Annotated in this window: 58 protein-coding genes (2 of these 58 running past the window's edge); 26 read left to right on the top strand and 32 right to left on the bottom strand. The window is 59.2% G+C overall.

Annotated elements, in window-relative coordinates:
* A protein-coding gene (phoB, locus tag NKJ21_RS19660) for a phosphate response regulator transcription factor PhoB (protein ID WP_002890343.1) crosses the window boundary here: on the bottom strand, nt 1–615 show its 5' portion. 75 nt of this gene lie to the left of the window's left edge; 615 of the gene's 690 nt are visible here — the first part of the coding sequence; it begins with the start codon at nt 613–615; its stop codon lies off the left edge, out of view.
* A gap of 182 nt (nt 616–797) precedes the next feature.
* Here phoB and sbcD point away from each other — a divergent pair, with 182 nt between their 5' ends.
* Both sbcD and sbcC read left to right on the top strand, forming a co-directional pair.
* Nucleotides 798–2,003, top strand: a complete 1,206-nt coding sequence (sbcD, locus tag NKJ21_RS19655; RefSeq protein ID WP_012542712.1) for an exonuclease subunit SbcD — start codon at nt 798–800, stop codon at nt 2,001–2,003.
* Complete coding sequence (gene sbcC, locus NKJ21_RS19650; protein WP_109909832.1) at nt 2,000–5,137, top strand: exonuclease subunit SbcC; 3,138 nt, start codon at nt 2,000–2,002, stop codon at nt 5,135–5,137. The genes sbcD and sbcC overlap by 4 nt, the downstream gene beginning before the upstream one ends.
* A 206-nt stretch (nt 5,138–5,343) precedes the next feature.
* On the opposite strand, the gene mak is transcribed toward sbcC, so the two are convergent.
* Nucleotides 5,344–6,258 (bottom strand): fructokinase, encoded by a 915-nt coding sequence (mak, locus tag NKJ21_RS19645; RefSeq protein ID WP_023339643.1) that lies wholly within the window; start codon nt 6,256–6,258, stop codon nt 5,344–5,346.
* A gap of 91 nt (nt 6,259–6,349) precedes the next feature.
* Between mak and rdgC the strand changes: the two genes are divergently transcribed.
* Nucleotides 6,350–7,261, top strand: a complete 912-nt coding sequence (gene rdgC / locus NKJ21_RS19640) for a recombination-associated protein RdgC (RefSeq protein ID WP_002890285.1) — start codon at nt 6,350–6,352, stop codon at nt 7,259–7,261.
* 71 nt (nt 7,262–7,332) lie between these two features.
* Here rdgC and ppnP read toward each other — a convergent pair whose 3' ends face one another.
* The 4 genes from ppnP to aroL all read right to left on the bottom strand — a co-directional run bounded on the left by ppnP (nt 7,333) and on the right by aroL (nt 9,421).
* Nucleotides 7,333–7,617 (bottom strand): pyrimidine/purine nucleoside phosphorylase, encoded by a 285-nt coding sequence (gene ppnP, locus NKJ21_RS19635; protein ID WP_002890284.1) that lies wholly within the window; start codon nt 7,615–7,617, stop codon nt 7,333–7,335.
* A 77-nt stretch (nt 7,618–7,694) separates the two neighbouring features.
* A complete protein-coding gene (locus NKJ21_RS19630; RefSeq protein ID WP_008805351.1) occupies nt 7,695–8,375 on the bottom strand; it encodes an AroM family protein in 681 nt (226 codons plus the stop codon).
* 249 nt (nt 8,376–8,624) lie between these two features.
* Nucleotides 8,625–8,816 (bottom strand): YaiA family protein, encoded by a 192-nt coding sequence (locus NKJ21_RS19625; RefSeq protein ID WP_008805350.1) that lies wholly within the window; start codon nt 8,814–8,816, stop codon nt 8,625–8,627.
* Between the two features lie 71 nt (nt 8,817–8,887).
* Nucleotides 8,888–9,421 carry a shikimate kinase AroL gene (gene aroL / locus NKJ21_RS19620; protein WP_008805349.1) on the bottom strand — a complete coding sequence of 178 codons (534 nt, stop codon included), beginning with the start codon at nt 9,419–9,421 and terminating at the stop codon, nt 8,888–8,890.
* A 327-nt stretch (nt 9,422–9,748) separates the two neighbouring features.
* On the opposite strand from aroL, the gene NKJ21_RS19615 reads away from it, so the two are divergent.
* Nucleotides 9,749–10,444 (top strand): DUF2076 domain-containing protein, encoded by a 696-nt coding sequence (locus NKJ21_RS19615; RefSeq protein ID WP_109909833.1) that lies wholly within the window; start codon nt 9,749–9,751, stop codon nt 10,442–10,444.
* On the opposite strand, the gene NKJ21_RS19610 is transcribed toward NKJ21_RS19615, so the two are convergent.
* Complete coding sequence (locus NKJ21_RS19610; protein ID WP_012542717.1) at nt 10,441–10,899, bottom strand: YaiI/YqxD family protein; 459 nt, start codon at nt 10,897–10,899, stop codon at nt 10,441–10,443. The two genes, NKJ21_RS19615 and NKJ21_RS19610, sit on opposite strands and share 4 nt — an antisense overlap.
* Nucleotides 10,900–11,015: 116 nt before the next feature.
* Between NKJ21_RS19610 and proC the strand changes: the two genes are divergently transcribed.
* The gene (gene proC, locus NKJ21_RS19605; RefSeq protein ID WP_008805346.1) at nt 11,016–11,825 is read left to right on the top strand and encodes a pyrroline-5-carboxylate reductase; all 810 of its coding nucleotides are present in this window, start codon (nt 11,016–11,018) and stop codon (nt 11,823–11,825) included.
* Nucleotides 11,826–11,895: 70 nt separating this feature from the next.
* On the opposite strand, the gene NKJ21_RS19600 is transcribed toward proC, so the two are convergent.
* From NKJ21_RS19600 to NKJ21_RS19580, 5 genes are all read right to left on the bottom strand, one after another.
* Nucleotides 11,896–12,213 (bottom strand): PsiF family protein, encoded by a 318-nt coding sequence (locus tag NKJ21_RS19600; protein WP_008805345.1) that lies wholly within the window; start codon nt 12,211–12,213, stop codon nt 11,896–11,898.
* Nucleotides 12,214–12,304: 91 nt separating this feature from the next.
* Nucleotides 12,305–13,735 carry an alkaline phosphatase gene (phoA, locus tag NKJ21_RS19595; RefSeq protein WP_008805344.1) on the bottom strand — a complete coding sequence of 477 codons (1,431 nt, stop codon included), beginning with the start codon at nt 13,733–13,735 and terminating at the stop codon, nt 12,305–12,307.
* Between the two features lie 90 nt (nt 13,736–13,825).
* The gene (gene iraP, locus NKJ21_RS19590) at nt 13,826–14,086 is read right to left on the bottom strand and encodes an anti-adapter protein IraP (protein WP_008805343.1); all 261 of its coding nucleotides are present in this window, start codon (nt 14,084–14,086) and stop codon (nt 13,826–13,828) included.
* Between the two features lie 300 nt (nt 14,087–14,386).
* Nucleotides 14,387–15,586 (bottom strand): multidrug efflux MFS transporter, encoded by a 1,200-nt coding sequence (locus NKJ21_RS19585; RefSeq protein ID WP_008805342.1) that lies wholly within the window; start codon nt 15,584–15,586, stop codon nt 14,387–14,389.
* 169 nt (nt 15,587–15,755) lie between these two features.
* On the bottom strand, nt 15,756–16,439 hold the full coding sequence (locus NKJ21_RS19580) for an extensin family protein (RefSeq protein ID WP_023297115.1): 684 nt from the start codon (nt 16,437–16,439) through the stop codon (nt 15,756–15,758).
* 99 nt (nt 16,440–16,538) lie between these two features.
* Between NKJ21_RS19580 and ddlA the strand changes: the two genes are divergently transcribed.
* The gene (gene ddlA, locus NKJ21_RS19575) at nt 16,539–17,636 is read left to right on the top strand and encodes a D-alanine--D-alanine ligase (RefSeq protein WP_012542722.1); all 1,098 of its coding nucleotides are present in this window, start codon (nt 16,539–16,541) and stop codon (nt 17,634–17,636) included.
* A gap of 31 nt (nt 17,637–17,667) precedes the next feature.
* Here the strand turns inward: ddlA and NKJ21_RS19570 are convergent, their stop codons facing one another.
* A complete protein-coding gene (locus NKJ21_RS19570; protein ID WP_012968852.1) occupies nt 17,668–17,871 on the bottom strand; it encodes a DUF2754 family protein in 204 nt (67 codons plus the stop codon).
* A gap of 253 nt (nt 17,872–18,124) precedes the next feature.
* Here NKJ21_RS19570 and NKJ21_RS19565 point away from each other — a divergent pair, with 253 nt between their 5' ends.
* A complete protein-coding gene (locus NKJ21_RS19565) occupies nt 18,125–18,427 on the top strand; it encodes a YaiY family protein (protein WP_012542723.1) in 303 nt (100 codons plus the stop codon).
* Here NKJ21_RS19565 and NKJ21_RS19560 read toward each other — a convergent pair.
* From NKJ21_RS19560 to NKJ21_RS19550, 3 genes are all read right to left on the bottom strand, one after another.
* Complete coding sequence (locus NKJ21_RS19560) at nt 18,424–19,530, bottom strand: DUF1615 domain-containing protein (RefSeq protein WP_012968854.1); 1,107 nt, start codon at nt 19,528–19,530, stop codon at nt 18,424–18,426. The two genes, NKJ21_RS19565 and NKJ21_RS19560, sit on opposite strands and share 4 nt — an antisense overlap.
* Before the next feature lie 18 nt (nt 19,531–19,548).
* Nucleotides 19,549–20,769, bottom strand: coding sequence for a peptide antibiotic transporter SbmA (sbmA, locus tag NKJ21_RS19555; RefSeq protein ID WP_008805336.1), 1,221 nt, complete (start codon nt 20,767–20,769; stop codon nt 19,549–19,551).
* A 117-nt stretch (nt 20,770–20,886) separates the two neighbouring features.
* A complete protein-coding gene (locus NKJ21_RS19550) occupies nt 20,887–21,399 on the bottom strand; it encodes an isochorismatase family protein (protein WP_162493340.1) in 513 nt (170 codons plus the stop codon).
* Between the two features lie 219 nt (nt 21,400–21,618).
* Between NKJ21_RS19550 and ampH the strand changes: the two genes are divergently transcribed.
* The 4 genes from ampH (at nt 21,619) to NKJ21_RS19530 (ending at nt 26,503) form a co-directional block, all read left to right on the top strand.
* Entirely contained in the window at nt 21,619–22,779 is a 1,161-nt protein-coding gene (gene ampH / locus NKJ21_RS19545; protein WP_008805334.1) for a D-alanyl-D-alanine-carboxypeptidase/endopeptidase AmpH, read from the top strand.
* Nucleotides 22,780–22,884: 105 nt separating this feature from the next.
* Nucleotides 22,885–23,859, top strand: coding sequence for a porphobilinogen synthase (hemB, locus tag NKJ21_RS19540; RefSeq protein ID WP_002890201.1), 975 nt, complete (start codon nt 22,885–22,887; stop codon nt 23,857–23,859).
* Nucleotides 23,860–24,114: 255 nt separating this feature from the next.
* Nucleotides 24,115–24,606, top strand: a complete 492-nt coding sequence (locus NKJ21_RS19535; RefSeq protein WP_023339639.1) for a transposase — start codon at nt 24,115–24,117, stop codon at nt 24,604–24,606.
* A gap of 178 nt (nt 24,607–24,784) precedes the next feature.
* Nucleotides 24,785–26,503, top strand: coding sequence for a lysophospholipid acyltransferase family protein (locus tag NKJ21_RS19530; RefSeq protein WP_254733166.1), 1,719 nt, complete (start codon nt 24,785–24,787; stop codon nt 26,501–26,503).
* A gap of 174 nt (nt 26,504–26,677) precedes the next feature.
* On the opposite strand, the gene tauD is transcribed toward NKJ21_RS19530, so the two are convergent.
* The 7 genes from tauD to NKJ21_RS19495 form a co-directional block, all read right to left on the bottom strand.
* Nucleotides 26,678–27,529, bottom strand: coding sequence for a taurine dioxygenase (gene tauD, locus NKJ21_RS19525; protein ID WP_004147277.1), 852 nt, complete (start codon nt 27,527–27,529; stop codon nt 26,678–26,680).
* Entirely contained in the window at nt 27,526–28,353 is an 828-nt protein-coding gene (tauC, locus tag NKJ21_RS19520; protein WP_008805332.1) for a taurine ABC transporter permease TauC, read from the bottom strand. The genes tauD and tauC overlap by 4 nt, the downstream gene beginning before the upstream one ends.
* Nucleotides 28,350–29,117 (bottom strand): taurine ABC transporter ATP-binding subunit, encoded by a 768-nt coding sequence (tauB, locus tag NKJ21_RS19515; protein ID WP_254733164.1) that lies wholly within the window; start codon nt 29,115–29,117, stop codon nt 28,350–28,352. Before tauB ends, tauC begins: the two co-directional genes overlap by 4 nt.
* Before the next feature lie 11 nt (nt 29,118–29,128).
* Nucleotides 29,129–30,091 (bottom strand): taurine ABC transporter substrate-binding protein, encoded by a 963-nt coding sequence (gene tauA, locus NKJ21_RS19510; RefSeq protein WP_008805331.1) that lies wholly within the window; start codon nt 30,089–30,091, stop codon nt 29,129–29,131.
* Nucleotides 30,092–30,315: 224 nt separating this feature from the next.
* A complete protein-coding gene (gene mmuM, locus NKJ21_RS19505) occupies nt 30,316–31,248 on the bottom strand; it encodes a homocysteine S-methyltransferase (RefSeq protein ID WP_008805330.1) in 933 nt (310 codons plus the stop codon).
* Complete coding sequence (mmuP, locus tag NKJ21_RS19500; protein WP_032739171.1) at nt 31,235–32,644, bottom strand: S-methylmethionine permease; 1,410 nt, start codon at nt 32,642–32,644, stop codon at nt 31,235–31,237. Before mmuP ends, mmuM begins: the two co-directional genes overlap by 14 nt.
* Before the next feature lie 82 nt (nt 32,645–32,726).
* Entirely contained in the window at nt 32,727–32,843 is a 117-nt protein-coding gene (locus NKJ21_RS19495; protein ID WP_012542728.1) for a hypothetical protein, read from the bottom strand.
* A 74-nt stretch (nt 32,844–32,917) separates the two neighbouring features.
* On the opposite strand from NKJ21_RS19495, the gene eat reads away from it, so the two are divergent.
* Genes eat through eutC form a run of 3 tightly spaced genes read left to right on the top strand, consistent with a single transcriptional unit; the run spans nt 32,918 to nt 36,468 of the window.
* Nucleotides 32,918–34,297, top strand: a complete 1,380-nt coding sequence (gene eat / locus NKJ21_RS19490; RefSeq protein WP_008805328.1) for an ethanolamine permease — start codon at nt 32,918–32,920, stop codon at nt 34,295–34,297.
* A 9-nt stretch (nt 34,298–34,306) separates the two neighbouring features.
* The gene (locus NKJ21_RS19485) at nt 34,307–35,695 is read left to right on the top strand and encodes an ethanolamine ammonia-lyase subunit EutB (RefSeq protein WP_060876164.1); all 1,389 of its coding nucleotides are present in this window, start codon (nt 34,307–34,309) and stop codon (nt 35,693–35,695) included.
* Nucleotides 35,692–36,468, top strand: a complete 777-nt coding sequence (eutC, locus tag NKJ21_RS19480; RefSeq protein ID WP_023297110.1) for an ethanolamine ammonia-lyase subunit EutC — start codon at nt 35,692–35,694, stop codon at nt 36,466–36,468. The genes NKJ21_RS19485 and eutC overlap by 4 nt, the downstream gene beginning before the upstream one ends.
* A gap of 439 nt (nt 36,469–36,907) precedes the next feature.
* Here eutC and NKJ21_RS19475 read toward each other — a convergent pair whose 3' ends face one another.
* Nucleotides 36,908–37,051: a hypothetical protein gene (locus NKJ21_RS19475; RefSeq protein WP_162994801.1), complete on the bottom strand. Its 144-nt coding sequence runs from the start codon at nt 37,049–37,051 to the stop codon at nt 36,908–36,910.
* On the opposite strand from NKJ21_RS19475, the gene NKJ21_RS19470 reads away from it, so the two are divergent.
* The 5 genes from NKJ21_RS19470 to NKJ21_RS19450 are packed head-to-tail and all read left to right on the top strand — an operon-like array spanning nt 37,044 to nt 41,575.
* Nucleotides 37,044–38,150 (top strand): ABC transporter substrate-binding protein, encoded by a 1,107-nt coding sequence (locus tag NKJ21_RS19470; RefSeq protein ID WP_004147267.1) that lies wholly within the window; start codon nt 37,044–37,046, stop codon nt 38,148–38,150. The genes NKJ21_RS19475 and NKJ21_RS19470 overlap by 8 nt on opposite strands.
* 19 nt (nt 38,151–38,169) lie before the next feature.
* Nucleotides 38,170–39,069 (top strand): branched-chain amino acid ABC transporter permease, encoded by a 900-nt coding sequence (locus NKJ21_RS19465; protein WP_002890128.1) that lies wholly within the window; start codon nt 38,170–38,172, stop codon nt 39,067–39,069.
* On the top strand, nt 39,069–40,118 hold the full coding sequence (locus NKJ21_RS19460) for a branched-chain amino acid ABC transporter permease (protein ID WP_008805324.1): 1,050 nt from the start codon (nt 39,069–39,071) through the stop codon (nt 40,116–40,118). The genes NKJ21_RS19465 and NKJ21_RS19460 overlap by 1 nt, the downstream gene beginning before the upstream one ends.
* Nucleotides 40,105–40,887, top strand: a complete 783-nt coding sequence (locus NKJ21_RS19455) for an ABC transporter ATP-binding protein (RefSeq protein WP_008805323.1) — start codon at nt 40,105–40,107, stop codon at nt 40,885–40,887. Before NKJ21_RS19460 ends, NKJ21_RS19455 begins: the two co-directional genes overlap by 14 nt.
* Nucleotides 40,880–41,575, top strand: a complete 696-nt coding sequence (locus NKJ21_RS19450) for an ABC transporter ATP-binding protein (RefSeq protein WP_004204908.1) — start codon at nt 40,880–40,882, stop codon at nt 41,573–41,575. Before NKJ21_RS19455 ends, NKJ21_RS19450 begins: the two co-directional genes overlap by 8 nt.
* A 116-nt stretch (nt 41,576–41,691) precedes the next feature.
* Here the strand turns inward: NKJ21_RS19450 and NKJ21_RS19445 are convergent, their stop codons facing one another.
* Together NKJ21_RS19445 and NKJ21_RS19440 are read right to left on the bottom strand one after the other, a co-directional pair.
* Nucleotides 41,692–41,868, bottom strand: coding sequence for a hypothetical protein (locus NKJ21_RS19445; protein ID WP_012542732.1), 177 nt, complete (start codon nt 41,866–41,868; stop codon nt 41,692–41,694).
* Between the two features lie 479 nt (nt 41,869–42,347).
* Nucleotides 42,348–42,620: a hypothetical protein gene (locus NKJ21_RS19440; RefSeq protein ID WP_135711414.1), complete on the bottom strand. Its 273-nt coding sequence runs from the start codon at nt 42,618–42,620 to the stop codon at nt 42,348–42,350.
* Between NKJ21_RS19440 and NKJ21_RS19435 the strand changes: the two genes are divergently transcribed.
* Genes NKJ21_RS19435 through NKJ21_RS19420 form a run of 4 tightly spaced genes read left to right on the top strand, consistent with a single transcriptional unit; the run spans nt 42,619 to nt 45,676 of the window.
* Entirely contained in the window at nt 42,619–43,428 is an 810-nt protein-coding gene (locus NKJ21_RS19435; RefSeq protein ID WP_002890106.1) for an ABC transporter substrate-binding protein, read from the top strand. The genes NKJ21_RS19440 and NKJ21_RS19435 overlap by 2 nt on opposite strands.
* A gap of 1 nt (nt 43,429) precedes the next feature.
* Nucleotides 43,430–44,248 (top strand): amino acid ABC transporter ATP-binding protein, encoded by an 819-nt coding sequence (locus tag NKJ21_RS19430; protein WP_008805322.1) that lies wholly within the window; start codon nt 43,430–43,432, stop codon nt 44,246–44,248.
* The gene (locus NKJ21_RS19425) at nt 44,245–44,997 is read left to right on the top strand and encodes an amino acid ABC transporter permease (protein WP_012968860.1); all 753 of its coding nucleotides are present in this window, start codon (nt 44,245–44,247) and stop codon (nt 44,995–44,997) included. The genes NKJ21_RS19430 and NKJ21_RS19425 overlap by 4 nt, the downstream gene beginning before the upstream one ends.
* Complete coding sequence (locus NKJ21_RS19420) at nt 44,987–45,676, top strand: amino acid ABC transporter permease (protein ID WP_008805320.1); 690 nt, start codon at nt 44,987–44,989, stop codon at nt 45,674–45,676. Before NKJ21_RS19425 ends, NKJ21_RS19420 begins: the two co-directional genes overlap by 11 nt.
* A 3-nt stretch (nt 45,677–45,679) precedes the next feature.
* Here the strand turns inward: NKJ21_RS19420 and NKJ21_RS19415 are convergent, their stop codons facing one another.
* The 6 genes from NKJ21_RS19415 to NKJ21_RS19390 form a co-directional block, all read right to left on the bottom strand.
* Nucleotides 45,680–46,390, bottom strand: a complete 711-nt coding sequence (locus tag NKJ21_RS19415) for a fimbria/pilus periplasmic chaperone (RefSeq protein ID WP_008805319.1) — start codon at nt 46,388–46,390, stop codon at nt 45,680–45,682.
* The gene (locus NKJ21_RS19410) at nt 46,359–48,002 is read right to left on the bottom strand and encodes a hypothetical protein (RefSeq protein ID WP_254733162.1); all 1,644 of its coding nucleotides are present in this window, start codon (nt 48,000–48,002) and stop codon (nt 46,359–46,361) included. Before NKJ21_RS19410 ends, NKJ21_RS19415 begins: the two co-directional genes overlap by 32 nt.
* Nucleotides 47,992–50,517 (bottom strand): fimbrial usher EcpC, encoded by a 2,526-nt coding sequence (gene ecpC, locus NKJ21_RS19405; protein WP_012542736.1) that lies wholly within the window; start codon nt 50,515–50,517, stop codon nt 47,992–47,994. The genes NKJ21_RS19410 and ecpC overlap by 11 nt, the downstream gene beginning before the upstream one ends.
* 25 nt (nt 50,518–50,542) lie before the next feature.
* On the bottom strand, nt 50,543–51,211 hold the full coding sequence (locus NKJ21_RS19400; protein ID WP_008805316.1) for a fimbrial chaperone EcpB: 669 nt from the start codon (nt 51,209–51,211) through the stop codon (nt 50,543–50,545).
* Nucleotides 51,212–51,268: 57 nt separating this feature from the next.
* Nucleotides 51,269–51,856 (bottom strand): common pilus major fimbrillin subunit EcpA, encoded by a 588-nt coding sequence (ecpA, locus tag NKJ21_RS19395; protein WP_023297107.1) that lies wholly within the window; start codon nt 51,854–51,856, stop codon nt 51,269–51,271.
* A gap of 74 nt (nt 51,857–51,930) precedes the next feature.
* Entirely contained in the window at nt 51,931–52,473 is a 543-nt protein-coding gene (locus tag NKJ21_RS19390) for a helix-turn-helix transcriptional regulator (protein ID WP_008805314.1), read from the bottom strand.
* A gap of 843 nt (nt 52,474–53,316) precedes the next feature.
* Here NKJ21_RS19390 and phnC point away from each other — a divergent pair.
* From phnC to phnE, 3 genes are all read left to right on the top strand, one after another.
* Complete coding sequence (gene phnC / locus NKJ21_RS19385) at nt 53,317–54,159, top strand: phosphonate ABC transporter ATP-binding protein (RefSeq protein ID WP_239270545.1); 843 nt, start codon at nt 53,317–53,319, stop codon at nt 54,157–54,159.
* A 22-nt stretch (nt 54,160–54,181) separates the two neighbouring features.
* On the top strand, nt 54,182–55,120 hold the full coding sequence (phnD, locus tag NKJ21_RS19380; protein WP_032691132.1) for a phosphonate ABC transporter substrate-binding protein: 939 nt from the start codon (nt 54,182–54,184) through the stop codon (nt 55,118–55,120).
* A 67-nt stretch (nt 55,121–55,187) separates the two neighbouring features.
* Nucleotides 55,188–55,248, top strand: partial view of a phosphonate ABC transporter, permease protein PhnE gene (phnE, locus tag NKJ21_RS19375; protein WP_012968864.1) — the 5' end (the start) only. The gene runs 812 nt beyond the window's last position; 61 of the gene's 873 nt are visible here — the first part of the coding sequence; its start codon is at nt 55,188–55,190; its stop codon lies off the right edge, out of view.

The following is a 55,248-nucleotide window of genomic DNA, read 5'->3' as shown; positions in this document are numbered from 1 at the left end:
CGCTTTGCGCAGGCGGCGAATATGGACGTCCACCGTGCGGTCTTCCACATAGACGTTGGTTCCCCAGACGTGGTTCAGCAACTGCTCGCGGCTGTACACTCGCTCAGGATGGGTCATAAAGAAGTGCAATAATTTAAATTCCGTCGGCCCCATGTCCAGCGGACTGTCGCCGGTCATCACCCGATGCGACGAAGGGTCGAGGCTCAGACCCTGCATTTCGATCACCTCTTCCACCGCCATCGGCGAAATACGGCGCATCACCGCTTTGATCCGCGCCACCAGCTCTTTCGGTGAGAAAGGCTTGGTAATATAGTCGTCCGCGCCGGTCTCCAGGCCGCGAACACGATCCTCTTCTTCTCCACGCGCGGTCAGCATCACAACCGGGATATCCCGCGTCATCGCCTCGCGCTTGAGCAACTTAATAAACTGCAGCCCCGAACCACCCGGCAGCATCCAGTCAAGGAGAATCAAATCAGGCCAGGGTTCATTGAGTTGATTCACCGCGCTGTCATAATCTTCCGCCTCGACGGGCTGAAAGCCATTTTGCTCCAGAACAAAGCAGACCATTTCGCGGATTGGAGCTTCATCTTCAACGACCAGAATTCTTCTCGCCATTATTTACCCTGTGTTTTTTAGCCATCAGTATAGAAGTGCGGCGTCATTATGCGTCACTTTTGTGACAGATTTATGAAAAAAATGACGGTCTGATGATCGGGTAATTTGAAGCATGACGCGGACTTACCCCGCGCCGACAAATGATATACTGCCGCCCATGCTTTTTTCGCTAGGGAAGATTTATGCGCCTCCTTCACACCTCCGACTGGCATTTGGGCCAGAATTTTTACAGCAAAAGCCGCGCGGCAGAACACGACGCTTTTCTTACCTGGCTGCTGGCCCGCGCGCAGGAGCATGAAGTCGACGCCATTATCGTGGCTGGCGATATTTTTGATACCGGCTCGCCGCCGAGCTATGCCCGCGAGCTGTATAACCGTTTTGTCGTCCAGTTGCAGCAGACCGGCTGTCGCCTGGTGGTGCTGGCGGGCAATCACGATTCAGTGGCGATGCTCAATGAGTCCCGCGATATTCTCGCCTTTTTGCACACCACCGTGGTGGCGAACGCCGGCTACGCGCCCATTGAGCTGCCGTTGCGCGACGGCACCCCTGGCGCCATCTTTTGCCCGGTGCCGTTTTTACGCCCTCGCGAGCTGGTTACCAGTCAGGCCGGCCACTCCGGTCGGGAAAAACAGCAACAGCTACTGCACGCCATCAGCGACTATTATCAGGAGCAGTATCAGCAGGCCTGCGCGCTGCGCGGCGATCGGCCGCTGCCCATCATTGCCAGCGGCCACCTGACCACCGTCGGCGCCAGCAAAAGCGATGCCGTCCGCGACATTTACATCGGCACGCTGGATGCCTTTCCGGCGCAACACTTCCCGCCTGCCGACTACATTGCGCTGGGCCATATTCATCGGGCGCAGGTGGTCGGTGGCTGCGAGCACATCCGCTACAGCGGCTCGCCGCTGCCGCTGAGCTTCGATGAAACCGGCAAAGCCAAATCGGTGCACCTGGTGAGTTTTAACGACGGGCGCCTCAGCGCCGTGGAAACCCTGGAGGTGCCCGTGACCCAGCCGCTGGCAGTGATCAAAGGCGATCTGGCCGCCATCACCGCCCAGCTGGAGCAGTGGCGCGGCGTCGAGCAGGACCCGCCGGTGTGGCTGGATATCGAAATTACCACCGAGGACTACCTGCACGATATTCAGCGTCATATTCAGGCGCTGACGGAGGATCTGCCGGTGGAAGTGTTGCTGGTACGACGCAGCCGCGAGCAGCGCGAGAAAATATTGCTCAACGCCCAGCGGGAGACCCTTAGCGAACTGAAGGTGGAAGAGGTGTTCGAGCGCCGGCTGGCGCTGACCGAGATTGACGATGACAAGCGCGCCCGGCTGCACGAGCTGTTCACCCATACGCTGCATACGCTCACCGCGGAGGACGAAAACGCATGAAAATCCTCAGTCTGCGTCTGAAAAACCTCAACTCCCTGAAGGGTGAATGGAAGATAGACTTTACCGCCGAGCCGTTCGTCAGCAACGGCCTGTTCGCCATTACCGGCGCCACCGGCGCCGGCAAAACCACCCTGCTCGATGCCATTTGCCTGGCGCTTTATCACGAGACGCCGCGCCTGAATAAAGTTTCCCAGTCGCAAAATGACCTGATGACCCGCGATACCGCCGAATGTCTGGCGGAAGTCGAGTTTGAAGTCAAAGGCACCGCCTACCGCGCTTTCTGGAGCCAGAACCGGGCACGCAACCAACCGGATGGCAATCTGCAGGCGCCCCGCGTCGAGCTGGCACGCTGCGCCGACGGCAAAATCCTCGCCGATAAGGTCTCGGACAAACTGGAGCAAACCGCGACGCTCACCGGGCTCGACTATGGCCGTTTCACCCGCTCGATGCTGCTTTCCCAGGGACAATTTGCCGCCTTCCTGAACGCGAAGCCGAGCGATCGCGCGGAGCTGCTGGAGGAGCTGACCGGCACGGAAATCTACGGCCAGATTTCGGCCATGGTCTACGAACAGCACAAAGCTGCTCGCCACGCGCTGGAGAAGTTCGAAGCCCAGGCGGCGGGCATCGTTCTGCTGACGGAAGCGCAGCAGCAGGCGCTGCAGGAAAGTTTGCAGGTACTCACTGACGAAGAAAAAACCCTGCTAACGCAGCAGCAAAACCAGCAACAGCAGCTTCAGTGGCTGACGCGCTGCGACGAGCTGGCGCAGCAGCACCAGCAGGCGGTTAGCCGGCAACAGCAGGCCCGCCAGGCGCTGACCGACGCCGCCCCGGCGCTGGCGAAGCTTGAGCTGGCCCAGCCGGCCGCCCAGCTGCGCCCCCTGTGGGAGCGTCAGCAGGAACAGGTGGCAGGTCTGGCGCAAACCCGGCAACGGATCAACGAAGTAAATGCTCGCTTACTTGCCTGCACCGCGCAGCGCGCGCGCATCCGCCGCAGCGCCCTGCACGCTCAGCAGCAGCGTCAGGCTGAACTGACGGACCTGGCGCAGTGGCTGGCGGCCCATGACCGATTCCGCTTATGGGGCCAGGAGATTGCCGGCTGGCGGGCGCAATTCTCGCAACTGACGCGCGATAAACAGCAGCTAACGGCTCAGACCACCCGCCTGGCCGCGCTGCGCCAGAAACTCAGCGCTCTGCCGGCCAGCTCCCTGTCATTGTCCGCAGAGGAAGTCGCGGCGGCGATGGCGCAGCAAACGCAATCGCGGCCGCTGCGCCAGCGGCTGCTCTCCCTGCATGAACAGCATCAGCAGTTGCACAAACGCCTGCGGCAGAGCGCCGAGAACATCCAGCAGGCGCAAACGGAGCAGGCAAAACTCAATGCCACCCTGACGCAACGTCGGGAGCAATATAAAGACAAAAACCAGCACTATCTCGACCTGAAGGCGCTCTGCCAACGGGAAGAAACGATTAAAGATCTGGAAGGTTACCGCGCCCGGCTTGAGGCGGGGAAGCCCTGCCCGCTGTGCGGATCCTGTGAACATCCGGCGATTGAGCAATACGCCTCCCTAACGGTCACGGATAATCAGCGCCGCCGCGACGCGCTGGAAAAAGAGGTCGCCGCGCTGAAAGAAGAAGGTCTGCTGGTCCTCGGGCAGGTCAACGCCCTGACGCAGCAGCTCCAGCGTGAGACCGAAGCGGCCCGGCGGCTCACAGAGGAAGAGCAAGCGCTCACTAAAGCGTGGCAGGAAACCTGCGCCGCTCTGCAGGTCACGCGGGATATTGCGCAAGAGATAAACGACTGGATGCAGGAGCAGGAGCGCTACGAGCAGCAGCTCTATCAGCTCAGCCAGCGTCAGATGTTACAGAGCCAGCTCAACGACCAGCAAGCGCTGGAGCGCCAGGCTCACCAGCAGCTGGAGACCACGCGCCAGGGGCTGGAGAACGCCCTGCAGACGCTGTCGCTCAGCCTGCCGGAAGAAGGCGCAGAAGCCGCCTGGCTGCACGCTCGCGAAAGCGAATTTGCCCGGTGGCAGGCGCAACAGACGCGGCATGGCGTGCTCCAGGAGCAGATCGCCGCCCTGAAACCGCTGCTCGATACGCTGCCGCCCGGCGATGAGGATGACGCGGAGGCTGAGCCGGTGATCCCGGACAACTGGCGCGAAATCCACGAGGAATGCTTGTCGCTGCACAGCCAGCTTGTCGCCCAGCAGCAACTGGAGACCGAAGAAACGGCGCGCGTACATCAGTCACAGACGCAATTCACGACAGCCCTGGCCGCCAGCCGCTTCAACGATCGGGAGGCGTTCCTCGCCGCGCTGCTGGATGACGAGACCGCCCAGCGGCTGACGCAGTTAAAACAGTCGCTTGAGCAGCAGCTTCAGCAAGCGACGGTGCTCTGCGAGCAGGCGACTCAGCAGCAACAGGCGCATCTGGCGCTGCGGCCGCAAGGATCAGACGCGGACGGCCCCACCCTGCAAACGCAGCTGCACGCCCTGGCCCAGCGGCTGCGGGACAACACGACCCGTCAGGGTGAGATCCGCCAGCAGCTCAGGCAGGATAATGAAAGCCGCCAGCAGCAGCAGGCGCTGGGGCAGCAGATTGCAGAGGCGGCGCAGCTGGCGGACGACTGGGGCTATCTGAATTCGCTGATCGGCTCCAGCACCGGCGACCGGTTCCGCAAATTCGCCCAGGGGCTGACGCTGGATAATCTGGTCTGGCTGGCAAACCAGCAGCTCAACCGCCTGCACGGCCGCTATCTGCTGCAACGCAAGGCCAGCGAGGCGCTGGAGCTGGAGGTGGTCGATACCTGGCAGGCCGACGCCGTGCGCGACACCCGCACTCTCTCCGGCGGCGAAAGTTTCCTCGTCAGCCTGGCGCTGGCCCTGGCGCTGTCAGACCTGGTGAGCCATAAGACACGGATTGACTCCCTGTTTCTCGATGAAGGCTTTGGCACCCTCGACAGCGAAACGCTGGATACGGCGCTGGACGCCCTGGATGCCCTTAACGCCAGCGGCAAAATTATCGGGGTGATCAGCCACGTGGAGGCAATGAAGGAACGTATTCCGGTGCAGATCAAAGTGAAGAAGATAAATGGCCTGGGCTACAGTCGGCTGGACAGAGTGTTTGCGGTGGAGTGAGGTCTGAATTATGGCGATGTCCCCTCACCCTAACCCTCTCCCGGAGGGAGAGGGAACCGTCCGGCGCCGGTCTGTAATTTCGCACGCTATTGCGATTCCCCTCTCCCTGCAGGATGAGGGGTTCCCGGCCACTGCCTCTACCACCCGCACCGTACCGCTTTTCTCCCTCTCCCTGCAGGGAGAGGGCCGGGGTGAGGGGGAGCGGTTCAGGTCCCCTGGAGCGGCCACAGCCAGGCCGCGCCGCGTACTCCGCTGGAGTCACCGTGCAACGCTTTGCGGATCGGCGTTTCACACTCGCCGCCGAAGACCCACTGCTTCACCAGGTCCGGTACCGTTTGATACAGACGCTCGACGTTGCTCATCCCGCCGCCCAGCACGATAACGTCCGGGTCGAGGATATTCACCACGTGGGCCAGCGATTTCGCCAGCCGCTGTTCATAGCGGCTCAGCGCCAGTTCGGCCTTTTCGTCACCTTCGCCCACCAGACGCATAATCTCGCTGCCAGTTAACCCCTTGCCGCTCAGCCGCTGGTAGTCGGTGGCAAAGCCGGTGCCGGAGATAAAGGTTTCGATACATCCCTGTTTACCGCAGTAGCAGGGCACTTCCGCACGATAGCGCAGCTCATCGTCGTTCATCCACGGCAGCGGGTTATGCCCCCACTCGCCGGCGTTACCGTTGCCGCCGATATGCGCCCGCCCGTTGAGCGCCACCCCGGCGCCGCAGCCGGTGCCGATAATCACCGCAAACACCGTTTGCGCCCCCGCCGCCGCGCCGTCCACCGCCTCCGACACCGCCAGACAGTTGGCGTCGTTGGCCAGCCGGACTTCACGCTCAAGGCGCAGGCTGAGATCCTTATCAAAGGGCTGGCCGTTGAGCCAGGTCGAGTTGGCGTTTTTCACCACCCCGGTATAGGGCGAAATTGTGCCAGGAATGCCCATCCCCACGGTACCCTGCTGCCCGGTCGCCTGCTCGGCCATCGCTACCAGGGTGGCGATAGTCTCGATGGTTTGCCGGTAGTCCTCACGCGGCGTGGGTAACCGGTGGCGAAACAGCTGCTCTCCCTGGTCGCTCAGGGCTATCACTTCGGTTTTTGTTCCACCTAAATCAATACCAATACGCACGCTCAGCTCCTCACCCCGATTAACAATGCAAGCATAGCGACAATTCGCTATCATGCCCGCCTGATTTAACGACAAAGCCGTGGAAATTATCATGCTGTGGTTCAAAAATTTAATGGTTTACCGTCTCAGCCGCGATATCGAATTGCGCGCCGAGGAGATGGAAAAACAGCTGGCCGAGCTGACATTTACCCCGTGTGGCAGCCAGGATATGGCGAAAACCGGTTGGGTGTCGCCGATGGGATCGCACAGCGACGCGCTGACGCATACGGCAAACGGCCAGATCATTATCTGCGCGCGTAAAGAAGAAAAGATCCTGCCGTCGCCGGTGATCAAGCAGGCGCTGGAGGCGAAGATCCAGAAGCTGGAAGCCGATCAGGGCCGCAAGCTGAAGAAGACCGAGAAAGATTCCCTGAAAGATGAAGTGTTGCACTCGCTGCTGCCGCGCGCCTTCAGCCGCTTCAGCCAGACGATGATGTGGATCGATACCGTTAACGGCCTGATCATGGTGGACTGCGCCAGCGCGAAGAAAGCGGAAGACACGCTGGCCCTGCTGCGTAAAACCCTCGGTTCACTGCCGGTGGTGCCGCTGACCCTGGAGAATCCGATTGAGCTGACGCTGACCGAGTGGGTCCGCTCCGGCACCGTGGCGCAGGGCTTCCAGCTGCTGGATGAAGCCGAGCTGAAAGCGATGCTGGAAGATGGCGGCGTGATCCGCGCCAAGAAACAGGATCTGGTAAGTGACGAAATCGCCGTGCACATTGAGGCCGGGAAGGTCGTCACCAAGCTGGCGCTGGACTGGCAGCAGCGTATTCAGTTTGTGATCTGCGACGATGCGTCAATTAAGCGCCTCAAGTTCTGCGATGAATTACGTGACCAAAACGAAGATATCGATCGGGAAGATTTCGCCCAGCGCTTTGACGCCGACTTTATCTTAATGACCGGCGAGCTGGCTGCCCTGATCCAAAGCCTGGTAGAAGGGCTCGGCGGCGAAGCGCAGCGCTAAGCGCCGCTTTCCTTCCTGCCAGGCAGGAAGGAAAAAACAACCCGGCGGCAGGCGCCGGGTGTCACTCTGGCTTACAGATAGCGGCACAGATAAGAGGTTGGCTCAGCCACCTGCAGATGAAATTCGCTGTTGCCTGGCACATTGAAAACTTCGCCGGCGGCGTAAACTTTCCACTCAGTCTCACCCGGCAGCAGGACATTCAGCGCCCCGCTGACCACCGTCATCTCTTCCGGCTGCGCCGTACCAAAGGTGTATTCCCCTTCCGCCATCACGCCAACGCTGGCGCGACCGGTACTGCTGCTGGTGAAGCCAATGGATTTCACTTTTCCGTCAAAGTATTCATTGCTTTGAAGCATAAACAAGCCCTTCTGATCGTCGGTTAAAGGCTCAATATAGGGGGCGCTCCTTGCCCCTGTCACGTGAAATTAACACATTAGACCAATAGTTCTGCCGCCAGTCGGGAAACCAGCACATTCGACAGCAAAACCGGGACGTCCAGGGCTTTTTGTAACACATCGCGGTGATGCTGATAGTAACCGAGACAGTCGAGGACCAGCACGTCGGCGCCCTGCTCCAGCAGCGTTTTGCCGGCGCTTAATAACTCACTGTCGCTGCCGGTAAAAGGGTTGGCCAGCGCGTAGTACGGCGACTTTTCCAGCGAGAGCCACTTTTGCCGCTGCATAGGCATGATCTCTTCCACCGGCACGATCACCCCCACCTGATGCCCATCGACGATCGACGCCACCAGCGGCGGGATGATCCGCTGCGGCTCAAGAAGGATCGCATGGTGGGTTGTAAAACCGCTTAACTGTTCGGAGCTAAGCAACAGGATCACATCATAGTTCTGCCGATCCAGCATCGCGATCACGCTGCGGATATCGCGTTCAATTTTCTGCCGCGATACCATCACCAGCTGGTTATCATTGAGCAAGGTCAGCAGGCCCTGCTCGCCGTCACCCACCGCGTACTCTTTGGTTACCTCAGCATGTGTCATATCGCCCAGCAAACTAATGTGGGTGATCTGTTCTTCCCTGATATGTTCGGTCAGGAGCGGCAACACTCCCGCCAGCGGCACAACGCCGATGGTCAAAATTGCCATCGTTGCACTACTCATATCATGTACCTTTTCACTACCACTGCTTCAAGACAGACTTACCACACACGGCATCCGCCCCCCTGGTGAGTAAAAATCAACCGTCGAGAAGCGTAGCAGTTCCGCGCCGCGGTTGAATGTAAAGATTGCCGGGCGACAGCGGCGTGCCTGAAAAATCCGTGTGTTAGATATTCATTAGTACGACTGATAAATAAAAAATGTGAGATACGCCCGATATTGCCAGTATGGCCGGCAATCCGGGCTCAGGGGTTACGACTTATCAGGATCTTCATAGCGCCGCTTGGCATCCACGGCTTCCTGCTCGGTAGGATGTTCGCTGATCAGCGAATTGGGTTCAGGATAATCCGCGCGGAGTTGATACCAGGTGACGGTCTGACCCTGCGGGCCTTTCTCTACCGCAACCACGCGCGCTTCTCTCGGATATGGGGGCCTGTTTGGCATAGTTCTTCCTTCTTCTGGTATCAGAACTATCAAGTATAGGCGCCCCTCGCCGCCTTAATGTAAGTAAATTCTTAACTTACCGGGGTTGCCGTCGCGCCGCACAGCATGGTCATAATCTGCTCCACCACCCGATCCGGGGAGGCCGTGGCATCGACAATATGATGGGCGGCATCACGGTATAAGGCTTCGCGCTGCGCCAACACCTCGCCCACTTCCTCACGTACCGGCTTACCGGTAAGCGTCGGCCGCTGTTCGGCTTTTGGGTAGGCCTCCAGACGATCAATGAGCGCCGACACCGAGGCCTGCAGATAGATCACCACGCCGTTCTCCCGCATAAACTGGCGATTACCTTCCGCCAGCACAATACCGCCGCCGGTGGCGATCACCGTATTCGGCAGAGTCACGGCCTTCAGCGACAGGGTCTCCAGTTCGCGAAAACGCGCCCACCCTTCTGCCTGCACGATCTCGGCCACCGTCCGCTGCTCATGGGCCTGCAGCCGATGATCGGTATCGGAGAACTGAAAATGCCGCGCTCGCGCCAGCGCATGACCGACGGTGGTTTTACCGCAGCCGCGTGGCCCGATGAGAAAGATTGGCTGTGTCATGACCGAAGACCCCCTGGTTCCGCCTGTCGTAAAATATGAAAACGAAAGAACGTATTATCGCTGTTTGTTCCGTAACGTAGTCGTAAATAAAACGTTACACAACTTCTTTACACCCCATCACCACAGTGACAAAAGGGGCTCTTGATGTAAACTTATCATTGCATTAAGTGTTTAACCAGCTTTACTTTCGGCTGGGCGTTATTTTTTATCCAACGCTGGCGTAAACGGTAACACATTTATGCATAGCTTTACGAAGCAACATATTTACAACATCGTGTTTCAGACGCACCCTGATGCCTATTCGACAGTGTGACAGAGGAATGTAACATGCAATCTGAAGAACAACGCCTTATTGATGGACTGTTTTCCCGGCTAAAAGAGGCTGAGGCGCACAGTGCATCGCGCGATACCAGCGCCGAGGAGCGGATTGCCCAACATGTGAGCGCGCAGCCGGCGGCCCCCTACTATATGGCGCAAACCATTCTTATCCAGGAAGCCGCGATTAAACAGCTTAACGATCGCATCCAGGCGCTGGAGAGCCAGGTCAGCCAGCTGCAGGCGGCGAAGCCCAGCAGCGGCGGATTCCTCTCCGGCCTGTTTGGCGGTGGCGGCTCGTCACGCGGCTCTGACCCCATCCCGGGCGCGGAGCAATACGGTCGCCCGCAGGCCAGCGCCCAGTCGCAGTATGCCCCGCCGCAACAGCAACAGAACTATGCCCCGCAGGCAGCCGCACGCGGCGGCTTTATGGCGGGCGCGCTGCAAACGGCCGCAGGCGTAGCGGGCGGCGTGGTGCTGGGCAATATGCTGACCAACATGTTCAGCGGCTCGCACCCGCAGGAGATTGTCAATATCATCGAAGAGCAGCCGCAGCCTGCCGCCGCCGCCGCGCAGGACGCCACCGCGGGTGACGATCCGTTCCGCCAGGGAGACGATCAGTTCCTTGCCGACAACACCTGGAACGACGACTTCGACGCCGGCTTTGGCGACGATGATATTGGCAGCGACGACGATAGCTGGGTTTAACCCTGCTGACGCTTAACCGCCAGCAACCACTTCTCCAGCTCGGCGGCAAACTGTTGCCGGTCGCGCTGCGATAAACTATCCGGGCCGCCGGTCTGCACGCCGCTGGCCCGCAATGTCTCCATAAAATCCCGCATCGTCAGGCGCTCGCGGATCGTCGCCTCGCTGTAACGTTCCCCGCGCGGATTCAGCGCCGCCCCGCCCTTCGCCAGCACCTCTGCCGCCAGCGGGATGTCGGCGGTGATGACTAAATCTCCCGCCGCGCACTGGCGAACGATTTCGTTATCCGCCACGTCAAAACCTTGTTCAACCCGCAGAGTGCGGATGAAACGCGACGGCGGTACGCGCAGCGGCTGATTCGCCACCAGCGTCACCGGGATCTGGGTTCGCTCTGCCGCGCGGAACAAAATCTCTTTAATCACGTTCGGACACGCGTCCGCATCTACCCAAATAGCCATGCCAGCTCCTGTTACCTGCAATAAGTGACGCCAATGTTACCTGCTTTTCTCCCCCATGAAAGCGCCAGGATGGTAAGCTAATCAGATCGTAACGAAAAAAGCAGAGGGGAATGGTGATGGATAAGAAAATTGGCTTTATCGGCTGCGGCAATATGGGTAAGGCCATTCTGGGTGGACTGATCGCCAGCGGCCAGGTACAGCCGGGACAAATCTGGGTCTACACCCCGTCGCCGGATAAGGTTGCGGCTCTGCGCGACCAGTATGGCATCAACGCCGCCGGGAGCGCTCAGGAAGTGGCGCAGATTGCCGATATCGTCTTCGGCGCGGTTAAGCCGGGGATCATGACCAAAGTGCTGGGCGACGTCGCCTCAAGCCTGAATAAAGAGTCGCTGGTGGTCTCCATCGCCGCCGGGGTCACGCTTGAGCAACTGGCGCGCGCCCTCGGTCACGATCGCAAAATTATTCGCGCGATGCCCAATACGCCGTCACTGGTCAACGCCGGTATGACCTCCGTCACGCCTAACGCGCTGGTGAGCAGCGAAGATGTGGCCGAAGTGCTGACCATTTTCCGCTGCTTTGGCCAGGCGGAGCAAATTGCCGAGCCGATGATCCATCCGGTGGTGGGCGTGAGCGGCTCCGCGCCGGCCTATGTCTTTATGTTTATCGAAGCGATGGCCGATGCCGCCGTCCTCGGCGGCATGCCGCGCGCCCAGGCCTATAAATTCGCCGCCCAGGCGGTAATGGGCTCCGCCAAAATGGTGCTGGAGAGCGGCGAGCATCCGGGGGCGCTGAAAGATATGGTCTGCTCGCCTGGCGGGACCACCATCGAAGCCGTCCGCGTACTGGAAGAGAAAGGGTTCCGCTCCGCGGTGATCGAAGCCATCACCCAGTGTATGGAGAAATCAGAGAAACTGAGCCGCTCCTGAGCCTGAGAGGGTGGGCAGCAATGCCCTGAGTGTTCAAAGAAGAAGGGAGCGGATAAGCGCTCCCTTTTTTTCAGGCTTTCTTCAGGCAGGTACTCATGAAGGTACTGCGTTCATCACCCTTCAACGATTTTGCCGAGGCCGCTTTGTTGCAGTCGCTCATCTTCTGCTGCTGAGGGGTGAGCGCTTTTCCTTGCGACGTAGTGGTCTCTTTTTTCAGGCACTGGCTCATAAACGTTTTGCGCTCATCTCCTTTCAGCGCTTTGGCTGACGCTTGCTGATTGCAGTCCGTCATCTTTTGCTGCTGTGGAGTGGGCGTTTTTTCTGCCGCGCCAACCGCGCTGATAAAGATCAAGCCAAACAGTAGAGTCATTAGTAAGGTTATTTTCATCGCACCATCCTTCTGTGAGTGGATCGTTGTAAGTCTGGACGCAGATAGAAAAAAAACCAGCCGGTGACGCGATTTCGCCACCGGCAGCGACTTATTTCAGACTCAGGGCGGCTTTCATGGTCGAGAACAGGTCAGTCTGGTCGGTCAGGCCGACGACGTTAGCCGCGTGTGGACCGTAGGCCGCAATGCGCAGCTGGGTGCCGGTATGCTCCATAGACTCTTCCTCAGAGTTGCCGTAGCTCATGACCATCACTGCGCCATCGTGGGTATTCAGAGCCTGGGTCAGTCCCGGGGCTTTGCTGTCCGCCGGAATGATCTGGCTGGCGTGCGCATGGTCGGCGGTGACGATCACCAGGGTATTGCCGTCTTTTCGCGCAAACTCCAGCGCCTTCTGCACCGCTTCGTCGAGGTCTACGGTTTCGCCGATCTGGCCACACGGATTCGCCGCATGATCCTGTTTATCGATGGAAGCGCCTTCCACCTGCAGGAAGAAACCTTTCTCGTTGCGGCTCAGCAGGTCAATCGCTTTCTCCGTCATCTGCGCCAGCGTCGGCACCGAGGCGTCGCGTTTCGGGTTTGGCGTACAGGTCACCGGCGCCTTATCGATATTGCCGTGATAAGACGCCTTCGGCCCTTCCCAGCGAACCGGCATATTGCCATCGGCGAAGAGACCCAGCAGCGGCTTAGCCTGACTGGCGTCAGTCGCGGCGGCAAGGGAAGCCGCGTCGGTCACAATCTGGTAGCCGCGCGCTTCCGCCTGCTCGCGCAGGGTTTTGCCCTGCCACTCGCCCGCCGTCGCCGTTTCGGCAAAGGTCTTCGCCCCGCCGCCTAAGGTGACATCCGGCCGGGCGTTCAGCAGCTGTTCGGTAATGGAGCCTTTGCCCCCTTTCTCCAGCGCATTGCTGGGGCATTTTTCACTGGTGACCGTGGGGCCGTAACATTTACGCGATGTCACATGCGCCACCAGCGCTGCGGGGGTGGCGTCCTGCAGCTCGGCGGTGGAAACGTTGCCGGTGGCCAGCCCCGCCGCTTTCGCCAGCTCGAGGAGGGTCTGATGCGCGTTCTCATGAATATCGACGCCCAGCGCGCCGTTATAGGTCTTGACGCCGGTGGTCCAGGCAGTGGCGGACGCCGCCGAGTCGGTCACGTAGTCCGGTTTCCCGGTTTTTTTATCCAGCGAATAGTGCGTGTACTGCCCGGTTAACGGCAAGGCGTCAATCCCTTTAAAGAAACCGCCCGCCCCTTGCGCATAATTTCGCGCAGCGGTAATTTCCGAATCACCCATGCCATCGCCAATCAGCAAAATAACGTTTTTAGCCGGCTTATTGATTAACGAGGCGCGCAGCGCTTCGGTTTGATCGCCGGTTAAACGACGCGCGCCGCCGGGAGTGGTGATATCTCCCTGCGCAGCGCGATTTTCCAGAACCGGCGCAGCAGTCGTTTCTGCATGAATAACCGGCGAGCCCAGCAGAGGAACCAGGGCAATAAACAGGGCGCTTAATTTCACTTTTGTCATCTCCATGTAAAAAATACTTAAAAAAAACAAAACGAGGGAGACTTTATAAAAGGGAGATGACAGAAAAATGACGGCATCCTTGTCGTGTCACAAAGACTAGCTACGAGGATGCCGCAACAGCTTCTTTAGATATTGCTGCAGCAGCATCGCATCCTGGTCGTTGACCGGCGGACAGGGCGTCACCTGGTCAATCGCCTGTTCTATATCCTGAATCAATGCCTGCTGGGCATCATGCTCCATATGGCGCAATAATGCGGTGACCACGATCTCCAGCGCTTCAACCTGCACCGTCAGTTCCTTTGCTTCTTCTTCCTTTTGCGCCAGTTTAACCAGTAACTCAGCAATGAGATTCTTCATAGCACCAGTTCCTTATGCGAGGCCTGTTTTTGATTGGGATGTCATACCCGATGACGGACCTCAGAATTACTTAAAATAAGAATCATCGCAACACCCAATATACAGCGAAACGTTTTACCACAACAAAATACCACTATAAATAGTATTGTTTAATCATGGTCGGGGATGGTTATAACCAGATGGCGCAGAAAATAATAAAATGGAATAGCGCTCACGGCATGGCGATAACAAAAAGTAATGGTAAATGTACCGACGGTGAATAACGCTGACGGTATCGCGATAAATACCGTCAGCAGAGGTTCAGGCGTTAGCCCGGCGGGTGCGGCGCAGCATCCATGCCAGCTGCCAGAGGTTAATGAAAACGATAATGGCGGTAGCAATAAACACCCAGCGGAAGCCGGCCATCGCCGATACAGAGGCGCCAATCAGCGGCCCGGCGACGTTGCCCAGATACATAAACGACTGGTTATAGCCAAAGATGCGTCCGGTGACGCTGTCGCTGCTGTATTTCAGCAATAAAGTCTGCACCGCCGGGAGCATCGCGCCATCGGCAAAGCCGAGCAGGAAACGCAGCGTACCCAATTGCAGCGGGGTGGTGACAAAAGACATGGCGAAAAACATCACCACTGCGCAGCAGAGCGTCGCGAGCAGGATCCGCGAGGTACCGATGCGATCGCCTAACTTACCCAGCCGTGGCGCAGAAATCAGCGCCGACACGCCAGGCACCGCGGCGATCATCCCGGCCAGAAAGGCGATATTGTTGCTGTCCGGCGCCATCGACTTGATAAACAGCGCCAGGATCGGGCCAATTGAGCCGTTGCACAACTGGATCACCAGGGTGGTGAAGAACAGGCTGATCACCAGCCCCGGATAGGGTAAAGAGGCAAGGACTTGTTTTCCGGTGAGGCGCTCGCTTTTACTGACCTGAGGGCGCCCTCCCTCTTTGATCAGAAACAGGGTCACCAGAAAACTGATGGTCAGCAGGATCGCCGTAATAAAAAAGACCATCCGCAGCCCGACGTGGTCCGCCAGGAAGCCGCCCAGCAGCGGGCCGCCGATCACGCCGCTGATCTGCGCGGTTGATAGCGTGCTCAGCGCCCAGCCGCTGCGCTCGCGCGGCACCTGGGAGGCCACCAGCGCCATGGCGTTGGGGATATAACCGGAGGTTAAGCCCATGATCGCCCGCAGGATAAACAGCTGCCAGACGTTAGTGGCGAAGGCCTGCAGTAAAATAGCAATCGCCATCCCCAGCGAGGCACGCAGCAGCATCAGCTTGCGGCCTTTGCGGTCTGCCAGGCTCCCCCACATCGGCGAGACGATCGCCGAGACAAGAAAAGTCACGCTGAAGGTCAGCCCCGACCACATCGACAGCGCTTCATGCGAGGTAACGCCCAGCTGGGAGACGTAGAGGGGCAAAAAAGGGAGAATTTGACTGATCGCCAGGCCGGTAAAAAAGCAACCAAACCAGACGGAGATGAGATTAACCTTCCAGGATTCCATAACTACGCGTATTCATTAATGATTTGCCAATTATTACCTAGCTTAGCAATTTCATTCCACTGGTGTACTACCATAGATGCGCTGGCGGTGAGTTTGGTGTTTTATGAGTGTGGATGAGAACCTGACGAAGCATTTTCTTGTCATTTAGGCTACTCACAGCGCTTTATGCTCAAAAGCAGAAGCCCTGTCCGCGCATCCCCAGATGAAAATGATTGGCGTGAGCCGCATTGTACTCTGGCCCCAGCGCATTGCCGAAGTAGTGGCAGCTGTTGTTCAACAGCGCCGCCAGCCAGGGATGCGAGGTCTCGCTCCGCCAGCCCTGCAGGACGCTGACGCGTCGGCCGTCCGCCAGGCGGAAACCGCTGACGTCCAGAGCGTCCGCCGTGGCGTGTTCACTGCGCCGCGCCTGTTGCCGATGGTAGATATTGCGGCAGGCGAAGCTGCCGAGATGATCGATCTGGCGCAGATCGCTCGCCATCAGTTGACGGGTCAGCGGTTTCGCCTGCTGCTCGACATACAGCGCACTGCTCAGCGCCAGCGGGCAGCTGGCGAGGAAACTGCTGCTCAGCGTCACGCTGCCAAAATTCGCTACCCGCACCACGTTATGCAGCGGGCAGCTTCCCTCGCTGTCGGCCACCGGCTGGCTGGCGATAAGCCGGCGGCGATTGGCTTCCGCCAGCAGGGAGGCGCACTGGTCTGCCGTCAGCCTGCGCAGCTTGAATGACGTCAACCAGCCCGGGGGATCGTCAAGCGCCAGCGGCGCCAGCGGATTCAGGTGCGGCGGCAGATAGCGGTATCCTAACAGGCCCGCGCCGAGCAGCCCGGCCAGCACCAGCAGCGTCTTTCCTCTCACGCCCACTCCCGTCAATTGATCAGGTAAATATTATGGCAGGCAGGCAGCGGTTTCACATGGTATGTTATGCCCTTTGATGTTATCTGGATGGAAGTTGAAATGGCAAAGATGAGGGTTGGGATCGTTTTTGGCGGCAAGTCGGCGGAGCATGAAGTGTCGCTGCAGTCAGCGAAGAATATCGTGGAAGCGATTGATAAATCGCGCTTCGATGTGGTTCTGTTGGGTATTGATAAACAGGGGCTATGGCACATCAACGACGCCGGCAACTACCTGCTCAATGCTCAGGATCCTGCCCGCATTGCCCTGCGTCCTTCCACGGTGACCCTGGCGCAGATCCCGGGCCGCGAAGCACAGCAGCTGATTAACGCCGACAGCGGCCAGCCGCTGGCGGCTATCGATGTGATTTTCCCCATCGTCCACGGCACGCTGGGCGAGGATGGCTCCCTGCAGGGGATGCTGCGCATGGCGAATCTGCCTTTCGTGGGTTCCGATGTGCTGGGCTCCGCGGCCTGTATGGACAAAGACGTGACCAAACGTCTGCTGCGCGATGCCGGGCTCGCCGTCGCCCCGTTTATCACCCTGACCCGCGCCAACCGCGCGCAGTTCAGCTTTGCCGATGTTGAAGCGAAGCTGGGGCTGCCGCTGTTCGTGAAGCCGGCCAACCAGGGATCATCGGTTGGCGTCAGCAAAGTTAAAAACGAAGAGCAGTACCATCAGGCGGTGGCCCTGGCCTTTGAATTTGATCATAAAGTCGTGGTGGAACAAGGCATTAAAGGGCGGGAAATTGAGTGTGCGGTGCTGGGTAACGACCACCCGCAGGCCAGCACCTGCGGTGAAATTGTCCTCAACAGCGAGTTTTACGCCTACGACACCAAATATATCGATGACCAGGGCGCGCAGGTGGTGGTCCCGGCCGCCATCGCCCCTGAGATCAACGACAAGATCCGCGCGATTGCAGTGCAGGCCTACCAGACCCTGGGCTGCAGCGGCATGGCCCGCGTCGACGTGTTCCTCACCGCCGACAACGAGGTGGTGATCAACGAGATCAACACCCTGCCGGGCTTTACCAACATCAGCATGTATCCGAAGCTGTGGCAGGCCAGCGGCCTCGACTACACCAGTCTGATCACCCGGCTGATTGAGCTGGCGCTGGAGCGCCATGCCGCGGACCGGGCGCTGAAAACCTCCATGAACTAAAACGCGTTTATCGCGCCTGGCAGCAGGGGTCTCAGGCCTCTTCTGCCGGGCGGCGGCGGATCACCAGGCCCGCGGCCCAGAAGCTAATGACCCAGGTGACCAGACCGACGGCGTAGGATTGCCAGCCCTGTGTTTCAAACCCCAGCAGCCCCACCACCCCATTGAGAATAAAAATTAGCCCCAGCGCCACCGCGTAGTAGTGCCAGTCGCGGCGAATTTTATCTGTGAGCTTCATGCGACCTCCAACAGCAAAAAAACGCATCTTCGCATAGCCGCCCGCGGCGGTCTGTAGCGCGGGAGAGAATGTTGCTGGATTGCGACGCCGCTCTCCCTTTTCCATTCCTGTGGCGCGGTTAACACACCAGCGAAAACAGGATTATTCCTGGACGGCAATTACCAGCAATCTGATACTGACAATGGCCCCTCACTGCCAGAATACCTGCCATAGAGCTGGAGAAAAAACCAGCAGTACAGAGGTGGGAGGGCCTATGGCTGAATTCAGTTTTTCAAAATCGCTTTTGGGAAATAAAAAAAGAGGGGCGTTGACCGGCAGCCATGTCGCCTACGGCCTGTTCGTGCTAGTCTGCTGCTGGGCCGGCGCGCAGATGCTCAGCATGCTGATCCACGCTCCGGGGGTATTTGAACGCTTGATGCAAACGCAGGACGCCAGCCGTCCGCAAGTCGACATCAGTCTCGCCGTTGGCACCCTCTTTGGCCTGATCCCTTTCCTGATCGGCTGCTCGTTCATCGGGCTGCTGGCGCTCATTGTGCGCTGGCGTCAGCGCCGTTAACGCCGCGCCATACAATTTGCCCGCCGCTCATCAACCCGTTTTGCAAACCACGCCGTCGTCAGATTACGGGTAATTTTCGGACTCTCAAGCTGGATCCCTGGCAACATCTCCCGCGGCAGAGTCTTGCCCGCCCTTTTCTCGGCGAGGCGGAAAACCTGCTGATAAAGGTCGGTCTTCTCAAACGCCAGGCTGTCGCCCTTTTTCAACTGGCTGTGGATCTCGCTGTCGCTCATTCCCAACTGGCCCGCCAGACGACGCACCGCCAGCTCGGTGCTGCCCGGTTCCTCGCTGTCGTAGCGGATAAGGTCGCCGTCGAGCGCCAGTTTCACCCCGCTGGCTTTCACCACCGCGTTCTGGAAGGCGGCGTTACGGCTGGCATACCAGCCGGCGTTGAAGTCGGCAAAGCGGTACAGCGGCACGCTGTAGCTGGCCGGGTAATTCAACAGATGATAGGTGCCAAACCACAGGCCACCGCGCAGGCTGAAGACCTCCTGGCGCACCGTCCCGTTCATTTTCCACGGGTAGCCGGAGGTGTGCTGCTCGGCAAAGGCAATGCTGACCTGCATCGGCCCCCCGGTGTGCACCGGGTTAAGTGAACCGAACAGCTTCTGCCCCATCGGCACCATCCCGATAAAGTCATCAAAAATGGCGCTCAGCTGCTTTTCCGTCTTCACATTGTCCAGACGGTCGCTATAGCTTTTACCGTTTGGCGAGGTGATCTTCAGCGCGGTATGGACCAGAAACGGCGGAATGTGCATTTTTTCCGCCCGGCGGTCAATTTCCTGCCAGGCGATTTTATTCAACCCCGGCACCACCGGATCGGACTGATAGTTAGACTCCTGCTGCGCGACCGCCAGCACCGAGCAGACATTCTCTTCCGTCGGCGCCAGCTTCTGGCTGTCAAACGCGGTGGCGATGGCTTGCGCCCAGGCCTCCCGATCCTTGACGCTGGCCGGCATTTTCTGCCGCACCACCGACGCCACGTCAACGGGCTTCTCGCCCTTTTTCAGCGTCGGGGCCTGCTGGCTGGTACAGGCGCTCAGCACCATGGCCGCCAACAGCGTCAATGAACCGGGAATAATGCGCGATAAACGTGCGGCCATCATGCTTCCTTGTCTTAATTAACGTAATGTCGGGATCGCTTCCTGCAGCGGCTTGCCGTCCAGCTCGCGTTCAAAACTGCGCAGACGTTTGTAGATGGACATCAGTTCCACCAGCGTCGTCCACGAGCTAATCAGGTACTGGAACGAGCCGCGCACCTGGCCGAAGACGTTGGTAATTTGCGTCATCAGCCCGAGGGTAATCGTACCGGCAACGATCGACGGAAACAGCAGGAAAAGGCCGAAAACGTTATCCACCTGCAGGTAGAGAATGCGGGCGATATTGAAATACATATAGTGGAAATAGAGACGGAAATAGTTGCGACGCACCGCGCTGAACAGCTCGCGCACCGTCGGCGGCGTGGCGCGGGTTTCATCGTCCTCACCGTAGACCAGCTCTTTACGATAGGCGGCTTCCACGCGCTGGTTTTTAAACTCCAGGCCCGGCAGCTTAATCCCCACCACCGCCAGCAGGCCGGTCCCCATCAGCGACCAGACGATAGCGGCAATCACCAGACCATACGGCAAATGGCCGACGATAGGCAGGTCGGGAACGTGTTCGGAGAGCGTCACCAGCACCGGCAGGAAGGCGATCAAGGTCATCACCGCGTTGATAAAGCTTACCCCCATATCTTCCAGGGTGGAGGCAAAGCGCATGGTATCTTCCTGCACACGCTGCGCGGCGCCTTCGATATGGCGCAGATGCTGCCAGTGGGCCATATAGTGTTCGTTCATCGCCGTGCGCCAGCGGAAGACGTAGTGGCTGACGAAGAAGTTGTTCATCACGCCAATGATCACCGCGATGAGCGCGATGCCGAGAAAGATGCCGATCTCATGATAAAACTGGTTGATGCTGACCTTATGCGGGGTGGCCAGCGCGCTCTGGATCAGGTCGTAGAACGGCGCATACCAGGCGTTGATCGCCACCCCGACTTCCACCAGAAACCAGGTGACGAAGATGATGAGCGACGTGCCGAGAATCGACCAGTACTGCCAGCGATGCGGGCAGTAGACAAACCAGAAGAGTGCAAACACGCCGACGCAAAACAGATAGTAAGCGTAGAACACCAGATAGTTGAGCGACCAGAAGCGCGCCGCGCTGATCGCCACATTTTGCGATGCTCCGGTGACCCGCAGCAGCCAGTCGCCGCCGCCCGCCTGCCAAAAGATCACGGCCAGCAGCGACCAGATAAAGGCAGAAATAAAAAACGGCCCCGGTTTGGGGAAAAAAGATTTAAACATCATTGTCTCCTGCTAACTTCTTATCGTTCTGCTATTGCTGTGTACGACGCATACGTCGGCCGCCGCGTGGATGCGCTCTCGCGGGGCAGACGAATGATAAGACCGGATATCAACAGCTTAGTTCTGCTGCCAGGCGTGCAGAATTGTTTCTGTGGGTTTCACCTGTAAAGGATTGCCAGGAACGGTCAGCGTACGCCACACCTCATTGTAGTGGGCGATAAGCGTCGCGGCCTGCGCGGCGGGGCGGTCGGCGGTGGTATGGGCATCTTCCGCGATCACAATACCGTACCCGCGGCTGGCGCCGTTTTTAATGGTGGTGTCGAGGCAGTAGTCGGTGGCGCAGCCGCAGATGACGAACTGCTGAATGTCGTGTTCGTCCAGCACCTGCGCCAGCGAGGTGTGGTAGAAGGCGTCGCAGGCGGTTTTGGTGACATACAGCGCGCCAGCTGGCTGTTCCAGCTCGGGAAGCAGGGCGAAGCCTTCGCTGCCGGCTTCGAGGCCGCCGGCCTCATCATGCTGAATGAAAATAACCTTGTCCGCCGCGCGTACCAGACGATTAATTTGCGCGACGCAGCGCTCGCGCGCCAGACGCGGCGTGGCGAACACGCCGTTTTGCATATCCACGACCATCACTACCCGTTGAGCCGTCATTGTTCTCTCCCACGAACTTTCAGCCAAACGGTCATCATACGCGGCAGCGGAAAAAGCCGATATCTGAAAGCGTAAAAAAGTCTTTTTTACGCACCGTTACCTTTTTCCTGCAGGAATGTCGTGAATCCCACTTTGTTCTGCGCCACTTCGTAGTATAAATACCCTCTTCTTTTTTATTTATTTAATGGATGATCTCCGTTGAAACGTAGTTTGCTCATTTTTGCTGCGCTGTGCGCGGCGTCGTGGACCTCGGTGCAGGCCGCACAGCCTACCGTTGACCCGGTTTTCGCCTCGGATGTGGTCGATCGTTACGCCAATCATATCTACTACGGCAGCGGCGCCACCGGCATGGCGCTGGTGGTTATCGATGGCAATCAGCGTGTTTTTCGCAGCTTTGGCGAAACCCGCCCGGGGAATAATCAGCACCCGCAGCTCGACTCGGTGATCCGTATCGCCTCCCTCAGCAAACTGATGACCAGCGAGATGCTGGTGAAGCTGCTCGACCAGGGAGTGGTGAAACTCAACGATCCGCTGAGCAAATACGCCCCGCCGGGTACCCGGGTGCCTGACTGGCAGGGAAAACCAATCACCCTGGTTAACCTCGCAACCCATACCAGCGCCCTGCCGCGCGAGCAGCCTGGCGGCGCCGCTCATCGTCCGGTGTTTGTCTGGCCGACCCGCCAGCAGCGCTGGAACTGGCTCTCTACCGCGACCCTGAAGACCGCGCCGGGCTCACAGGCGGCCTACTCCAACCTGGCCTTTGATTTACTGGCGGACGCGCTCTCCACCGCTGCCGGCAAACCTTATCCGCAGCTGTTTGAAGAACAGATCACCCGGCCGCTGGGGATGAAGGACACCACCTTTACCCCGTCACCGGATCAGTGCCAGCGGCTGATGATCCCGGAAAAAGGCGCCAGCCCATGCAACAACACCCTGGCGGCGATCGGCAGCGGCGGAGTCTACTCGACGCCGGGGGATATGATGCGCTGGATGCAGCAGTTCCTGTCATCCGATTTCTATACCCGCAGCCAGCAGGCCGATCGGATGCAGACGCTGATTTATCAGCGTAACCAACTGACCCGGGTGATTGGTATGGACGTGCCGGGCCGCGCCGACGCGCTGGGACTTGGCTGGGTGTATATGAAGCCGAAGAATGGCCATCCGGGGATTATTCAGAAAACCGGCGGTGGCGGCGGGTTTATCACCTATATGGCGATGAATCCGCAGGCTAACGTCGGCGCTTTTGTGGTGGTAACCCGCTCGCCGTTAACCCGCTTCAACAATATGAGCGATGGCATCAACGACCTGGTCAGCGAGCTGAGCGGCGCGCAGCCCAACATGCAGACGGCCAGCCAGTAAGTTCGCGGGGGTTTCGCCAACACGACATAACGATCGTTTTGGCGAAACATCCCCATGCCATTTCAGTTACACTAACGTCTTTCATTTCACAAAATCAGGCAAACCATGACAGATTTAATCACTCGCCCCCGCCGCCTGCGTCAATCCGCTGCGCTGCGCGCCCTGTTTGAAGAGACAACACTGAGTTTGAACGACCTGGTGTTGCCGATCTTTGTTGAAGAAGAAATTGATGATTACAAAGCGATCGAGGCCATGCCCGGCGTGATGCGCATTCCGGAAAAATATCTGGCACGTGAAATCGAACGCATCGCCAACGCCGGTATTCGCTCGGTGATGACCTTTGGCATTTCTCATCACACCGATGCCACCGGCAGCGATACCTGGAATGAAAATGGTCTGGTGGCGCGTATGTCGCGGATCTGCAAGTCCACGGTGCCGGAGATGATCGTCATGTCCGATACCTGCTTCTGTGAATACACCTCCCACGGCCACTGTGGCGTGCTGTGCGACCACGGGGTGGATAACGACGCGACCCTGGAAAACCTCGGCAAACAGGCCGTTGTCGCTGCCGCCGCAGGGGCGGATTTCATCGCTCCTTCCGCCGCGATGGACGGACAAGTACAGGCGATTCGCCGCTCGCTGGATGCCGCCGGTTTCACTAATACGGCAATTATGTCCTACTCCACCAAGTTCGCTTCCTCCTTCTACGGCCCGTTCCGCGAAGCGGCCGGTACCGCGCTGAAGGGCGATCGGAAAACCTATCAGATGAGCCCGATGAACCGCCGGGAGGCCATTCGCGAGTCGCTGCTCGATGAAGCCCAGGGCGCCGACTGTCTGATGGTGAAACCGGCTGGCGCCTACCTGGATATTCTGCGCGATATCCGCGAACGCAGCGATCTGCCGCTCGGCGCCTATCAGGTCAGCGGGGAGTACGCGATGATCAAATTCGCTGCCCAGGCGGGCGCTATCGATGAAGAGAAAGTGGTTCTGGAAAGCCTCGGCGCTATCAAACGCGCAGGCGCCGACCTGATCTTCAGCTATTTCGCCCTCGATCTGGCCGAGAAAAAAATCCTCCGTTAAACCCGCCCCTCCCCGGTGGCGCTTCGCTTACCGGGGCTACCAAACCTCATCCCCGGTGCGCTGTATTTATCGCGACCACCACACCGTAGCCCGGATAAGGCGCTTGCGCCGCTATCCGGGGACAGGCGCTAACCAATATCTGTAGCTAAAACTTTGCGCGCCGCTTTCCACCTTCTGCGCCTTCTCCTTGGCGTACCGGATTTCGCCTTCTAACGTGTTAAACCACATCATAAATACCGAATTCCAGGAGATCCTGTGGTGGCTTATCGACGTTATTACATTAAGGGGGGAACCTGGTTCTTCACTGTTAACCTTAAAGACCGTAGAAGCATGCACCTAACTGAAAACATAGAATTATTGCGCTACTCTGTCGCCGTTGTTAAACAACATCGCCCCTTTATTATTGATGCCTGGGTGGTGTTGCCTGAACATCTGCATTGCATCTGGACACTACCTCATAATGATGAGGATTTTTCTTCACGCTGGAGAGATATCAAAGGCTGTTTTAGCAGAACGTTAAAACGACAACCCCTCTGGCAACCGCGCTTCTGGGAGCATGCCATACGCGATGAAGATGATTACCGCCGACACGTTGATTACATCCATATCAATCCACTTAAGCATGGCTGGGTCACCCGGGTGATCGATTGGCCATTTTCAACCTTTCATCGCGATGTCCAGCGCGGGCTATATCCCCCAAATTGGGCTGGCGATAGCTTTGATCTTAGCTGCGGTGAACGCCGATAGCCTCTCCCCGGTGGCGCTGACGCTTACCGGGGCTACAAATCGGCGCCAACCGTAGCCCGGATGAGGCGTTAGCCGCTATCCGGGAAACCTCCCCCGCTGCGACCGAAACTTCACCCAACTGTAATCTGAACGACATCTCCACCTTCTACTGTCTGGGCAGGACGGAGGAGGAGCCACTATGTTTAGTCTCGACAACGTACTCGATGACCTGTGGCCTCAGGCGAGGCCCGCCCCCTGGCAAAAGAAACTGTTAAAAAAGCTGTTTCATGAGGAAGAGTTTCAACAATTTGCCGATCGTCATCGCCACCTGAAGGGGCTTGATACGGTCGAACAGGTACTGGAATACCTCAATATCCGCTGTGCCATCCCGGCGCACGATCTCGAACAAATCCCCGAATATGGCCCGCTGGTCATTATCGCCAACCACCCCACCGGCACCCTCGACGGCCTGGCGCTCCTGTATGCGGTATCCCGCGTGCGCCGCGATGTCAAAGTGGTCACCAACCGCATGCTCACCCACCTTGAGCCCCTGAGCTCGCTGTTTATCCCGGTAGATAATATTCATGGCCGCACCGCTAAAGCGGCGCTGCAGCAGATGGACCACCAGCTGCAGGCCGGCGGGGTGCTGATCTTCTTCCCGGCGGGAGAAGTCTCCCGCCTCACCCGTCGCGGTATCCGCGATAAAAAATGGCACTCCGGCTTTATTAAGCTGGCGGCAAAATATCGCGCCCCGCTGCTGCCGGCGTGGATTAACGCCCGCAACAGCGCCCTGTTTTACGCCAGCACGCTGGTCTCCGACAACCTGCCGCTGCTCCTGCTGATGCAGCAGATGTTTCGCCGGCGCAACAGCAGCCTGCCGGTGCGCATCGGCCAGCAGATCCCCTGGTCGAGCTGGTTCGATTCCAAGTCCAGCGCTCGCGAGCTTACCGGCCGCTGCTATCAGCACCTTGAACAACTGCGCAAAGGGCTGCCGGGGCAGTTCAAAACCGAAAGCGCCATCGCCCGTCCGGAAGACCGGGCATTGCTCAAACGCGAACTGCATAAGGCCGAGTGTCTGGGCCGCACCACCGACGGCAAAGTGATTTACCTCTGGCAGCGCAACGGCCAGGAGGACGCGCCGCTGCTGCGCGAGCTGGGACGTCTGCGGGAAATCGCCTTCCGCGCGGTCGGGGAAGGCAGCGGCAAACGGCGGGATATCGACGGGTATGACGACGACTATCTGCATCTGATCCTGTGGGATGAAGACGATCTGGAAATCGTCGGCGCTTACCGCTTTATGCCGACGGCCATCCAGCTGGCAAAGCGCGGCCTGGAAGGGATCTACAGCTACAGCCTGTTCCATTACGACGGGCGGATGGACGATGTCCTGCAGCATGGTATTGAGCTGGGGCGCAGCTTTATCCAACCGCGCTACTGGGGGCGTCGCGGGCTGGACTACCTGTGGTCAGGCATCGGCGCTTATCTGGCGCGCTATCCGCACTATCGCTATCTGTTTGGTCCGGTGTCGATTTCTGGCGGGTTGCCGCCCGCCGCCCGCGATCTGCTGGTGGCGTTCTACCGGCTGTGGTTCCCGGCGACGCATCCGCTGGCGGAGTCGCGTCGACCTTATCCGGCGTCGCTGCCCGACGTGCTGGCGCAGTTTGGCGGGGAGGATTACAACGACGACCTGGCCCGGCTGAAGTCCCTGCTCGGCAATCTCGGCTGCGCGATCCCGCCGCTGTATAAGCAGTACTCGGAAGTGTGCGAGCCGGGCGGCGTGCAGTTTATCGATTTCGGCAGCGATCCGGATTTCAATAACTGCGTGGATGGTCTGGTGCTGGTGGATCTCACCTACCTGAAGGCCAATCGCTATCAGCGCTATATTGGCGCGCATCTGGGTGCGCAAAAATCGGCATAAACGCTTTTTCCCGGCTTGCGGCGCGTTGCGCCTTAGCCGGGCTACGGTTCACCGTTTCCGACGGATCGGTCGCCCGGAAAAGCCGCGTCAGGCGCCGCCTCCGGGAAGCAGCGGGCAATGCAGCATCCGCTTTTCTCCGCGGCTCGCGGCTGATGCCTTAACCGGCTACAAGCCTTACCCCGCCCGGTAATACGGCTTATCGCCGAGGATCGTCGCCCGGTGCATGATCCGCCGCTGCGGCAGATAGTCGGCGTTGGCGTAATGCTGGGTCACCCGGTTATCCCAGATAGCGACATCGTTCGGCTGCCAGCGCCAGCGCACCTGAAACTCCGGTTTAGTGACATGAGCAAACAGGAAGTTCAGCAGCGCTGCGCTCTCTTTCTCACTCACCTCGACAATTCGCGTGGTAAAGCCTTCATTAACGAACAGCGCCTGCTTGCCGGTCACCGGGTGGGTACGCACTACCGGATGCAGCAGCGGCGGATGCTTCGCCACCGCTTCCTGCCAGCGCCGATGCTCGGCTTCGGTCTTGTTGTACTTATACTCCTGGAACGATTTGCGGAAATCGTGTTCGGCATGCAGGCCGCTCAGCAGCTGCCGGAAAGGTTCTGACAGCGCTTCCCAGGCGGCGATGCCGCTGGTCCACAGGGTGTCCCCGCCGGTCGTCGGCAGCTCTTTCGCCGCCAGAATGGCGCCGGCGGGCGGCGTGTCGATAAAGGTGACATCGGTATGCCAGTTGTCATTATCCGGGGGATTATCGTTGTGGGTATCGAGGACGATAATCTCTTCCACGCCAGGGGCGTGAGGGTAGACCGGATGAATATGCAGGTCGCCAAACCGCAGCGCCAGGTCGCGCTGTTGCGCCGGGGTGATATTTTGCTCGCGCAGAAATACTACCTGATGACGCAGCACCGCGTGATACAGCTGTTCAAACTGGTTGTCGCTCAGCGGACGGGTTAAATCCGCCCCGCTCACCTGCGCGCCAATATAGGGCCCCAGCGGGGTAATGCTCAGACGTTCACTCATTGTACTTCTCCATGCCAGGGCGTCAGGCGACGCTGCAGCGCGCGCAGACCCAGTTCCAGTAAAAAGGCGATAATGGCAATCACCGCGATCCCCGCCAGCACCACATCGGTGGCGAGAAACTCGCCGGCAGACTGCACCATAAATCCTAATCCGCGGGTGGCAGCGATCAGCTCAGCGGCCACCAGCGTTGACCAGCCCACCCCGAGACCAATGCGCAGCCCGGTGAGGATCTCCGGCAGCGCGCCGGGCAGGATCACCAGCCACAGCACCTGCGCCCGGCTGGCGCCCAGCGAACGGGCGGCGCGAATGCGCACCTGCTGCGCGCTTTTTACCCCTGCCAGCGCCGACATGGCTACCGGCGCGAAAATCGCCAGGTAGATCAGCAGGATCTTCGAGGTTTCACCGATGCCAAACCAGATCACCATCAGCGGTAGGTAGGCCAGCGGCGGCACCGGACGATAGAGTTCGATCAGCGGATCGAGGATCCCACGCACCGTCGAGTTGAGCCCCATGGCGATCCCCACCGGTACGCCAATAAGCACTGCCGCCAGCAGGGCGATGACGATCCGCGTCAGGCTCGCCGCCAGATGCTGCCAGAGCGTCGCATCCATAAAACCCTGCGGCCCGGCGATGGTGATAAGCTTTTGCAGTACCTGGCCCGGCGGCGGCAGAAACAGCGGGCTAATCAGCTGCAGCGCCGCGACCGCCCACCAGACGGCCAGCAATACCGCCAGAGTCGCCACGCTGAGGGTGAGCTGACGGGAGAGCGGCCAGCGCCACTTCAGCGTCGTCTGACGCGGTTTGTCGTTCAGTACCACGCTCATGAGAAAGCCTCCCGTTGGTCAAACACCCGGCTCAGAATGTATTCCCGCTGTTCAATAAACCGCGGGTCGGATTTGATGCTGCGGCAGGATTCGCCCGCGACAAAGCGACGGCTAAAATCAAGCCGCAGCCGCTCCACCACCCGTCCCGGCCCCGGCGACAGCAGCACCAGCTCGGTGGCCATAAAGATGGCCTCTTCAATGTCATGAGTGATCAGCAGCACCTGTTTGCCGGTCTCATGCCACAGTTTCAGCAGCAATGTCTGCATCTGCTCGCGGGTAAAGGCGTCAAGCGCGCCGAAGGGCTCATCCAGCAGCAACAGCTGCGGATTCGCCGCCAGCGCCCGGGCGATGCCCACCCGCTGGCGTTGACCGCCGGACAGCTGCCAGATAAAGCGTTTTTCCGCCCCTTCGAGACCCACCTTCTTCAGCATCTGCGCCGCCGCTTGCCGGCACTGCGCTTTATCCACGCCCGCCAGCTGGAGGCCCAGCGCCACGTTATCCTGCACATTGCGCCACGGCAGCAGGCCTTCGTTCTGGAAGACCACGCCGCGCTCTGCGCCCGGCCCGGTCACCCGCTGACCTTCGAGGGTGATGCTGCCGTGCTGATAGGGCACGAATCCGGCAATCAGGTTCAGCAGGGTAGTTTTACCGCAGCCCGACGGCCCCAGCACCACCAACAGCTCCCCACTCTCCAGCGTCAGGTTGATATCCGCCAGCGCCGGTTTACCGCCGTAGTCGGCGGAAAGATGCGAGATTTGCAGCATCGCCGCCTCCTTTACTTCACGAAACGGTCAGTGACGTACTGACGATAATCGGTTCCCGCCGCGGGCACTTTGCCCTGCTCTTTCAGGAAGCGCGCGGTATCGACGATGGCCTGATTGACCGGACCATTCAGCGCCTGCGCCTGCTCAGCGGCGGTCAGGTAGGTGTTCCCCTTCACCAGCCCGGGGACATCGGCTTCCGGCACGCCGCTCAGGCGCGCCAGCTTGCTGATGTTGTCCGGCTGTTTCAGCCATGTTTCCGGGTTGGCGATGTAGGGCTGCTGGGCGTCGATGGCGCTTTTAGCAAAGGCTTTGACGATCTCCGGATGCTGCTCGGCGAAGTCCTTACGGACCACCCAAACGTCGAGGGTCGGCGCGCCCCACTCCCCCACCTGCGCGGAATCGGTCAGCACCTTGCCCTCTTTTTCCAGTTCGTTAACCGCTGGCGCCCAGACGTAAGCGCCATCGATATCCCCGCGCTGCCAGGCGGCGATGATCGCCGGCGGCTGCAGGTTAATAATCTGCACCTGGCCCGGCTTGATGCCCCAGTGTTTGAGCGCCGACAACAGGCTGTAGTGGGTGGTGGAGATAAACGGCACGGCGATGCGCTTGCCGATCAGATCTTCCGGTTTGGTAATGCTTTTTTTCACCACCAGCGCTTCGGAGTTGCCGAGCTTTGAAGCGAGCAGGAACACTTCAATCGGCACCTGCTGACTGGCGGCCACCGCCAGCGGGCTGGAGCCGATATTGCCGATCTGCACATCGCCGGAGGCCAGGGCACGCACCACGCTGGCGCCGCTGTCGAATTTCCGCCAGTCGACGGTCGCGCCGCTGGTTTTGGCGAAGGTGTTGTCCGCCTGGGCGACTTTCGCCGGCTCAGCGGAGGTTTGATACGCCACGGTCACGTTGACCGCCTGCGCCTGGAAGGCGGCGACAGCCAGCGCCGCCAGAAGAGTAATTCGCGATGTGAATGCCATAATGTCTGCTTCCCCTGAGTTGTTATAGGTGCAGTATTTCCGGCATCAGGAGGGAGATGAAGTAATTAAAAATTCTGGCTAATAGCGAATCGTTTTTAGAACAAAAGCGGGAAAGGATAGTTGGTTTTGAGCGGTTGGTGAGTGGCAGACGGTTGGCGCCGGGTGGCGGCGACGGATCGCGCAAAGTGTAGGCCGGGTAAGCGCAGCGCCACCCGGCACAAAACTCAGCGCTTCGCGTTAAGCGCGGCGATATCCTTCGGCGTGGTGCGGCAGCAGCCGCCAATCAGCTTCGCCCCGGCCGCCAGCCACTGCGGCAGATAATCCGCTAGGGTGGCGCAGGCTTCGCCATGATGGTGCCAGGTCTTGCTCACCGCATCATAATGTTCGCCGGAGTTAGGATAGACCACCAGCGGCAGGGCCGTCAGGCTGTGCAGATGCGCCAGCGCCGCGGGCGTATTTTCCAGGGCGATACAGTTGATGCCCACCGCCACCACCTGCGGGTTATCCGCCAGGGCAGCCATCACCTCGCGTAGCGGCGTCCCATCGCTGAGATGTTCGGCGTCGCGCAGCGTGAAAGAGTACCAGGCGCGGGCGCGGGGATAGTCCTGCAGCAGGGCCGTCAGCGCCTGGATCTCAGCAAATGACGGCAGGGTTTCACAGGCCAGCAGGTCGGCGCCCGCATCCAGAAGGGCTTCGACGCGCGGGCGGTGGAAATCCTGGAACTCTGCCGCGCTGCGCTGATAATCGCCGCGATACTCCGAGCCGTCGGCGAGAAACGCGCCATACGGCCCTACCGAACCGGCCACCAGCAGCGTGCCGGCCTGCGGGTTCTCGGCGAGGTACGCCTCGCGCGCTTTGCGCGCCAGTTCGACGCTTTTGCCGATCAGCGCCCGGGACTGCGCATCATCCAGCCCGCGCGCGGCAAAGCCCGCCGGGGTGGCCTGATAGCTGGCGGTGATCGCCACCTGCGCCCCGGCGCGAAAGTAGTCGAGATGCACATCGCGGATCAGCTGCGGGTTCTCCAGCAGCACTTTCGCCGACCACAGGCTGTCGGCCAGATCGCAGCCGCGGGCCTCCAGCTCGGTGGCCATGGCGCCGTCCAGCAGGACATAAGGCTGGGCGGCAAGCAGAGCAGTGAACGGGTTAGTCTGCGACATGTTGGGACTCCTGAGTCATATTCCGTGAACGAGTGAGATACCAGGCACCATAGCACAGGGCCACAAAGGGGATCCCGCACCACAGCGCAATTCTCTGGCTCGGGTCAAAGGCGAGGCCCACGCAGGCCACCAGGCACAGCACAAACCCCAGAACGGGCACCACCGGATACCAGGGAGCGCGATACTGCAGATCGCTCAGCGCCTTACCCTGCTGCAGATGGCGGCGGCGGAACATAAAGTGCGAGGCGCAGATGCTCAACCACACCGCCACTACCGCAAAACCGGAGATCGCCGACAGCGCCACAAACACCGTATCGGGCGCCACCACGCTGGAGAACAGCGCCAGCACGCCGCCCAGCATACTCACCGACAGCGCGGTCACCGGCACGCCCCGTTTATTGACTTTGGCAAAGCAGGCCGGCAGCGTCTTCTCGTTCGACAGCGACCACAGCATCCGCCCGGAAGCGTACAGGCCGGAGTTAGCCGCCGACAGGATCGCCGTCAGGATCACAAAGTTGAAAAGATCCGCCGCGTAAGGGATGCCCACCTTTTCAAACACCAGCACGAAGGGGCTTTTCTCCACCCCCGCCTGCTGCATTGGGATCAGCGCCGCCAGCACGAACACGGTGCCGATAAAGAAAATAATCAGCCGGGCAATGGTGGTGCGGATGGCGACCGGAATAACCTTATGCGGGTTTTCCGTCTCTCCGGCGGCAATGCCGATAAGCTCCGTCCCGGAGAAGGCGAAGTTCACCGCCACCATGGTCATCAGGATCGGCAGGCCGCCGTGCGGGAACCAGCCTTCGGCGGTGATATTGTGCAGGCCCGGCGCCGGCGAGCCATCCTGCATCGGAATGATGCCGAAAATGGCCGCGCCGCCGAGAATAATAAACGCGATGATGGTGATCACTTTCACCAGCGAGAACCAGAACTCGCCTTCCGCGAAGAAGCGCGTCGAAATGATATTAAGGCCGAAGATCACCGCGCAGAACACCACGCACCAGATCCAGACCGGCACCTGCGGGAACCAGTACTGCATGCAGAAACCCGCCGCGGTGAAGCTCGAACCCAGCGCCACCGTCCACGTTAGCCAGTAGAGCCACGCCACGGTATAGCCCGTCGCCGGGCCAAGATAGCGCGCCGCGTAAACGTGGAAGGCGCCGGTCTCCGGCATCGCCACCGACAATTCACCGAGGCACTGCATCACCAGCCAGACCACCAGGGCGCCAATCAGATACGCCAGCAGCGTCCCGGCCGCGCCGGTGGTGGAGATGATATAGCCGGTATTAAAAAATAAGCCGGTGCCAATCACGCCGCCGAGCGACAGCATGATCAGATGGCGCGTTTTCATGGTGCGCTTCAGTTGCCCACCTTGTTGTTGTGTTGTGCTTTGCATTTTATTTTCTCACGCCAGCCCGCTTGCCCGGGTCATGATGCGTACAAACGTATAGACATCTAAACATCCAAAAGAAGAAGTGTTATACCGTGCCGCCGCGGAAAAAGCAAAGCCGCTGCACCAGGGCACGCGCCGACAGCGTGCAGCCTGCCCCATTTTTGCGCAGCGCCAGCGGGCGCGCCACGCGCTGACGCCTCATCGCGACGGACCACGTTCTGGCACTCTCTTTGCAGCCTGTCGTTCAGAACCTTTCTATCTGGCGAGGCAACACGTATGACAGAGCAAACCACCACCTTAAAAAGAACGCTCGGCAGTTTTCGTTTATGGGGGATCGCCGTCGGACTGGTGATATCCGGGGAGTACTTCGGCTGGAGCTACGGCTGGTCGCAGGCGGGCACGATGGGGTTTATGGTCGTCGCCCTGGCGGTCGCCGCGATGTACTGCGCCTTTATTTTCAGCTTTACCGAGCTGACCACCGCCATCCCGCACGCTGGCGGCCCTTTCGCCTATGCCTACCGCGCCTTCGGGCCCACCGGCGGCTTTATCGCCGGTTTTGCCACCCTGATTGAATTCGTCTTCGCCCCGCCGGCCATCGCCATGGCCATCGGCGCCTACCTCAACGTGCAGTTTCCGGCACTGGATCCGAAATGGGTCGCCTGCGGCGCTTACGTGATCTTTATGACGCTCAATATTCTCGGCGTCGGCATTGCCGCCACCTTTGAGCTGATCGTCACCCTGCTGGCCATCTTCGAGCTGCTGGTGTTTATGGGCGTGGTCGCGCCCGGCTTCTCCTGGAGCCACTTCACCACTAACGGCTGGGCGGGCGCGGAAAGCTTCAGCGGCCTGGCGCTGCCGGGGATGTTCGCCGCCATTCCGTTCGCCATCTGGTTCTTTCTCGCCATTGAGGGGGCCTCCATGGCGGCCGAAGAGGCCAAAGATCCGCAGCGCACCATTCCGCGCGCCCTGGGCGGCGGCATTCTGACGCTGACGGTGCTGGCGATCGGCGTGATGGTCTTCGCCGGCGGCGTCGGCGACTGGCGCGCGCTGTCCAATATTAACGATCCGCTGCCCCAGGCGATGAAGACGGTGGTGGGCAATGGCAGCGGCTGGCTGCATATGCTGGTGTGGCTGGGGCTGTTTGGCCTCGTCGCCTCCTTCCACGGCATCATTATGGGCTATTCGCGGCAGATCTACTCCCTCGCCCGCGCCGGCTATCTGCCCGCCGGGCTGGCGACCCTCAACCGCCGCACCCGCACCCCGCATCTGGCGATCCTCGCCGGCGGGGTGGTCGGTATCGCCGCGATCTTCTCCGACTCGCTGATCACCATCAGCGGCATGCCGCTGACCGCCTGTATCGTCACTATGTCGGTATTTGGGGCTATTGTTATGTATATCACTTCCATGGCGGCGCTGTTCAAACTGCGCCGTAGCGAGCCGAAGCTGATCCGCCCATTCCGCGCCCCGCTCTACCCGCTGGCGCCGGCCTTTGCCCTCGGCATGGCGGTGCTCTGCCTGGTGGCGATGGTCTGGTATAACCTGCTGCTGGCGCTGATTTTCGCGGCGATGATGCTCGGCGGCTACCTGTGGTTCCGCAAAACCGCAGCGGCCCGTGAACGGGCGCCAGTGGATCCTCAACTGCGCACGGTCTCCTGAGGAGGCGGCATGTATAAAACCACGCTATCGGGCCAGGTATGGCGCTTTGATAGTCTGAAAACGTTGATGGCGAAAGCGTCGCCAGCCCGCTCCGGCGACGCCCTCGCAGGGGTTATCGCCACCTCAGCCGAAGAGCGGATGGCGGCGAAAATGGCCCTCGCCGAGGTGCCGCTGACCGACATTCTCGACAACCCGCTTATCCCTTACGAGCAGGACGAAGTGACTCGCCTGATCCTCGACACCCATGATGCGCAGGGCTTTGCCGACCTGCGCCATCTGACGGTCGGCGATTTTCGCGACTGGCTGCTGGATGATGCTACCGATACCGCCACGCTGCAGCGGGTCGCCCGCGCCATCACCCCGGAGATGGCGGCGGCGGTCAGTAAGCTGATGCGCAATCAGGATCTGATCCTTGCCGCCAGCAAATGCCAGGTGGTGACGCGCTTTCGCAACACCATCGGCCTGCCCGGCCACCTCAGCGTACGCCTGCAGCCCAACCATCCTACCGACGACCTGAAAGGCATCGCCGCCAGTATGCTCGACGGGCTGCTGTACGGCGCCGGGGACGCGGTGATCGGCATCAACCCGGCCAGCGACAGCTTACCGGTGCTGGCGCAGCTGAACGTCATGCTGGACGATATTATTCAGCGCTTCGCCATTCCCACCCAGTCCTGCATTCTGACCCATGTCACCAATACGCTGCAGCTGATTGAGCGCGGCGCGCCGGTGGATCTGGTGTTTCAGTCGGTGGCGGGAACCGAAGCGGCCAACAGCGGCTTCGGCATCAATCTTGCCATGCTGCAGGAGGCCCGCGAGGCGGCCCTCAGCCTCAGGCGCGGTACCCTCGGCAACAATGTGATGTATTTTGAGACCGGCCAGGGAAGCTGCCTGTCGGCCAACGCCCACCACGGCGTCGATCAACAGACCTGTGAGGCGCGGGCCTACGCCGTCGCCCGTCACTTTGAACCGCTACTGGTCAATACCGTGGTCGGCTTTATCGGTCCGGAGTATCTCTACGACGGCAAGCAGATTATTCGCGCCGGGCTGGAGGATCATTTCTGCGGCAAGCTGATGGGCCTGCCGATCGGCTGCGACGTCTGCTATACCAACCACGCGGAAGCGGATCAGGATGATATGGACACCCTGCTGACTCTGCTGTGCACCGCCGGGCTCACCTTCCTGATCGGTGTGCCCGGAGCGGACGATATCATGCTCAATTACCAGAGCACCTCGTTCCATGACGCGCTGTACGCCCGTCGCCTGCTGGGCTTAAAACATGCCCCGGAGTTCGCCGACTGGCTGGCGAAGATGCAAATTATCGATCCGCACGGCGCGCTGCGGCTCACTGACGCCCGCCATCCGCTGTTGTCCGTTCTGCCGCAAGGAGCCCCTGTATGAACCGTCCCGATGCCTGGAACCCGCTGCGTGAATTTACCGATGCGCGGATCGCCCTGGGGCGCAGCGGCGCCAGCCTGCCGACCCGCGAAGTTCTCAACTTTGGTCTGGCCCACGCCAGAGCGCGGGATGCCATTCATCAACCGTTCGCCAGCCAGCAGCTGGTGGCGCCGCTGGCGGCGCTCGGCCTCGACGCCCTGACGGTGCGCAGCGCCGCGCCGGACCGTCACACCTATCTGCGGCGTCCGGATCTCGGGCGGCAGCTCGCCGACGAAAGCCGCGCCGACCTCGCCGCCAGCGGCGTCCGCCCCGCCGATCTGCTGCTGGTGATCGGCGATGGCCTCTCTTCCTGGGCGGTAGAGCGCCAGGCGGTGCCATTGATCCGCGCCCTGCTGCCCTATCTGCAAACGCTGGGTATCGGCCTGGCGCCGGTAGTGCTGGCGCATCAGTCGCGGGTGGCGCTGGGGGATGATATTGGCGAAACCCTGAAAGCCCGCGCGGTGGCGATCCTGATTGGCGAACGACCGGGTCTCTCTTCGCCGGACAGCCTCGGCGTTTACCTTACCTGGCAGCCCCATCGTCAGCGTCTGGAATCTGAGCGCAACTGTATCTCCAATATTCGTCCGGAGGGATTAAGCCATGACGCCGCCGCCTTTAAACTGGCCTGGCTGCTGGAGCAGGCTTTTTTACGCCGCGTCACCGGCGTGCAGTTAAAAGATGAAAGTGATAATCCGGCGCTGCATGGAAAAATAAAACCGTTGACCCCTTTAAAATAATAAGTCACACCAGCAGCAGAATAAATTTTAATACTACCGGCGCACCTGAATATTATATTCGGGTGCGCGCTGAAATTGCCCGACGGCGCTTCGCTTGCGCGGGCCTGCGCAAACCGTTCAACCGGTTTATATGGTGGATTTTTCAGGCCGGGTAAGGCGCCAGTCGCCACCCGGCAAAATGCGTTCACCGTACCAAAAACCGTGTTGTCATCAGCCTTATGCCTCTCCCAGCAGGTAATAAGAATATTGCATGAGTAAAAACGAAACGGACGTTGTAAGGTAAATCAGCGCATTAAAAATACCCGTCATACTTCAAGTTGCATGTGCGTTGGCTGCGTTCTCTCCCCCCAGTCACTGACTTCGGTAAGCGCCTGGGGACTCGCTCACTTGCCGCCTTCATGCGACTCGAATTATTTAGGGTATATATCTCGTTATCTATTCAACATAACAGCCAATAATTCGCCGGACACGCTGGCGAATTATTCCTCAATGTTATGCAGTCATTGATGGTTAAAGATAAATAATCGACCGACGGAGAAATACCCATGAAATCGTTTTCCGGGAAAGCGTCTTTAATGGCCACGCTGGTTGCCGCGCTGGTCGGCGCCAGCAGCGCGCAGGCAGCGGAAATTAAAATCGGGGTGGTATTACCCCTGAGCGGCGCCCTCAGCGGCTATGGCCAGCCGTCGCAGAAAGGGCTGGACATTATTCAGGCCATCACCCCGACCTTAAAAAATGGCGATACCATCAAGCTTATCGTTATCGATGATAAAAGCGACAAAGTCGAAGCGGCTAACGCCATGCAGCGCCTGGTCTCCAGCGATAAAGTGGATGCCGTGATCGGGGAAGTCACCTCCTCCAACACCCTGGCGATGACCAAGATCGCCGACGACAGCAAAACGCCGCTGGTCTCCTCCACCGCCACCAACGACCGCGTCACCCGTAACCATCCGTACGTCAGCCGGGTCTGTTTCTCGGACAGTTTCCAGGGGGTGGTCGGGGCCAATCTGGCCTCCCGCGATCTGAAAGCCAAAACCGCCGCCATCGTGTTTGACAGCAGCAACGACTACTCCGTCGGCCTGGCGAAAGCGTTCCGCACCCAGTTCCTGAAAAACGGCGGCACCATTCCCATCGAGGTACAGGCCCCGGGCGGCAGCAAGGACTTTAAAGCCCAGTTGGCGAGCGTCAAGGCGAAGAATGTCGACATGATTTACATGCCGATCTACTACACCGAAGGGGCGCTGATTGCCGTGCAGTCTAAACAACTGGGGCTCAACAAACCGGTAGTGGGCGGCGACGGTCTGGCCGCGGATCAGGTCTTCTTCGATGTCGGTAAAGACGCGGTCAACGGCTATATGACCACCGATTATTACTCGCCGAACGCCAAAGAGCAGACCCCGGCCGGGGAAACCTTCATCAAAGCCTGGGAAGCCAAATACCAGCAGCCGACCCATACCTGGGGCGCAATGGCGGCGGACGCCTATAACGTCATCGTCAACGCCATGAACCAGTGCAGCGATCCCCACGATCGGGTCTGCGTGAATGAAAAAATCCGCGCCACCAAAGATTTCCAGGGCGTGACCGGCACGCTGACGTTACAGAACGGCGATGCCATTCGCAGCGCGGTCATCAACGAAGTGAAAGATGGCAAGCTGGCGTTTCGTACCGTGGTTAACCCTTAAGTTGTGACGAGGCTACAAAATGGACGGCGCCATTTTTCTCCAGCAAGTGGTCAATGGAATGAGTCTTGGGGGCATGTACGCCCTGATTGCCATCGGTTATACGATGGTTTATGGCGTGCTACGGCTGATCAACTTCGCCCATGCGGACGTGATGATGGTCGGCGCGTTTAGTACGCTGTTTTTATTTTCTTCGGTTGGGCTACCCTTCGGGGTAGCCGTTTTCCTGACCCTCGGGCTGTGCGGCCTGTTTGGTATGCTGATTGACCGGGTCGCCTATCGTCCGCTGCGTCAGGCCTCGAAAATCTCCATGCTGATCACCGCCATCGGCGTCAGCTTCTTCCTCGAAAACCTGTTTAACGTGCTGTTCGGCGGCAGCTCACGCTTCTTCTCCGCCCCTGACTTTTTCAACCAGACCCGCGCCTTCGGCAGCGTCATCATTACCAACGTGGCGTGGATTGTACCGCTGATCACCGTCCTGCTGCTGCTGGCGATCCTCTGGCTGCTGTACCGCACCCGCTATGGGATGGCGATCCGCGCGGTGGCCTTTGACGTCAACACCGTGCGCCTGATGGGCATTGACGCCAACCGGATCATCTCCCTGGTCTTCGCCCTCGGCAGTAGTCTCGCGGCCCTCGGCGGCGTGTTCTACTCCATCAGCTACCCCACTATCGATCCCCTGATGGGCGTGCTTATCGGCCTGAAGGCCTTCGCCGCCGCCGTGCTGGGCGGGATCGGCAGCGTCACCGGCGCGGTGCTGGGCGGCTTTATCCTCGGTTTTACCGAAGTGGTCGCCGTGGCGATCTTCCCCGAACTGGGCGGCTATAAAGATGCTTTCGCCTTCCTGTTCTTGATTCTGGTCCTCTTGTTCCGCCCGGTCGGCATTATGGGCGACGAACGTCTGGAAAGGAGCCGTTTCTGATGCTCAACGCGACGACGACCGCCGGGGCGCAGCTGCGCAACCTGGCCATTATTGTCATCTGTATCGCGCTGCTGGCCGGAATCAACGTGGTTTTCAATGACTACATTGTTCGTGTCATCAGCACCATTTTTATCTTTATGATCCTTGCGGTCAGCTACAACCTGATCAACGGCGTGACCGGCCAGCTGTCGCTGGAGCCGAACGGCTTCGTGGCGGTGGGCGCCTACGTCACCGCCCTGCTGATCCTCTCCAGCGACAGCAAGGTAGACATGTTTGAAATGGCCGCCCCCAGCCCGTGGATCCTCAGCCTGCACGCAGGCTTCCTCCCTGCCCTGCTGATAAGCGGCCTGTGCGCGGCGGCGCTGGCGGTGTGCCTCGCCGTGCCGGTCTTCCGGGTGCGTGGCGACTACCTGGCCATTGTCACCCTCGGCTTTGGGTTTATCATCAAGATCCTCGCTATTAACAATCCGCAAATCACCAACGGCGCCATCGGGCTGAACGATATTCCGCAGCAGCCGCATCTCCTGTTCTGGTGCGGGCTGTTCGCCCTGCTGGCCACCGGCATGATCCTTCAACTGGTGTGGTCGAAGTATGGCCGGATGATGAAAGCCATTCGCGACGATGAAGATGCGGCGATCGCCATGGGGGTCAACACCTTCCGCATCAAAACCTGCGCCTTCGCCACCAGCGCCTTCTTCGAAGGGATCGGCGGCGGTCTGCTGGCTTCGCTGCTGACCACTATTTCCCCGGGGCTGTTCGACTTTATGCTCACCTTCCAGCTGCTGATTATTATCGTCCTCGGCGGGCTCGGCAGCACCACCGGCGCCCTGCTCGGCACCGTACTGGTGGTCGGCAGCGGCGAATGGCTGCGCTTCCTCGACCAGCCGCTACAGTTCTTCGGTCACGATCTCGGCGCCTATCCGGGCCTGCGAATGGTGGTTTTCTCCCTGCTGTTGCTGATCATCATGCTCTTCGCCCGCGAAGGGCTGCTGGGGAAAAAAGAGATTTGGCAGATGGGAAGAAGGAACAGCAGCTATGGCGGAAAATAACGTTATCCTGCAGGTGCAGGACGTCACCATGCAGTTTGGCGGCCTGCGGGCCATCGACAACGTCAGCTTCCATGTTGATGAAGCGGAGATCTTTGGCCTTATCGGCCCTAACGGCGCGGGCAAAACCACTTTGTTTAACGTCATCACCGCCAACTATAAACCCACCAGCGGCAACGTCACCCTGGCGGGTACGTCGCTGAAGGGGCTGAAGCCCAACCAGGTGGTGAACGCCGGGATCGCCCGTACCTTCCAGAATATCCGTCTGTTTAACTCCATGACGGTGCTGGAGAACGTGATGGTCGGGCTCGACCGCGCCAGCCGCTACTCGCTGCTGGAGGCAGCTCTGCATATTGGCCGCTACTTTCCGGCCGAGCGGGCGGCGAAGGCCAAAGCCATGGCCATCCTGGAGGACATCGGCATCGCCCACTTCGCCCATATGCAAGCCACAAACCTAAGCTATGGCAACCAGCGCAAAGTGGAGATCGCCCGCGCGCTGGCCACCGCGCCGAAGCTGCTGCTGCTCGATGAGCCGGCCGCCGGGATGAACCCCAAGGAGACCGAGGATCTGGCGGAGCTGATCTTCCGCATGCGCCATGACTATCAGCTCAGCGTCCTGCTAATTGAGCACGATATGCCCTTCGTCAACCGCCTGTGCGAGCGGGTGATGGTGCTGGAGTACGGTAAGCCGCTGTTCAGCGGCCTGATGGCCGAGGCGATCCAGCATCCTGACGTCATTTCCGCTTATCTGGGAGAAGCCAATTATGCTTAACGCCCGGGAACTGAAGGTCTTTTACGGCGTGATCCAGGGGCTGAAAGGCGTTGATATCGACGTCTATGACCGGGAGATCGTCACCCTGATCGGCAGCAATGGCGCCGGTAAAACCTCCACCCTCAACGGGATCGTCAACCTGGTGCGTTCCAGCGGGCGCGTCAGCTTCCTCAACGACGATATCTCACGCAGCCAGACCCACCAGATTGTGCGCCGCGGACTGGCGCTGGTGCCGGAGGGACGTCGGGTCTTTACCAACCTGACCATCGAAGAGAACCTGCGCATGGGCGCTTACAATAATCTCGCCGGCTACACCCGCCTGCGCGATCGCATGTACGCCCTCTTTCCACGGCTCAAGGAACGACGCCATCAGATGGCGGGCACCATGAGCGGCGGCGAGCAGCAGATGCTGGCCATCGCCCGGGCGCTGATGAGCGAGCCGGTGTTATTGATGCTGGATGAACCGAGCCTCGGGCTGGCGCCGAAAATTGTCGGCGAGCTGTTCGGCATCATTAAGCAACTGCGCGAAGAGAATATGACGGTGCTGCTGGTGGAGCAGAATGCGACGGCCGCACTGGCTATCGCCGATCGGGCGTATGTCCTGGAGAATGGCCGGATCACCTTGTCAGGCGCGGCGCGGGAGATGCTGACTAACCCGGAAATTAAGCGGATGTATCTGGGGGGATAAGCGTGGTCAAAACTGCCTGGGCTGCGGCGGCGCATCCTGTGTTGCCGCAACCTCAGGCAGTCTCTTGCTACACAAAGCACACCTCGTTCCAGTAGGCTTCTCGCGTCCTGCGTCGCTCAGTATGTCTTATCATGACGGAACCACCGGGTTTCCACGTTGCCAATGTCCACGCCGTAGAGGCTGGCCACCGGCAGTATCGCCTCCATGACGCGCTGGGTATCCTGCTGTCCGGCTTCACCGTTGGACAAAAAAGCCAGCCAGCCCGTTAATCGTTGCCACAATGCCACTTTCATTTTCTCCTCTGTCGGGAAGCGAATCGCCTGGGTCTATTTCAACCACAGTTGGCCGGGCGCGGGAAATATTAATTCCGAATTTGCAATCCTGGCTGGCGCATATTACTCCCGCTCCTATCCCCTCACCCTAACCCTCTCCCTGAGGGAGAGGGAACCGCCCGGCAATCGTTGCCGCCCCGGTATACACCGCGGGGCCACAGGGAAAGGCACATACCATTTTTAACGGATATGTTCTGATTGCTATGAAATGGCTCCTGAAACCTACGGGCGTGCAGCGGGCCCGATTCCCGCTGAAATCGGCGAACCGGAGGTCGGCAGACAAGGGCTGGCCGCCACGGAGGGCGGCCAGAGGCGATTCGAGACACGACGTCGAGTTGAGCCGACCGCAGGCTGATGACCGGGAGGTGAGCGTAGTGCGCAGCACCGATTTCTCTGCGGGACCGGGGGGATTGTAAAGGGGGAGACGGTTTTCTCCCCCTTTACCCGTTCACCGGCAAAGAACCACCATTTTCTCGCAAACGCAAAGTGAACGGAAAATTACCCCTCCCCCTCACCCTCTCTCCGGAGGGAGAGGGAACCGCCCGGCAATCGTTGCCGCGCCGGTAAAACGCCAGCGGCGCATAAAGAATACCCATAGGTTTGTTAAGTTCTTTTTCGTTATAGATAAGAATTTTTTCTTCTTTGCCGCCGACGGGGAATTTGTGGGAGCGTGATGTCCACAAAACAAAACAGGGATTCAGGGGAAAAAACATGCGCAATAAAACCACAAAAATTGCACTGGCGCTGGGTATGCTGCTGCTCGCGTCTCAGGCACAGGCAGACCAGCTGGCTGACATCAAAGCCGCCGGCGTCGTGAAAGTCGCCACCTTCGACGCCAACCCGCCGTTCGGCTCCGTGGATGCCAAAACCCACCATATCGTCGGCTACGATGTCGACTTTGCCCAGGCGCTGGCGAAAGCGCTCGGCGTCAAACTCGAGCTGGTGGCCACCAACCCGGCCAACCGTATTCCGCTGCTGCAGTCCGGCAAAGCCGACCTGATCGTCGCCGACATAACCATCACCCCGGAGCGGGCCCAGGTTATTGATTTCTCGACGCCGTATTTCGTCACCGGCCAGCAGTTCCTCGTGCCGGCCGGCTCTCCGGATAAGCTCGATGAGTACAGCAAAGCGCGCATCGGCGCGGTGAAAGGCACCACCGGCGAGCAAGCCCTGCACCAGCGTTTCCCGCAGGCTCGCGTCCTCTCCTATGACGATATTCCGCTGGCCCTGACCGCCCTGCGCAACGGCAACGTCCAGGCCATCACCCAGGACAGCACCATCCTCGCCGGTCTGCTGGCGGAAGCGCCGGATAAAGCCAAGTTTAAAATTCTGCCCGACCTGCTCAGCAAAGAAGAGATTGGCGTGGGAGTGAAGAAAGGCGAACCGGCCCTGTTGAAAGCCGTTAACGATGAGCTGGTGAAGCTGGAGAAAACCGGCGAAGCCGCGAAAATCTATGATGTCTGGTTTGGACCTGCCACTAAAACGCCGCAGCCGCGCGCCTTTACCATAGAAGCGAAATAATATGTTCTCGGGTTTACTCTCCCACTCCGCGGCCCCGGCCGCGGATTTTTCACGTCTGCAGCGCGCCAGCATTACGTTCCGTGATGTGGCCAAGCGCTACGGCGATCATCAGGTGCTAAACGCCATCAACCTGCAGGTCGAGCCCGGCGAAGTGGTGGCGATCCTCGGCCCTTCCGGTTCGGGAAAATCGACGCTGATCCGCTTGATCAACCAGCTCGAATCCTTAAGCGGCGGCGAGATCCTGATCGACGATAAACCGACCAGCCGGCTGAGCGGCAGCGCCTTGCGCCAGCTGCGCAGCCGCGTCGGCTTTGTCTTCCAGCAGTTCAACCTTTACGCCCACCTGACGGCGCAGGAGAACATCACTCTGGCGCTGGAGCGCGTTCACGGCTGGGGGAAAAGTGCGGCTCAGGAGCGAGCGCTGGCGCTGCTGCGCCAGGTCGGACTGGAAGAAAAAGCGCAGCAGATGCCGGCGCAGCTCTCCGGCGGCCAGCAGCAGCGGGTGGCGATCGCCCGCGCCCTGGCCTCCTCGCCGCAGATTATCCTGTTCGATGAGCCCACCTCGGCGCTCGACCCGGAGATGATCGGCGAAGTGCTGCAGGTGATGAAAACCCTCGCCCACAGCGGGATCACCATGCTGGTGGTGACCCATGAGATGCAGTTTGCCCGGGAAATTGCCGACCGGGTGGTGTTTATCGACGGCGGCGACATTCTCGAGGTCGCCCCGCCGGCTGAGTTTTTCGCCCATCCGCAGCATGCCCGCGCACGGCGTTTTCTGCAGAAGGTGCTGGATCCGCTGCACCAGGAGAGCCTCGAGTGACGCCGATGCTTGACTGGCACGGCGTCCTGAGCGGGCAGCCGTTGCAATGGATTATCTCTGGTTTTCTCACCACCGTCTGGGTCAGCGTCGCCGGGATCCTGCTCGCCACCCTGCTGGCGGTCCTGCTGCTGGCCCTGCGCCTCGGCGGCGGCCGCGCGGGGCGCGGACTGGTGGCCGCGTGGGTCTCGTTGTTTCGCAACACTCCGCTGCTGGTCCAGCTGCTGTTCTGGTACTTTGCCGCCTGGAACCTGCTGCCACTGGCGGTGAAGGAGGTGGTGAACGACGAACACGCCTGGTCCATTTTGCCGGGTAACGTCTGGTGGCTGACGCCGGAGTTCCTCTGCTCGATGTGGGGGCTGGGGGTCTTTACCTCCGCCTTTCTGGTGGAAGAGATCGCCTCCGGACTGCGCGCCGTCAGCCACGGGCAGCGGGAAGCCGCGCTGTCGCAGGGTTTTACCCCGTGGCAGGAGCTGCGCTTTATCCTCCTGCCGCAGGGGCTGGCCAACGCCTGGCAGCCGATTGTCGGCCAGTATCTTAACCTGATGAAACTCTCATCGCTGGCCAGCGGCATCGGCTTTGCGGAACTGACCTATCAGGTACGACAGATTGAGAGCTATAACGCGCACGCCCTGGAGGCGTTTGCCGTCGGTACCGCGCTGTACCTGGCGCTGGGGGTGGCGATGGGCGTGGCGCTAACGCGTCTCGGCCCGGGAAGAAAACTGCAACGGAGCGCCCAACATGAACGCTAATCTGGCGGTGATCGCCGATAACCTCGATTACCTGCTGTGGGGCCGACTGGCGGAGGGCCAGCCCGGCGGCGTGGCGCTGACCCTGCTGATGGCCATCGGCGCCACCCTGCTGGCGCTGCCGGGAGGCATTGCGCTGGCGGGCCTGGCCTGGCGCTACGGGGGGCTGGTGCGGCGTCTGCTGTTTCTGTGGGCGGAAATTATTCGCGGCATCCCGCTGATATTTGTCATCTTCTGGCTGTGGTATCTGTTGCCGATGCTGACCGGCGGCGATCTGCCCGGCGCGGTGACCGTGACCCTGGCGCTGGCGTGGTTTACCGCCGCCTCGGTGATGCACTCGGTGCTGGCCGGGCTGCAGTCGCTGCCGAAAGGACAGTATGAGGCGGCGCTGACCCAGGGGTTCGCCCCCGGGCAAACGCTGCGCCTGGTGCTGCTCCCGCAGGCGCTGCGCAATGTTCAGCCCTCGCTGGTGGGGATCTTTATCGGCCTGCTGAAAGACACGTCGCTGGCGTTTATCGTCAACGTCCCGGAGCTGACCACCGTGGCCGGTCAGGTCAACAACCGGGTGCAAATCTATCCCCTGGCGATCTTCGTTTTCACCGGCGCGGTGTACTACCTGCTGTGCTGCGGTCTGAGCCTGCTGGCCAGCCGGCGTTTTACCCGCCGCGCGACCGCCGGATAAGGCTCACTCCGCGGGACGGGGCTTCACCGGGCAGGTATCGCTGATCTTAATAAATTTGTCGTTATAAACCAGATAGTGGTTCCCCGGCTGGCGCAATGCCGGCTGGCGAACCACGTCGCCAGGACGCAGATACCACGCGTCCCCCTCCTCTTCGGTCGAATCGCATCCGGGTTTAATCAGCAGCTTGAACCAGGTATTGCCGGTGTTGCTCACCGTCCCGGCCACCTTATCGAAAGACCATTTAAACTGCACCTCGCGTGGGCGCACCACCAGAATGGTATCCATCACCACCACCGGCTCCATGCTGACCTCGCCGCCGGTCGGGCTGCGCCTCGTCAGGTTGCGGGTGGGGATTTCGCGAAACGAGACCCGATAGTAGCGCTCGCGGTTATCCCGCGGGCCATGATAGTAAAATTTAAAATACTCGCTCTCACCTGCCTGCAGCACCAGTTGGCGGGGGGCAAACAGCAGTTCGCCATCCACCGGCCGGGAGCGTACTTCGCTGCCGCCCGGACGATCGATGGCGCTGATGGCGATGCGGTACAGCCGCGCGCTTTTATTGTTGTTGACCACCCGTTTACTGGCGAAATCCGCTTCGGCCGGCAGGGAAAAGGTCAGGTTGCCGACCGAGATCGCCTGCGCCAGCGGCGCTGCCAGCAGGCAGCCCACCGTCAGCAGGGCCTTAGTTAATGTTGCGCCACGTCGCCTGAACATGAATCTCTCCTGAAGCGCTGACTTCGCCAAACCAGCCGTTATCGTCTACCGTCCGCAGCGAAATGGCGTTATCCATCGGAATCGAAAATTTCACCGTGGTCTTATCCATCTGCCCCACTTCGCCGGAGATATCGGTCCATGGCGTGGTCAGCCACAGCGCATCGGTCATATCCCGCCAGCTGTCATCGCACCCGGCATCGTAGGTCTGCGTCGTGCCGCTGCGGGTGATAAAAGAGAGCGTCGCCGGGAACGGCACTTTCGCCGTACCGTCATCAGAGCTGAAGAGACAGTAGGAACGCCCGCCAATCACCTGCGCCGGTCCGGTCACCTTGATCAGCACTTCATCGGCGGCCGTTTTACCGCTGGTGGTGACGATGTAGCCGAAATCGAGCGCCGGTTCGCCGCTGCCGACATATCCCTCGCGCGACGGCGCCGAGGTATATTCGTCCGAGATAATGCTGATGCTGAAATCACGGGGCTTGATAATCAGCGTGTTGGAGGTGGAAAACTCATACCAGCCTGACTCCGGCGAGGTGGTGTTCTGAAAGCGAAAGTTGAACAGATCCTTGGTGTTGATATCGCTGATCCCGAGGTTCACCATCTGCTTAAAGAAGTTGCTGGAGAAGAAAACATAGATCGAGTCTGAGCTCTTCATCTCGTTGAAAGTGTAGTAATAAGCGGTATTGCTCACCGGCTTCCAGGAGCTGCCGTTGAGGCTGAACTGCATATCGTACGCCCCGACGGCCGAGGCCAGCGACGAGTTGGCGATCGCCGGGAAAATATGGATCGAGGTGTTGCTTAAGCCGTTGGTCTGCAAGGTATAGTTGACCATCTTACAGCTTAATCCTGCGCGGCTGCCGATGGTCTGCGTCTGGCAGTCGGCGTTCCCTTCTCCCAGGGTCGGCACGCCGTCGCTGTTGATAAACACCTCCGCCAGCGAGTGGGTATTAATCAACCGCAGGTTCGCGGCTTTGGTGTGGGTGACGTTGCGCACATACCAGTTACCGGAGGCCTGATCCTTACAGCGCGCACCGCTGCTGGCATCGTAGTTCACCGAGGTCTGACAGGCATTGATGGTCATCGTAAAGCTGCCGCCGACCGGCATCTGCTGCAAATATTGATAAAACGCGTCCGACATCATGCCGTGCATCCACTTCGCGCCGCCGCTGGTCACCGTCGCGCCATAAAACCCGCTGGCATTGGTGGTTTGCGGCAGGATCAGGCTGGTGGCCATATCGCACCCGGCGTACCAGTTGATGCAGCGCAGGCCGGTTAAGGGGTGCGAAACCGGCGAGTTTTCCAGCCACATATCAAACTTCCAGTTGGCATTGAGCCCGGTGTTGTAGCCGTTATCGATATAGCCGAGACTCTGCTGATAAATGGTGCCGGAGCCGGTGTATTTTAAGCCGGTCCAGCGGTTAGCGCCGGTCATACGCGGATCCAGCGCCCCGCCGGGGGTGACGAAAAAGTTGTCGTCGGAGTTGTTTTCAACAAACACAAACTCGCGCGCCGGCGCATCCGACCAGGTGGTCTTGGTCACCGCCGCCCTGAGCGCGGCTGCCGGCCAGAGCAGCGCGAGGATCGCCAGCGCCATCAGTGCATTAACTTTCATTCTCTTCTCCTGTCTGCTGCACCGCCGCCCACGACGAGAGGCCGCTGCAGACCACATCCCCGACCCAGACGGCGCCGCGCGCCTGGCTGAGCTCCAGCGCCACTTCGCAGGTTTTATTGCCGCCGTAGCTGAAATCGATAGTGGGGTATTTCTTATCCACGTCCATGACAAACTCGCCGTTTTCATCGGTCCGGGTACGGCCGATATGGTTGTTAATCCGCGCATTCGCCAGCAGCGTGCCGTCTTCTGCACGAATACGACCGGAGACGGTGACCATCTGCTTCACCTCTGGCTCAATCACTGCGACGTTGCCCGGATAAAGGGTCAGATGACTCTTACGCCCGCTGACGATGTCGTAGCTATCGAGCGAGTTTTTGCTGTTCTGCAACTCCACCTCATAGCGGCCATAGGGAGAGAGCGGCAGGTAGTTACGCTTGCCGCTGAGCGGGAAAATCCGCCCGTTAACCCTGGCGCTAATCTGACCATCGTCCTCCAGCCCGGTGTTGAAGATCACTCCGGCGTTACCGTCGGTTCGTCCGCTGGCGGCGATGTTTTTGCCCTGCCAGCCGACGCTGCCGCTGGCGGTGAGGTTAGTGTTGACGTAGCCGTCCGCCGCACTGTTGACGTTCAGCGTGCCGCTGGCGTAGCGGGCGTCGAACTGGGCATACGCTCCGCCGCTGAGGGTTTTGTCATCCCCGGTATCGCCGGAGATGGCCCGCGACAGATTGGCGCCGATGGTGCGAATAGTGCCTTCATCAAACTGCTTGCGCGCTGAGAGGTTAGCCATGGTGTAGCCGTTCTGATGGGTCATCCCGGCGCTGAACCAGTTGCCCAGCGGCAGCGAGAGATCGAGAGCGATATATTTCCCGGTGTTGGCGCTGCTGTCGCCATTGTTATAGCGCTGGATCCCCGCCCGCAGGCCGAGCGATCCAAACGCGCCGCTGTAGACCGTCTGATAGTAATCCGCTGTGTAGTAATGACTGTTGTAGCGGCGGTCATCGTTGTAGCTGACGCTGAACGTCCCCAGCTTCGACCACAGCGCGTTCAGGTTGAGGGTGCCGCCGATCGCCCGGTTGTCGGCATCGCTGCGCCGCAATTGATCGCCAATGCGGGTTCTCTCCTGGTTGACCCACACTGAACTGAAGCCTCCCGGCAGCGTAGCGCTGATGCTGCCGACGCTGCTCCAGGAACTGTCGCTGGCCAGCATATTCTGCAGGTTAACGTTGATCGACTCGCCCAGCGGCAGCGTCAGGCGGGTTTCCCCCACCGCCTGGTTGTCGTAGCCATAGCCCGTTGCCGCCCAGCTCAGGGTGCTGAGCGACCCGGAGGTCGAGAGGCCTGCCAGCCAGCTCTCTTTTGCCGGCCGGGTCTTTTTGCCGCTTTCCGACCAGCGATCCATATGGAAACTGCCGCCCCATACCTGCCACGCCAGCGGCGCGCCGATGCCGCGTCCCCGGCTGAACAGCTTATTGACCCGCTGGGTGCGTTTGCTGACCACCCGACCATTAACGATCACCTCCACTTCCACGTCGTAAATACCGTACGGCAGGCCGCGGGTATCCACTTCATGGTTGCCCATGGCGAAGTTCTGGACGCTCAGCAACCGGCCGTCACGGGTGAGATGCACCTCGCCCGCCGCCGGTAAAAAGGCAATCACCGGCGTGGCCGACTGACTGTTGTCGAAGACGGTGGAGCTGGCCTGATTCCCCCAGGAAAGGCCGTAAATCTTGCCGGCCGAAATAGCGGTCATCGGTCCCAGGGACTGCAGGTTCCAGGTGTCGAGCATCCCGCCGGCAAAGCGGTGGCCGGCGAAATCGCGCTCATACATGGCCTTATATAATTCACTGTCCTGCTGACCGCTGCCGATCCCGTACAGCGAGCCGTCGAGCACCACGTGATGCTCTCGCAGCGCGGTGACGTTGTTCAGCGACAGGTAGCTGGAGGTGTTGCTCCCGCCATTGCGCATCTGGTTGTTATAGACGCCGAGGTTATAGCTCAGGTTGCTGCTGAGGGTGTTCACGCTGGACTGACCGATATCTTCGCTGCGCGAGCGCAGCACGGTGCCCAGCGCCTCGCGTTTGACCACCAGCTGCAGCAGCAGCTGGCGCAGGCTGAGATCCAGCTGCGCGCTGTCGGTCAGGGGAATGGTGAGTGCCTCGCTGAACGGGGCGTTGGCCAGGCCGATCAGCTGCTGTCGGGTCTGTTGGCTGACGCTGGCGTTCCCCTCGCTCTCCTCCAGTTGGATCTGCCGGACACGCAGCTGGCCGTCGTCCAGCCAGATAAAGGCGCTGCCGATCCGCTGATCGTCACGGGTGTCCTGGCTGCCGGCAAGATGAATATAGAGCGGGACGCTCATACCGTCCTGCAGCGCCCGGCTGAAGGCCTGCGGAATAATCACCCCGCCAATCTGCTGGGCACGTACGGCAGCAGCGCTGGCGTCGGGCTGAACGAACAAAAAGATCATGCCGAAGGCAAGCTGCGTTTTCAGTCCTGGGGAAATCCGTCGTAGAGGCATCGTCGTTATCCATCTGCACAACTGTCTATTTCACGGGAACAAACTGCTCACCCTGCCAAAGCGCAACCCGTCCTTTTTTATTCGCCGTGTCCACCTGCGTAAAACGGCGCGATTTACCCGGCATCAGGTAGTAATTCTCTTTACACTCCTTACCGTCGGCGGCCTTCAGGCAAGGGCCGTAGGCGAGGATCCGCAGCGTCGCATTCCCGGTGTTGGTCAGGGAGCCGTTGGCGTACTGAAAGCGGTAATTCACCTGGCGCGGCGCCACCACCAGAATGGTGCCGATGCGGGCGGACGCCGTCGCTACCGCGCTGCGGTTGGCGTTATCGCGCTGGGCATCGCTGAGTGCCTGATCGAACCAGACAATGCGGTAGTAGCGCTCTTTGTCATCCGCCGGGCCTTTGTAGAAGAAACGGATGACATCGCTGGCCTGAGCGGGTAGCAGCAGGCTGGCGGGGGTAAGCAGCACCTCATCCGGTTTATCCATCGGGATAACCTGCCCACCATCCAGCGGGGAAGAGAGCCGTTCGAGATGGATATTGATCAGTCGACCACTGTCTGTGCTGTTCTTGATTGTTTTGCTCAGCGTGCTGCTGCCGCTGTTCATAAAAGATGAGATATCGCCGACATCCAACGCCTGCGCCGGCGACACCCCGACAAGCAGCAGCCCGAGAGCCAGAAGGTGCTTTTTCATAACAATTCCGTCCGTGAAAAAAGCAGGGGGAGCCCCCCTGCTGGTGCATCAGAAGGATCAGCTGGTCCAGGTGGCGTCGAACTGGACGCTGACGTCGCCGCTCCAGATCCCTTCCGGCAGGGTGCTGTAATCGGTCACTGCGGTGGTGCCGTTGGTGGTGCCGCTGATGATGGAGAAAGTGAAACCATCCTGCGCGGTGGTACGGCCGCTGGCGTTGTAGCCATTAGCCAGCGCGCTGAGGTTGCCGCCCAGCACGCCGTTAGCGGTATCGATCATCACGGTATCTCCAGTTTTTTCCACCGCGGCGCCGTTATAATCCACACCCACGCTCAGCGTGGAGCCGGAGGTGTCCAGCTGGGTTAAGGTGTTGGTGATAAGGCGCGAGGTCAGCTTAAAGGCGGTCGCCGTTGCGTCACCCTCAATCGCCACGTCAAACAGACCTTTCTGCGAGTTAAAGCCTTTAATGCCTTCGGCGTACTGGAATGCCAGGCTGCCGAGCGGGGTCACAACCAGCTTGCTGGTGGTGTCTTTTTTAGCGGTCGCCGACCAGGTCGCAACAGCCTGAGCCGTTACGTCAGCAGCCTGCGCCACACCCATACCGGTAAACGCTGTTACCAGAGCTATTGCCAGAACCTTTTTTTTCATCGCTTTTTCATCCTGAGTTGAATTAAGGACATGATGTCCCGGTGAACCATTTAAAAAACAATATTGCCTGGGTGTTACTGAACTAACTTATATATTTTGGAATACAGTTTGGCCTCAGCATTGCGCCGATGGGTATATACTGTCTTCACGCTACAATTTTCAATTCTGGCGATCGATTTCGGCTGCATGCCCTGAGCGGTCATGCGGATTATTTTCATTTCCCGGTCAGTAATTTTATCTTTCTTAATATCTTTGCGGAGAAATCTGCCATTAATTACGTAGGCCAGTTCTTTTCTAATATCGCGACTCAGGCCAACATATACCACGCCGCGAATATTGCTATTGTAATACCAGTAATTTGCTAAGGCTTCTGATTTCCTGGCCGCAATCAATACGACCTGTTTCCCCTTTACCGCGGATAGCCATTCGCTATCGCGCCTGATAAATTCATTTAAAGAAGCCGTATTGAGATTGATAAACACAAAATCCTTTCTAATCTTCTCCTGCGACAGATAAATTAATTCATCGATATCCAGAATGAGTTCGGATAGTCCTTTATAGAAGTAGGAGTCATGGGCAGACCAAATGTACTTATCGGAACAGCATTTATATTCCATATAGTTTTTAACCTCATAGTCCTTGAAGTAATCATTTTTACAACTTCACTGTTTGCCAGGCCTACAAAGTTAACTGGCGTATTCGCTTCCTTTAATAAATCGCCATTAAATAAGACACGCATTACTTATCAATATTTGATAAGCCGGGTTTAATTTTAATTATTTCTGCATGGCGTTGAATTTAAGTTTTTTCCTATGGAGTGTCAACACGCGGACAGGCAATCAATTTCGTGCCTGGGTCAATATTTACAAAAACTGAAAATATCGGATTTTTGAGGAGTGGAAAAAGACATTTATTTTCATGAGGTTATTGGCAATATTACCCTCAATTCTTACTTGTGCTTTATATTACCCAGGATCTTCGCCCTATTATGTTAGGAATATTCTTAATGAGGGGCAGGATGGAGTTGTCAAATAAACCAAATTAACAACAAAATAAAGAATATAAATCTGAATATAAGCAATAACCAGGATGATTTACCAATTCATAAGCCACATGAATAGATTAACCTGCCGCACAAAATAGTTATGCATATGTTAATTCTGCGGAATGATGAATGCTAAACAAAGGTAGAAGCATTATCTATTCGATTAAACAGACCTCATTAGCAAGATAAAACGAGTTTTGCCGATAGGTGCCTGCCGTCACGGGTGCGCCTGCCTTCGCGCCCCCCGAAAGCATAGCCGCTTTTCAAGGCTTCGCCAGCGGTCAGCAAGCCGCGCGGTCGGCCTGTCATCCCCGTCTTTTCCCGCCTGTTCACGCTTTGTTCGCAATACCGTCATCGAAATTTCATATAAAGACCTATTAATAGTGCCCAGTTAATGACGAACCTGGACACTCTTATGAACAGCTCTCTTGCCGCGGTGGCCGAAACTGATTTCCAGCCGTTCACCGATCTCGATGCCGGCCTGCAGCGGAAGGTCTTAAGCGTGCGTAACCTGACTAAAGCCTATCATGCTCAGCACAAGGTGCTGGACGGCATCAGCTTTGACCTGCACGCCGGTGAAATGGTCGGGGTCATTGGCCGCTCCGGCGCCGGCAAATCGACGCTCCTGCATGTCCTTAATGGTACGCACAGCGCCAGCGGCGGTGAAATTCTTAGCTATCCGGAAGTCGGTATGCCACACGATGTCTCAAAGCTGAAAGGCCGCTCACTCAACGCCTGGCGCAGTCAGTGCGGGATGATCTTTCAGGACTTCTGCCTGGTACCGCGCCTCGACGTGCTCACCAACGTCCTGCTTGGCCGCCTCAGCCAGACTTCAACCCTGAAGTCGCTGTTTAAAATTTTCCCCGCCGCCGACCGGGCGCGCGCCATTGCGCTGCTCGAATGGATGAACATGCTGCCGCACGCGCTGCAGCGGGCGGAGAATCTCTCCGGGGGACAGATGCAGCGGGTGGCAATCTGCCGGGCGCTGATGCAAAACCCCGGCATTTTGCTGGCCGACGAACCTGTCGCCTCGCTGGATCCGAAGAACACCCAGCGCATCATGGATGTGCTGCGCGAGATCAGCGAGCAGGGCATCAGCGTGATGGTGAACCTGCATTCGGTAGAGCTGGTGAAGGACTACTGCACCCGGGTTATCGGCGTCGCCAGCGGCCAGCTTATTTTTGACGATCACCCCTCCCGGCTGACGCAGGATGTGCTGCAGCAGCTGTACGGCGATGAAGTTAGCCAATTGCATTAATTTCACTCACACGGGCAACATAATGAAAAAATATATGACTGGCGCAGTTCGTTTATCCGCAGTGGTCGCGGGCATGATGATGGCATGGCAGGCGGCGGCAGCGCAGCCGAAAGAGCTGAATCTGGGCATTCTCGGCGGGCAGAACGCCACCCAGCAAATCGGTGATAACCAGTGTGTTAAGACCTTCCTCGATAAAGAGCTGAACGTGGATACCAAACTGCGTAACTCTTCCGACTATTCCGGGGTGATCCAGGGTCTGCTGGGGGGCAAAGTCGACGTGGTGCTGAGCATGTCCCCCTCCTCTTACGCTTCGGTTTATATCAATAACCCGAAAGCCGTGGATATCGTCGGCATCGCCGTGGACGATAAAGATCAGTCTCGCGGCTATCACTCCGTGGTGATCGTCAAAGCCGACTCCCCGTACAAAACGCTGGACGATTTAAAAGGCAAAGCCTTCGGCTTCGCCGATCCGGATTCCACTTCCGGGTATCTGATCCCTAACCATGCGTTTAAAGAAAAATTTGGCGGAAACGCCGACAACAAATACAACAATACCTTCTCCAGCGTCACCTTCTCGGGCGGCCACGAGCAGGACATCCTCGGCGTGCTGAACGGTCAGTTCGCGGGCGCGGTCACCTGGACCTCGATGGTCGGCGATTACAACACCGGCTACACCACCGGCGCGTTCAACCGTCTGATTCGCATGGATCATCCGGATCTGATGAAGCAGATCCGCATTATCTGGCAATCGCCGCTGATCCCGAACGGCCCGATCCTGGTGAGCAATGCGCTGCCGGCGGACTTTAAGGCGAAGGTCGTGGCGGCGGTGAAAAAACTGGACACCGAGGATCACGCCTGCTTTATCAAAGCGATGGGCGGTACCCAGCACATCGGTCCGGGCAGCGTGGCTGACTTCCAGCAGATTATCGACATGAAACGCGAGCTGGTGAGCGCGCGTTAATCCTGCCTCAACGCCGCCTGCTTGCCCCCAGGGTGAGCGGCGGCGCTACGTTGAAGATCCCCGACGCATGAAGACGACCCACACCGAATTTGAACGCTATTACCAGCAGGTACGCTCGCGGCAAAAGC

The sequence above is a fragment of the Klebsiella sp. SWET4 genome (assembly GCF_024296565.1).
In the GTDB taxonomy this organism is placed as follows: Bacteria; Pseudomonadota; Gammaproteobacteria; order Enterobacterales; family Enterobacteriaceae; genus Klebsiella; species Klebsiella variicola.
Note: the sequence above shows the minus strand (reverse complement) of the source record. Positions and strands in the feature narration are given on the sequence as shown.

Coding starts and splice junctions, on each gene's coding strand:
- eutC (WP_023297110.1), top strand. CDS start 35,692: ATGAACCGTCCCGATGCCTGGAACCCGCTGCGTGAATTTACCGATGCG.
- NKJ21_RS19470 (WP_004147267.1), top strand. CDS start 37,044: ATGGCCACGCTGGTTGCCGCGCTGGTCGGCGCCAGCAGCGCGCAGGCA.
- phnD (WP_032691132.1), top strand. CDS start 54,182: ATGAAAAAATATATGACTGGCGCAGTTCGTTTATCCGCAGTGGTCGCG.
- NKJ21_RS19420 (WP_008805320.1), top strand. CDS start 44,987: ATGAACGCTAATCTGGCGGTGATCGCCGATAACCTCGATTACCTGCTG.
- NKJ21_RS19585 (WP_008805342.1), bottom strand. CDS start 15,586: ATGGAATCCTGGAAGGTTAATCTCATCTCCGTCTGGTTTGGTTGCTTT.
- sbcD (WP_012542712.1), top strand. CDS start 798: ATGCGCCTCCTTCACACCTCCGACTGGCATTTGGGCCAGAATTTTTAC.
- NKJ21_RS19625 (WP_008805350.1), bottom strand. CDS start 8,816: ATGCCAAACAGGCCCCCATATCCGAGAGAAGCGCGCGTGGTTGCGGTA.
- tauA (WP_008805331.1), bottom strand. CDS start 30,091: ATGGCATTCACATCGCGAATTACTCTTCTGGCGGCGCTGGCTGTCGCC.
- sbcC (WP_109909832.1), top strand. CDS start 2,000: ATGAAAATCCTCAGTCTGCGTCTGAAAAACCTCAACTCCCTGAAGGGT.
- mmuP (WP_032739171.1), bottom strand. CDS start 32,644: ATGCAAAGCACAACACAACAACAAGGTGGGCAACTGAAGCGCACCATG.
- NKJ21_RS19445 (WP_012542732.1), bottom strand. CDS start 41,868: ATGAAAGTGGCATTGTGGCAACGATTAACGGGCTGGCTGGCTTTTTTG.
- NKJ21_RS19530 (WP_254733166.1), top strand. CDS start 24,785: ATGTTTAGTCTCGACAACGTACTCGATGACCTGTGGCCTCAGGCGAGG.
- NKJ21_RS19400 (WP_008805316.1), bottom strand. CDS start 51,211: ATGAAAAAGCACCTTCTGGCTCTCGGGCTGCTGCTTGTCGGGGTGTCG.
- NKJ21_RS19485 (WP_060876164.1), top strand. CDS start 34,307: ATGTATAAAACCACGCTATCGGGCCAGGTATGGCGCTTTGATAGTCTG.
- NKJ21_RS19415 (WP_008805319.1), bottom strand. CDS start 46,390: ATGTTCAGGCGACGTGGCGCAACATTAACTAAGGCCCTGCTGACGGTG.
- tauD (WP_004147277.1), bottom strand. CDS start 27,529: ATGAGTGAACGTCTGAGCATTACCCCGCTGGGGCCCTATATTGGCGCG.
- NKJ21_RS19550 (WP_162493340.1), bottom strand. CDS start 21,399: ATGGTCGTGGATATGCAAAACGGCGTGTTCGCCACGCCGCGTCTGGCG.
- NKJ21_RS19570 (WP_012968852.1), bottom strand. CDS start 17,871: ATGAAGCTCACAGATAAAATTCGCCGCGACTGGCACTACTACGCGGTG.
- tauC (WP_008805332.1), bottom strand. CDS start 28,353: ATGAGCGTGGTACTGAACGACAAACCGCGTCAGACGACGCTGAAGTGG.
- ppnP (WP_002890284.1), bottom strand. CDS start 7,617: ATGCTTCAAAGCAATGAATACTTTGACGGAAAAGTGAAATCCATTGGC.
- phnC (WP_239270545.1), top strand. CDS start 53,317: ATGAACAGCTCTCTTGCCGCGGTGGCCGAAACTGATTTCCAGCCGTTC.
- hemB (WP_002890201.1), top strand. CDS start 22,885: ATGACAGATTTAATCACTCGCCCCCGCCGCCTGCGTCAATCCGCTGCG.
- NKJ21_RS19615 (WP_109909833.1), top strand. CDS start 9,749: ATGCAATCTGAAGAACAACGCCTTATTGATGGACTGTTTTCCCGGCTA.
- aroL (WP_008805349.1), bottom strand. CDS start 9,421: ATGACACAGCCAATCTTTCTCATCGGGCCACGCGGCTGCGGTAAAACC.
- eat (WP_008805328.1), top strand. CDS start 32,918: ATGACAGAGCAAACCACCACCTTAAAAAGAACGCTCGGCAGTTTTCGT.
- iraP (WP_008805343.1), bottom strand. CDS start 14,086: ATGAAGAATCTCATTGCTGAGTTACTGGTTAAACTGGCGCAAAAGGAA.
- ecpA (WP_023297107.1), bottom strand. CDS start 51,856: ATGAAAAAAAAGGTTCTGGCAATAGCTCTGGTAACAGCGTTTACCGGT.
- phoA (WP_008805344.1), bottom strand. CDS start 13,735: ATGGAGATGACAAAAGTGAAATTAAGCGCCCTGTTTATTGCCCTGGTT.
- NKJ21_RS19610 (WP_012542717.1), bottom strand. CDS start 10,899: ATGGCTATTTGGGTAGATGCGGACGCGTGTCCGAACGTGATTAAAGAG.
- NKJ21_RS19630 (WP_008805351.1), bottom strand. CDS start 8,375: ATGAGTAGTGCAACGATGGCAATTTTGACCATCGGCGTTGTGCCGCTG.
- NKJ21_RS19565 (WP_012542723.1), top strand. CDS start 18,125: ATGGCTGAATTCAGTTTTTCAAAATCGCTTTTGGGAAATAAAAAAAGA.
- NKJ21_RS19465 (WP_002890128.1), top strand. CDS start 38,170: ATGGACGGCGCCATTTTTCTCCAGCAAGTGGTCAATGGAATGAGTCTT.
- tauB (WP_254733164.1), bottom strand. CDS start 29,117: ATGCTGCAAATCTCGCATCTTTCCGCCGACTACGGCGGTAAACCGGCG.
- NKJ21_RS19560 (WP_012968854.1), bottom strand. CDS start 19,530: ATGGCCGCACGTTTATCGCGCATTATTCCCGGTTCATTGACGCTGTTG.
- NKJ21_RS19495 (WP_012542728.1), bottom strand. CDS start 32,843: ATGAGGCGTCAGCGCGTGGCGCGCCCGCTGGCGCTGCGCAAAAATGGG.
- rdgC (WP_002890285.1), top strand. CDS start 6,350: ATGCTGTGGTTCAAAAATTTAATGGTTTACCGTCTCAGCCGCGATATC.
- NKJ21_RS19455 (WP_008805323.1), top strand. CDS start 40,105: ATGGCGGAAAATAACGTTATCCTGCAGGTGCAGGACGTCACCATGCAG.
- NKJ21_RS19450 (WP_004204908.1), top strand. CDS start 40,880: ATGCTTAACGCCCGGGAACTGAAGGTCTTTTACGGCGTGATCCAGGGG.
- NKJ21_RS19410 (WP_254733162.1), bottom strand. CDS start 48,002: ATGAAAGTTAATGCACTGATGGCGCTGGCGATCCTCGCGCTGCTCTGG.
- mmuM (WP_008805330.1), bottom strand. CDS start 31,248: ATGTCGCAGACTAACCCGTTCACTGCTCTGCTTGCCGCCCAGCCTTAT.
- NKJ21_RS19390 (WP_008805314.1), bottom strand. CDS start 52,473: ATGGAATATAAATGCTGTTCCGATAAGTACATTTGGTCTGCCCATGAC.
- NKJ21_RS19600 (WP_008805345.1), bottom strand. CDS start 12,213: ATGAAAATAACCTTACTAATGACTCTACTGTTTGGCTTGATCTTTATC.
- ecpC (WP_012542736.1), bottom strand. CDS start 50,517: ATGCCTCTACGACGGATTTCCCCAGGACTGAAAACGCAGCTTGCCTTC.
- NKJ21_RS19430 (WP_008805322.1), top strand. CDS start 43,430: ATGTTCTCGGGTTTACTCTCCCACTCCGCGGCCCCGGCCGCGGATTTT.
- NKJ21_RS19435 (WP_002890106.1), top strand. CDS start 42,619: ATGCGCAATAAAACCACAAAAATTGCACTGGCGCTGGGTATGCTGCTG.
- NKJ21_RS19440 (WP_135711414.1), bottom strand. CDS start 42,620: ATGTTTTTTCCCCTGAATCCCTGTTTTGTTTTGTGGACATCACGCTCC.
- ddlA (WP_012542722.1), top strand. CDS start 16,539: ATGGCAAAGATGAGGGTTGGGATCGTTTTTGGCGGCAAGTCGGCGGAG.
- proC (WP_008805346.1), top strand. CDS start 11,016: ATGGATAAGAAAATTGGCTTTATCGGCTGCGGCAATATGGGTAAGGCC.
- sbmA (WP_008805336.1), bottom strand. CDS start 20,769: ATGTTTAAATCTTTTTTCCCCAAACCGGGGCCGTTTTTTATTTCTGCC.
- NKJ21_RS19460 (WP_008805324.1), top strand. CDS start 39,069: ATGCTCAACGCGACGACGACCGCCGGGGCGCAGCTGCGCAACCTGGCC.